At 64.8% G+C, this 57,671-nt stretch carries 51 protein-coding genes (2 of these 51 cut by a window edge); 33 read left to right on the top strand and 18 right to left on the bottom strand.

Annotated features, from left to right (window positions below):
- From infB to LI72_RS17620, 10 genes are all read left to right on the top strand, one after another.
- Positions 1-225: the end of a translation initiation factor IF-2 gene (infB, locus tag LI72_RS17575; RefSeq protein ID WP_033927272.1), read on the top strand. Its footprint begins 2,340 nt before the window's first position; 225 of the gene's 2,565 nt are visible here — the last part of the coding sequence; its start codon lies off the left edge, out of view; its stop codon occupies positions 223-225.
- Positions 226-291: 66 nt separating this feature from the next.
- Complete coding sequence (rbfA, locus tag LI72_RS17580; protein WP_033927273.1) at positions 292-693, top strand: 30S ribosome-binding factor RbfA; 402 nt, start codon at positions 292-294, stop codon at positions 691-693.
- 74 nt (positions 694-767) lie between these two features.
- Positions 768-905, top strand: a complete 138-nt coding sequence (locus LI72_RS20735; protein ID WP_443018135.1) for an AbrB/MazE/SpoVT family DNA-binding domain-containing protein — start codon at positions 768-770, stop codon at positions 903-905.
- Entirely contained in the window at positions 905-1,480 is a 576-nt protein-coding gene (locus LI72_RS17590) for a thymidine kinase (RefSeq protein WP_033927275.1), read from the top strand. Before LI72_RS20735 ends, LI72_RS17590 begins: the two co-directional genes overlap by 1 nt.
- Positions 1,477-2,022, top strand: a complete 546-nt coding sequence (locus tag LI72_RS17595) for a GNAT family N-acetyltransferase (RefSeq protein ID WP_033927276.1) — start codon at positions 1,477-1,479, stop codon at positions 2,020-2,022. Before LI72_RS17590 ends, LI72_RS17595 begins: the two co-directional genes overlap by 4 nt.
- 40 nt (positions 2,023-2,062) lie before the next feature.
- Positions 2,063-2,959 carry a tRNA pseudouridine(55) synthase TruB gene (gene truB, locus LI72_RS17600; protein WP_033927277.1) on the top strand — a complete coding sequence of 299 codons (897 nt, stop codon included), beginning with the start codon at positions 2,063-2,065 and terminating at the stop codon, positions 2,957-2,959.
- A 21-nt stretch (positions 2,960-2,980) separates the two neighbouring features.
- Complete coding sequence (gene rpsO, locus LI72_RS17605) at positions 2,981-3,250, top strand: 30S ribosomal protein S15 (RefSeq protein WP_026091721.1); 270 nt, start codon at positions 2,981-2,983, stop codon at positions 3,248-3,250.
- 213 nt (positions 3,251-3,463) lie between these two features.
- Positions 3,464-5,794 (top strand): polyribonucleotide nucleotidyltransferase, encoded by a 2,331-nt coding sequence (gene pnp / locus LI72_RS17610; RefSeq protein WP_033927278.1) that lies wholly within the window; start codon positions 3,464-3,466, stop codon positions 5,792-5,794.
- 138 nt (positions 5,795-5,932) lie between these two features.
- Positions 5,933-6,181: a type II toxin-antitoxin system ParD family antitoxin gene (locus LI72_RS17615; protein WP_033927279.1), complete on the top strand. Its 249-nt coding sequence runs from the start codon at positions 5,933-5,935 to the stop codon at positions 6,179-6,181.
- Complete coding sequence (locus tag LI72_RS17620; RefSeq protein ID WP_081985231.1) at positions 6,138-6,467, top strand: type II toxin-antitoxin system RelE/ParE family toxin; 330 nt, start codon at positions 6,138-6,140, stop codon at positions 6,465-6,467. Before LI72_RS17615 ends, LI72_RS17620 begins: the two co-directional genes overlap by 44 nt.
- Before the next feature lie 85 nt (positions 6,468-6,552).
- Here the strand turns inward: LI72_RS17620 and sdhA are convergent, their stop codons facing one another.
- Genes sdhA through sdhC form a run of 3 tightly spaced genes read right to left on the bottom strand, consistent with a single transcriptional unit; the run spans position 6,553 to position 9,191 of the window.
- Positions 6,553-8,355: a succinate dehydrogenase flavoprotein subunit gene (gene sdhA, locus LI72_RS17625; protein WP_033927281.1), complete on the bottom strand. Its 1,803-nt coding sequence runs from the start codon at positions 8,353-8,355 to the stop codon at positions 6,553-6,555.
- Entirely contained in the window at positions 8,355-8,744 is a 390-nt protein-coding gene (sdhD, locus tag LI72_RS17630) for a succinate dehydrogenase, hydrophobic membrane anchor protein (RefSeq protein WP_033927282.1), read from the bottom strand. The genes sdhA and sdhD overlap by 1 nt, the downstream gene beginning before the upstream one ends.
- A gap of 57 nt (positions 8,745-8,801) precedes the next feature.
- Positions 8,802-9,191 carry a succinate dehydrogenase, cytochrome b556 subunit gene (gene sdhC / locus LI72_RS17635; RefSeq protein WP_033927283.1) on the bottom strand — a complete coding sequence of 130 codons (390 nt, stop codon included), beginning with the start codon at positions 9,189-9,191 and terminating at the stop codon, positions 8,802-8,804.
- Between the two features lie 177 nt (positions 9,192-9,368).
- On the opposite strand from sdhC, the gene LI72_RS17640 reads away from it, so the two are divergent.
- The 4 genes from LI72_RS17640 to LI72_RS17655 all read left to right on the top strand — a co-directional run bounded on the left by LI72_RS17640 (position 9,369) and on the right by LI72_RS17655 (position 13,403).
- The gene (locus LI72_RS17640) at positions 9,369-10,823 is read left to right on the top strand and encodes a methyl-accepting chemotaxis protein (protein WP_231562522.1); all 1,455 of its coding nucleotides are present in this window, start codon (positions 9,369-9,371) and stop codon (positions 10,821-10,823) included.
- A gap of 72 nt (positions 10,824-10,895) precedes the next feature.
- Positions 10,896-11,642: an SDR family NAD(P)-dependent oxidoreductase gene (locus LI72_RS17645; RefSeq protein WP_033927284.1), complete on the top strand. Its 747-nt coding sequence runs from the start codon at positions 10,896-10,898 to the stop codon at positions 11,640-11,642.
- 104 nt (positions 11,643-11,746) lie between these two features.
- Positions 11,747-12,685: a 50S ribosomal protein L11 methyltransferase gene (locus tag LI72_RS17650; protein ID WP_156139691.1), complete on the top strand. Its 939-nt coding sequence runs from the start codon at positions 11,747-11,749 to the stop codon at positions 12,683-12,685.
- A gap of 7 nt (positions 12,686-12,692) precedes the next feature.
- A complete protein-coding gene (locus LI72_RS17655; RefSeq protein ID WP_033927285.1) occupies positions 12,693-13,403 on the top strand; it encodes a DUF2459 domain-containing protein in 711 nt (236 codons plus the stop codon).
- Here LI72_RS17655 and LI72_RS17660 read toward each other — a convergent pair.
- The 5 genes from LI72_RS17660 to recN all read right to left on the bottom strand — a co-directional run bounded on the left by LI72_RS17660 (position 13,342) and on the right by recN (position 19,278).
- Positions 13,342-14,574 (bottom strand): RNA polymerase sigma factor, encoded by a 1,233-nt coding sequence (locus LI72_RS17660; RefSeq protein WP_052130206.1) that lies wholly within the window; start codon positions 14,572-14,574, stop codon positions 13,342-13,344. The two genes, LI72_RS17655 and LI72_RS17660, sit on opposite strands and share 62 nt — an antisense overlap.
- Positions 14,571-14,939 (bottom strand): YciI family protein, encoded by a 369-nt coding sequence (locus LI72_RS17665; protein ID WP_081985235.1) that lies wholly within the window; start codon positions 14,937-14,939, stop codon positions 14,571-14,573. The genes LI72_RS17660 and LI72_RS17665 overlap by 4 nt, the downstream gene beginning before the upstream one ends.
- An 82-nt stretch (positions 14,940-15,021) precedes the next feature.
- On the bottom strand, positions 15,022-17,079 hold the full coding sequence (gene ligA, locus LI72_RS17670; protein WP_033927286.1) for an NAD-dependent DNA ligase LigA: 2,058 nt from the start codon (positions 17,077-17,079) through the stop codon (positions 15,022-15,024).
- Positions 17,080-17,101: 22 nt separating this feature from the next.
- Positions 17,102-17,617: a hypothetical protein gene (locus LI72_RS20135; protein ID WP_156139692.1), complete on the bottom strand. Its 516-nt coding sequence runs from the start codon at positions 17,615-17,617 to the stop codon at positions 17,102-17,104.
- A complete protein-coding gene (gene recN / locus LI72_RS17675; RefSeq protein ID WP_033927287.1) occupies positions 17,617-19,278 on the bottom strand; it encodes a DNA repair protein RecN in 1,662 nt (553 codons plus the stop codon). Before recN ends, LI72_RS20135 begins: the two co-directional genes overlap by 1 nt.
- 216 nt (positions 19,279-19,494) lie before the next feature.
- Here recN and LI72_RS17680 point away from each other — a divergent pair, with 216 nt between their 5' ends.
- Positions 19,495-20,511 carry an MlaA family lipoprotein gene (locus LI72_RS17680; protein WP_033927288.1) on the top strand — a complete coding sequence of 339 codons (1,017 nt, stop codon included), beginning with the start codon at positions 19,495-19,497 and terminating at the stop codon, positions 20,509-20,511.
- A gap of 78 nt (positions 20,512-20,589) precedes the next feature.
- On the opposite strand, the gene LI72_RS17685 is transcribed toward LI72_RS17680, so the two are convergent.
- On the bottom strand, positions 20,590-22,113 hold the full coding sequence (locus tag LI72_RS17685; protein WP_033927289.1) for a fumarate hydratase: 1,524 nt from the start codon (positions 22,111-22,113) through the stop codon (positions 20,590-20,592).
- A 711-nt stretch (positions 22,114-22,824) separates the two neighbouring features.
- Between LI72_RS17685 and LI72_RS17690 the strand changes: the two genes are divergently transcribed.
- The 9 genes from LI72_RS17690 to LI72_RS17730 all read left to right on the top strand — a co-directional run bounded on the left by LI72_RS17690 (position 22,825) and on the right by LI72_RS17730 (position 31,349).
- A complete protein-coding gene (locus tag LI72_RS17690; protein ID WP_231562525.1) occupies positions 22,825-24,684 on the top strand; it encodes a ribonucleoside-diphosphate reductase subunit alpha in 1,860 nt (619 codons plus the stop codon).
- Between the two features lie 153 nt (positions 24,685-24,837).
- Positions 24,838-25,890: a ribonucleotide-diphosphate reductase subunit beta gene (locus LI72_RS17695; RefSeq protein WP_033927340.1), complete on the top strand. Its 1,053-nt coding sequence runs from the start codon at positions 24,838-24,840 to the stop codon at positions 25,888-25,890.
- Positions 25,891-26,147: 257 nt separating this feature from the next.
- A complete protein-coding gene (locus tag LI72_RS17700) occupies positions 26,148-26,462 on the top strand; it encodes a DUF2442 domain-containing protein (protein ID WP_052130207.1) in 315 nt (104 codons plus the stop codon).
- Positions 26,452-26,682, top strand: coding sequence for a DUF4160 domain-containing protein (locus LI72_RS17705; protein WP_231562523.1), 231 nt, complete (start codon positions 26,452-26,454; stop codon positions 26,680-26,682). Before LI72_RS17700 ends, LI72_RS17705 begins: the two co-directional genes overlap by 11 nt.
- On the top strand, positions 26,666-26,920 hold the full coding sequence (locus LI72_RS17710) for a DUF2442 domain-containing protein (RefSeq protein ID WP_033927292.1): 255 nt from the start codon (positions 26,666-26,668) through the stop codon (positions 26,918-26,920). Before LI72_RS17705 ends, LI72_RS17710 begins: the two co-directional genes overlap by 17 nt.
- Positions 26,921-27,143: 223 nt before the next feature.
- Complete coding sequence (locus tag LI72_RS17715; protein WP_033927293.1) at positions 27,144-28,274, top strand: fumarylacetoacetate hydrolase family protein; 1,131 nt, start codon at positions 27,144-27,146, stop codon at positions 28,272-28,274.
- A complete protein-coding gene (locus tag LI72_RS17720) occupies positions 28,271-29,050 on the top strand; it encodes an SDR family NAD(P)-dependent oxidoreductase (protein WP_197051960.1) in 780 nt (259 codons plus the stop codon). Before LI72_RS17715 ends, LI72_RS17720 begins: the two co-directional genes overlap by 4 nt.
- On the top strand, positions 29,019-29,912 hold the full coding sequence (locus LI72_RS17725) for an SMP-30/gluconolactonase/LRE family protein (protein WP_443018133.1): 894 nt from the start codon (positions 29,019-29,021) through the stop codon (positions 29,910-29,912). Before LI72_RS17720 ends, LI72_RS17725 begins: the two co-directional genes overlap by 32 nt.
- A gap of 15 nt (positions 29,913-29,927) precedes the next feature.
- Positions 29,928-31,349, top strand: a complete 1,422-nt coding sequence (locus tag LI72_RS17730; protein WP_443018134.1) for a sugar porter family MFS transporter — start codon at positions 29,928-29,930, stop codon at positions 31,347-31,349.
- 11 nt (positions 31,350-31,360) lie between these two features.
- Here the strand turns inward: LI72_RS17730 and LI72_RS17735 are convergent, their stop codons facing one another.
- Entirely contained in the window at positions 31,361-32,434 is a 1,074-nt protein-coding gene (locus LI72_RS17735; protein ID WP_033927296.1) for a LacI family DNA-binding transcriptional regulator, read from the bottom strand.
- 83 nt (positions 32,435-32,517) lie between these two features.
- Here LI72_RS17735 and LI72_RS17740 point away from each other — a divergent pair, with 83 nt between their 5' ends.
- A complete protein-coding gene (locus LI72_RS17740) occupies positions 32,518-33,324 on the top strand; it encodes a ThuA domain-containing protein (RefSeq protein WP_052130211.1) in 807 nt (268 codons plus the stop codon).
- Between the two features lie 3 nt (positions 33,325-33,327).
- Here the strand turns inward: LI72_RS17740 and LI72_RS17745 are convergent, their stop codons facing one another.
- A complete protein-coding gene (locus tag LI72_RS17745; protein WP_033927298.1) occupies positions 33,328-35,421 on the bottom strand; it encodes an alpha-glucuronidase family glycosyl hydrolase in 2,094 nt (697 codons plus the stop codon).
- Positions 35,422-35,562: 141 nt separating this feature from the next.
- Between LI72_RS17745 and LI72_RS17750 the strand changes: the two genes are divergently transcribed.
- The 6 genes from LI72_RS17750 to LI72_RS17775 are packed head-to-tail and all read left to right on the top strand — an operon-like array spanning position 35,563 to position 44,554.
- Positions 35,563-37,956, top strand: a complete 2,394-nt coding sequence (locus tag LI72_RS17750) for a glycoside hydrolase family 3 N-terminal domain-containing protein (RefSeq protein ID WP_052130214.1) — start codon at positions 35,563-35,565, stop codon at positions 37,954-37,956.
- An 8-nt stretch (positions 37,957-37,964) separates the two neighbouring features.
- Positions 37,965-39,176, top strand: a complete 1,212-nt coding sequence (manD, locus tag LI72_RS17755) for a D-mannonate dehydratase ManD (protein ID WP_033927299.1) — start codon at positions 37,965-37,967, stop codon at positions 39,174-39,176.
- Positions 39,177-39,184: 8 nt separating this feature from the next.
- Positions 39,185-40,477: an MFS transporter gene (locus LI72_RS17760; RefSeq protein WP_033927300.1), complete on the top strand. Its 1,293-nt coding sequence runs from the start codon at positions 39,185-39,187 to the stop codon at positions 40,475-40,477.
- Positions 40,474-41,886: a glucuronate isomerase gene (gene uxaC, locus LI72_RS17765; RefSeq protein ID WP_033927301.1), complete on the top strand. Its 1,413-nt coding sequence runs from the start codon at positions 40,474-40,476 to the stop codon at positions 41,884-41,886. The genes LI72_RS17760 and uxaC overlap by 4 nt, the downstream gene beginning before the upstream one ends.
- A complete protein-coding gene (locus LI72_RS17770; RefSeq protein WP_033927302.1) occupies positions 41,883-43,319 on the top strand; it encodes a mannitol dehydrogenase family protein in 1,437 nt (478 codons plus the stop codon). Before uxaC ends, LI72_RS17770 begins: the two co-directional genes overlap by 4 nt.
- Positions 43,316-44,554, top strand: coding sequence for an SGNH/GDSL hydrolase family protein (locus LI72_RS17775; protein ID WP_033927303.1), 1,239 nt, complete (start codon positions 43,316-43,318; stop codon positions 44,552-44,554). The genes LI72_RS17770 and LI72_RS17775 overlap by 4 nt, the downstream gene beginning before the upstream one ends.
- Before the next feature lie 148 nt (positions 44,555-44,702).
- On the opposite strand, the gene LI72_RS17780 is transcribed toward LI72_RS17775, so the two are convergent.
- Both LI72_RS17780 and LI72_RS17785 read right to left on the bottom strand, forming a co-directional pair.
- Positions 44,703-47,846, bottom strand: a complete 3,144-nt coding sequence (locus tag LI72_RS17780) for a TonB-dependent receptor (protein WP_033927304.1) — start codon at positions 47,844-47,846, stop codon at positions 44,703-44,705.
- Between the two features lie 94 nt (positions 47,847-47,940).
- Positions 47,941-49,233 (bottom strand): sugar MFS transporter, encoded by a 1,293-nt coding sequence (locus LI72_RS17785; protein WP_033927305.1) that lies wholly within the window; start codon positions 49,231-49,233, stop codon positions 47,941-47,943.
- A 114-nt stretch (positions 49,234-49,347) separates the two neighbouring features.
- Between LI72_RS17785 and LI72_RS17790 the strand changes: the two genes are divergently transcribed.
- Positions 49,348-50,478 (top strand): aldose epimerase family protein, encoded by a 1,131-nt coding sequence (locus LI72_RS17790; RefSeq protein WP_052130219.1) that lies wholly within the window; start codon positions 49,348-49,350, stop codon positions 50,476-50,478.
- 46 nt (positions 50,479-50,524) lie between these two features.
- Complete coding sequence (locus LI72_RS17795) at positions 50,525-52,321, top strand: IlvD/Edd family dehydratase (protein WP_033927306.1); 1,797 nt, start codon at positions 50,525-50,527, stop codon at positions 52,319-52,321.
- A 22-nt stretch (positions 52,322-52,343) separates the two neighbouring features.
- On the opposite strand, the gene LI72_RS17800 is transcribed toward LI72_RS17795, so the two are convergent.
- From LI72_RS17800 to xylA, 5 genes are all read right to left on the bottom strand, one after another.
- Positions 52,344-53,054 carry a FadR/GntR family transcriptional regulator gene (locus LI72_RS17800; protein WP_033927307.1) on the bottom strand — a complete coding sequence of 237 codons (711 nt, stop codon included), beginning with the start codon at positions 53,052-53,054 and terminating at the stop codon, positions 52,344-52,346.
- Positions 53,055-53,072: 18 nt separating this feature from the next.
- Positions 53,073-53,993 (bottom strand): Gfo/Idh/MocA family protein, encoded by a 921-nt coding sequence (locus LI72_RS17805; protein ID WP_033927308.1) that lies wholly within the window; start codon positions 53,991-53,993, stop codon positions 53,073-53,075.
- Positions 53,990-54,961, bottom strand: coding sequence for an AraD1 family protein (araD1, locus tag LI72_RS17810; RefSeq protein WP_033927309.1), 972 nt, complete (start codon positions 54,959-54,961; stop codon positions 53,990-53,992). Before araD1 ends, LI72_RS17805 begins: the two co-directional genes overlap by 4 nt.
- Positions 54,958-56,538 carry an aldehyde dehydrogenase (NADP(+)) gene (locus LI72_RS17815; protein WP_033927345.1) on the bottom strand — a complete coding sequence of 527 codons (1,581 nt, stop codon included), beginning with the start codon at positions 56,536-56,538 and terminating at the stop codon, positions 54,958-54,960. The genes araD1 and LI72_RS17815 overlap by 4 nt, the downstream gene beginning before the upstream one ends.
- A gap of 97 nt (positions 56,539-56,635) precedes the next feature.
- Positions 56,636-57,671 carry the 3' portion of a xylose isomerase gene (xylA, locus tag LI72_RS17820; protein WP_033927310.1) on the bottom strand. Its footprint extends 272 nt past the window's final position, so 1,036 of the gene's 1,308 nt are visible here — the last part of the coding sequence; its start codon lies off the right edge, out of view — the gene reads right to left on this strand; it ends in the stop codon at positions 56,636-56,638.

Genomic DNA, 57,671 nt, shown 5'->3' on the forward strand with positions numbered 1-57,671 from the left:
CTGGTTACCGACGGCATCATGCGCAAGGGGCTTTATGCCCGCATCACGCGCGACGATGTCATCGTCAGCAAGACGGTCATCGCCTCGCTCCGTCGCTTCAAGGACGATGTTGCCGAAGTGCGCGCAGGTCTGGAATGCGGCGTGGTGCTGCAGGATACGAACGACATCAAGCCGGGCGATATCCTCGAGACGTTCGACGTCGAAATGCGCGACCGCACCCTGTAATTCGTGACCTCCGCCGCCTGATGATCCGTCCGGATCGCAGGCGGCGGGGTGTCGTGAAAGGACATTATGGCCAAGCATAACGATACCAGCCCCGAAGGGCGATCGGTCCGCGTTCTGCGCGTGGGTGAACAGGTGCGCCACGTGCTGTCGGACCTGCTCGCGCGCGGCGAGGTGCACGACGACGTGCTGACCTCCATCACCGTGTCGGTCACCGAAGTGCGCATGTCCCCCGACCTGCGGCACGCCACTGTCTTCGTCAAACCGCTGCTCGGCAAGGACGAGGAGGTGGTGCTCAAAGCGCTGCGCACCAATACCGCCTTCTTCCAGAAGGAGGTCGCCTCGCGCGTCCGCACCAAATATGCCGCGAAACTCAAGTTCCTCGCCGATGACAGCTTCGATACCGGAAGCCATATCGACAAGCTGCTGAGCGCGCCCAAGGTGGCGCAGGATCTGGGCAAGGACGATTGAGTCCGCTATTTTGGTGACCGTTGCGGGCTATCTGGCGGGGGGTTGCGATGACGGACAAGGTTTACCAGGTCAGGATGTCGACTCGCGGCCGTGTCACGATTCCCGCCGCCATTCGCAAAAGCCTTGGCATCCGTGGCGGTGAGGCCGCAAGGTTTGAACCACAGCCCGATGGCTCTCTCGCCATGACGGTTGGTGAGAGCGCCAAACCCTGATGGCCAAGCTCTATTTCTACTATGCCTCGATGAACGCGGGCAAATCGTCCACGCTGCTGCAGGCGGCGTTCAACTATGCCGAGCGCGGGATGCGCGCGATGCTGTGGACGGCGGCGCATGACGACCGGTTCGGCACCGGGCAGATCACCTCGCGCATCGGCTTGCAGGCGCCCGCGCATCTGTTCGAGAGCGACACCGACATCTTTGCCGCGGTGGCGCTCGACCTTGCATCTGCTCCGCTCGATTGCGTGCTGGTCGATGAAGCCCAGTTCCTCACCAAGGCACAGGTGTTCCAGTGCGCGCGCATCTGCGACGAGCTCAAGATTCCGGTGCTGTGCTATGGCCTGCGCACCGATTTCCAGGCCGAGCTGTTCCCAGGCAGCGCGCAGCTGCTCGCCATCGCCGACCATCTCGTCGAGCTGAAGGCGGTGTGCGAATGTGGCGCCAAGGCGACGATGAACCTGCGCGTCGATGCCAGCGGCCAGGCGGTGAAGACCGGCGCGCAGACCGAGATCGGCGGCAATGACCGGTATATCGCCTTGTGCCGCAAGCATTTCATGGCGCGGATGGCATGAGCGATCTGCGCACCGTTCTGGTCGATGGTGATGTCAGGCTCGAGCCGCTGGCCGACCATCACATCGAACCGCTGCGCGCTGCGTGTGCGCGCGATACCGATATCTGGGAAATCTATCCGGTCTCGATGCTGGGCGAGCATTTCGACCGCGCGATGGAAGACTTCCACGCCACCACCAACTGGGTGCGCTTTGCGGTGCTGCACCGCGACGTGCTGGTCGGGATGACGAGCTACATCAACCCCGACGAGCGCAACCATGTGGTCGAGATCGGTGGCAGCTATATCGAGCCCACCGCGCGCGGCAGCGCCGGGGTCAACACGCGCATGAAGCGGCTGATGATCGCCCATGCCTTCGCCTGCGGCTTCACCCGGATCGAATTTCGCGTCGATTCGCGCAATCTGCGCAGCCAGGCTGCGGTGCTCAAGCTGGGCGCGGTGCACGAAGGCACGCTGCGCCGCAACCGCATCACCTGGACCGGCTATGTCCGCGATACCTGCGTGTTCGGCCTGTTGCGTGACGATCGGTCCCCCACCCCCTCCTGAGCATTTGGTGGGGCCTGATAACAGTGCTAACGGGCCGCAGATGCATGGATGGATCATTCTCGACAAGCCCTACGCGATGGGTTCGACCGACGCGGTCAGTGCGGTCAAGCGCGTCTTTCGTCAGGGCGGCTTCGGCAAGGTCAAGGTCGGGCACGGTGGTACGCTCGACCCGCTGGCAACCGGCGTGCTGCCGATCGCGCTGGGCGAGGCGACCAAGCTGACCGGCCAGATGCTCAACGGCGACAAGACCTATGATTTCACGATCGCCTTCGGGGTGGAGACCGACACGCTCGACATCGAAGGCAAGGCGATCGCGCACAGCGATGGGCTACCGACGCTGGAGCAGATCGAAGCGGTGCTGCCGCGGTTTACCGGACCGATCGAACAGGTGCCGCCTGCCTATTCCGCGCTGAAGGTGGACGGCAAGCGGGCCTATGATCTGGCGCGGGCGGGCGAGGAGGTGGAACTGGCGAGCCGGGCAGTGACGGTGCACGCTTTGACAGTCTCGCCGGCATCGGCAGGGGAACGCGATTCCGTCACGTTGACCGCCCATGTCTCCAAGGGCACCTACATCCGCAGCCTTGCGCGCGACATCGCACGGGCGCTGGGAACCGTGGGCCATGTCACCATGCTGCGCCGCACCCAGGCCGGGCCGTTCGGGCTCGCCCAGGCGATTTCGCTGGACAAACTGGACGAAATCCGCCAAGGCGCGGCCCCAGAAGACGTAATCTTGCCATTCGAGGCAGGGCTGGACGACATCCCGGCTCTAGACCTCACTCCCGATCAGGCAAGGCGGCTCCGCATGGGGCAGGTCGTGACCGGGATTGCCGCACACGATGGGCGTTATTGGGCGCGGGGGAGTGATGATACTCCGCTCGCTCTCGTGACGCTTTCGGACCAGGAGGTCCGGGTGGTGCGCGGTTTCAACTTTGGATAGATGTTCGAGGAACGAAGACACATGACGATTACCGCAGAGCGCAAGGAAGAAGTGATCAAGGAACATGCGCGCGAGGCCGGCGACACCGGTTCGCCCGAGGTACAGGTTGCCATCCTGACCGAGCGCATCAACAACCTGACCGACCACTTCAAGGCGCACCACAAAGACAACCACTCGCGTCGCGGCCTGCTGATGATGGTCAACAAGCGCCGCTCGCTGCTGGACTATCTGAAGAAGAAGGACGCCGCACGCTACAGCGACCTGATCGCCAAGCTGGGTCTTCGCAAATAAGAATTCTCGGACGGCCCCCCAGCGGGGCCGTTCGTTTATCCGCGCCCCTGAAATTTGCCGGGCGCGGCACTCTACGGACCTTCTCCGCAATGAGGCGGATCAAGGCCAGCCGGGGCAGCAGAACAGCCCCGAACCGCGCCAGGCCGGTCAGCCTGGCACTTTGAAGAGGCCCCGGTCCGCAATAGGGCGCATCGGGTTCGATAAGGAAAATCCATGTTTGACGTAAAGACTGTAGAAATCGAGTTGGGCGGAAAGACCCTCAAGCTCGAAACGGGCCGTATTGCCCGTCAGGCCGATGGCGCTGTGCTCGCCACCTATGGCGAAACCGTGGTGCTGTGCGCCGTGACCGCCGCCAAATCGGTGAAGGAAGGCCAGGATTTCTTCCCGCTGACCGTTCACTATCAGGAAAAATTCTCCGCAGCAGGCCGCATCCCCGGCGGCTTCTTCAAGCGTGAGCGCGGCGCGACCGAAAAGGAAACGCTGACCAGCCGCCTGATCGACCGTCCCGTCCGTCCGCTGTTCCCCGAAGGTTTCTACAACGAAATCAACGTGATCGCACAGGTCCTGTCGTTCGACGGCGAATCCGAGCCCGATATCGTGGCGATGATCGCAGCTTCCGCTGCGCTGACCCTGTCGGGCGTGCCCTTCATGGGCCCGATCGGCGCTGCGCGCGTCGGCTACCAGGACGGCGAGTATCAGCTCAACCCGTCGATGGAGCAGGTCAAGGAAGGCTCGCTCGATCTCGTTGTCGCCGCCACCCATGACGCGGTGATGATGGTCGAATCGGAAGCCAAGGAGCTGTCCGAAGAGGTCATGCTCGGCGCTGTCGAGTTCGCGCATGATGCCTGCCGCAAGATTGTCGGCGCGATCATCAAGCTGGCCGAACAGGCTGCGAAGGACCCCTGGGAAATGGCCGCACAGGCCGATCTCTCGGCTGCCAAGCAGAAGCTGCGCGACCTGATCGGTGCCGATATCGCCGCCGCCTACAAGCTGACCGACAAGTCGGCGCGTTCGGATGCGCTGAACGCTGCCCGTGCCAAGGCCAAGGAAGCTTTCTCTGACGCGACCCCGCAGGACCAGATGGCCGCGAGCAAGCTGATGAAGAAGCTGGAAGCGGAAATCGTCCGCGGTGCCATCCTCAAGGACGGCAGCCGTATCGATGGCCGCACCACCACGCAGATCCGTCCGATCGAAGCGATGGTCGGCTTCCTGCCGCGTACCCATGGTTCGGCGCTGTTCACCCGCGGTGAAACGCAGTCGATCTGCACCACCACCCTGGGCACCAAGGACAGCGAGCAGATGATCGACGGCCTCACCGGCCTGTCGTACGAAAGCTTCATGCTGCACTATAACTTCCCGCCCTATTCGGTTGGCGAAGTCGGTCGCTTCGGCGCGCCGGGCCGTCGTGAAGTCGGCCATGGCAAGCTGGCATGGCGTGCGCTGCACCCCGTGCTGCCGACCAAGGACGAGTTCCCCTACACGATCCGCGTCCTGTCCGACATCACCGAATCCAACGGCTCCTCGTCGATGGCCACGGTGTGCGGCGGTTCGCTCTCGATGATGGATGCAGGCGTTCCGCTCAAGCGTCCGGTGTCGGGCATCGCGATGGGCCTGATCCTCGAAGGCACCGAATTTGCGGTTCTGTCGGACATCCTGGGTGATGAAGATCACCTCGGCGACATGGACTTCAAGGTGGCTGGCACGTCCGAAGGCATCACCACGATGCAGATGGACATCAAGATCGCCGGCATCACCCGCGAGATCATGGCGCAGGCGCTGGCACAGGCCAAGGAAGGCCGTGCGCACATCCTGGGCGAAATGGCCAAGGCGCTCGACAGCACCCGCACCGAGCTTTCGGCGCATGCTCCGCGTATCGAGACCATCCAGATCGACAAGTCGAAGATCCGGGAAGTCATCGGCACCGGCGGCAAGGTGATCCGCGAGATCGTCGCTGAAACCGGCGCCAAGGTCGACATCGATGACGAGGGCCTGATCAAGATCAGCTCGTCCGACGTCAACCAGATCGAAGCTGCGAAGAAGTGGATCCTGGGCATTGTGGAAGAGGCCGAAGTCGGCAAGGTCTACAATGGCAAGGTCGTGAACATGGTCGATTTCGGCGCGTTCGTGAACTTCATGGGCGGCAAGGACGGTCTGGTCCACGTTTCGGAAATCCGCAACGAGCGGGTCGAGAAGGTGACCGACGTCCTGACCGAAGGCCAGGAAGTGAAGGTCAAGGTTCTCGAGATCGATCCGCGCGGCAAGGTTCGCCTGTCGATGCGCGTCGTCGATCAGGAAACCGGTGAAGAGCTGGAAGACACCCGCCCCGCCCGCGAACCGCGCGAGCGTGGTGATCGCGGCGACCGTCGCCCCCGTCGTGATGGCGATGGCGGACGTGGCCGCGAAGGTGGCCGTGGTGGCGAACGTTCAGGCGGCGGTGATCGCGGTGGCGAGCGTTCCGGCGGTGGCCGTGGTCGCGGCCGCACCGAAGGTGGCGCAACCGGCGGCGACGCTGGCCTGCCTGACTTCATCACCGGCGACAACTGAGTATAGCAGTTTGCTGCCAGCGTCGCGGGCTTGCCTGTGATGCTAAAAGACCGGCTGGAGGCGTCATGCTTCCGGCCGGTTTTTTGTTGGGGCGGCGGCCAGATTGAACGCATAACGCAAATTTGGTATTATCTTGGAATGACCAAGCCCATCTCCATCATGCTCGGCGAACCTTTTCAGGAATTCGCTCGCCGCAAGGTTGAATCCGGCGAGTTCGGATCGACCAGCGAAGTCGTTGGGGAAGCCATGCGTCGCTATATTGCGGACGACGAACGGCGCCACGCCTTGAATGCGGCTTTGAAAGAAGGTCTTGAGAGCGGACCTGCTCAGCCATTCGATTGGGATGGATTTATCGATCGGCATTTCGGCGGTAATGGTGACACATAAGGTCACATTACGTCCCGCTGCTGCAGACGACTTGGAAGCCATAGCCATCTACACCAAACAACAATGGGGCGTAGACCAAGCTCGCCGCTATTTGGCGACGCTTCGGATCGATATTGAATTGCTGGCAGAATTCCCGATGCGTCACGCTCTTTACCAAGGCAGCGCCGGCCAGGTATTTCGGAAACTGTCAAGCGGTCACCATCTGGTCTTCTATACCGTCGACGAGCACGCGGTGCAGGTCGCCCGCATCCTCCACGAGCGGATGGATATCCGCCAGCACCTCTGACCTGGCACCAAAAACGCTTCGGGGCAGGGACCGCGTACGGTACCTGCCCCGAATTATCTCATTGCCAGTCGGCAAATCTATCCGATCAATACACCCGCTTCTTGGGCTTGATGTACTCGATCTCGTCGCTCAGCGTGTATTCGTGCACCGGACGGAAATCGAGGGTGACCTTGCCGCCCTTGCCACCCCAGCCTTCGAACCAGCTGACGGTGTGCTTCATGAAGTTGGCATCGTCGCGCTCGGGATAATCCTCGTGCATGTGCGCGCCGCGGCTTTCCTTGCGGCTGTGCGCGCTTTCGATGGTGCACACGGCCTGGCTCAGCAGGTTGTCGAGTTCCAGCGTCTCGATCAGGTCGGTGTTCCAGATCAGCGAGCGATCCGAGACATGCACGTCTTCCATCCGCTTGTTGACGGTCTGCATCAGCGCGGTGCCTTCGGACAGCAACTGCGTGTCGCGGAACACCGCGGCATGCTTCTGCATCGTCTTCTGCATTTCCATGCGGATCTGCGCGGTGGGCGAACCACCCTTGGCGTTGCGGAAATGGTCGAGACGCGCCAGCGACATGTCGGCCGAATCCTTCGGCAGCGCCTTGTGCGCGCTGCCCGGCTTGATCGTGTCGCGCAAGTGGTGGCCCGTCGCGCGGCCGAACACCACGAGATCGATCAGCGAGTTGGAGCCGAGGCGGTTGGCGCCGTGCACCGAAACGCAGGCGGCTTCTCCCACGGCATAGAGGCCTGGAACCACGGTGTCGGGATCGCCATCCTTGATGGTGACGACCTGGCCGTGATAATTGCAGGGAATTCCGCCCATGTTGTAGTGCACCGTCGGCACCACCGGCAGCGGCTGGCGGGTCAGGTCGACATTGGCGAAGATCTTGCCGGTTTCGGTGATGCCCGGCAGTCGCTCGGCCAGCACCTTCTCGTCGATATGATCGAGGTGCAGGTAGATATGGTCGTTTTCCTTGCCGACGCCGCGGCCTTCGCGGATTTCGGCCGCCATCGAGCGGCTGACGACGTCACGGCTGGCCAGATCCTTGGCGGACGGCGCATAGCGCTCCATGAAGCGCTCGCCTTCGGAGTTGGTGAGGTAGCCGCCCTCGCCGCGCGCGCCTTCGGTGATCAGCACGCCTGCGCCATAAATGCCGGTCGGGTGGAACTGGACGAATTCCATGTCCTGCAGCGGGAGGCCTGCACGCAGCACCATCGCACCGCCATCACCGGTGCAGGTGTGCGCCGAGGTGGCGGAGAAATAGCAGCGGCCCGAACCGCCGGTCGCCAGCACCACGGCATGGCTGCGGAAGCGGTGGATCGAACCGTCTTCCATGCACAAGGCGATCACGCCGCGGCACGCGCCGTCTTCCATGATCAGGTCGATGGCGAAATATTCGATGAAGAAGTCCGAATCATACTTCAGCGACTGCTGGTACAGCGCATGCAGCATGGCATGGCCGGTGCGGTCGGCCGCGGCGCAGGTGCGCTGCACCGGCGGGCCTTCGCCCATGTTCTGCATGTGGCCACCGAACGGGCGCTGGTAGATGGTGCCATTGTCGTTGCGGCTGAACGGCACGCCCGCGTGCTCGAGCTCGTAGACCGCGGCAGGCGCTTCGCGCACCATGTATTCGATCGCGTCCTGGTCACCCAGCCAGTCCGATCCCTTGACGGTATCGTACATGTGCCACGACCAGTGGTCGGGCGAGTTGTTGCCGAGGCTCGCCGCGATGCCGCCCTGCGCGGCCACGGTGTGGCTGCGGGTGGGGAACACCTTGGTGATGCAAGCGGTTTTCAGCCCCGCCTCTGCGCTGCCCATGGTGGCGCGCAGGCCCGATCCGCCAGCGCCGACGACAACGGTGTCGTATACATGGTCGATGATCTTGTAGGCTTCAGACATCAGCTGGCGGCTCCGGCAAAGGCAATGCGCGCGACGGCGAAAATGCCGAGGGCAGCCCCGGCAACGGCATAGAAATTGAGCAGCAGGATCACGCCGAACTTGGTTCCATGATCATGCACATAGTCTTCGATGAGCACCTGCAGCCCCAGGCGCAGGTGGTAGAACACGGTGACGAGCAGCAGGATCATCGCGGTGGCGGGCAGCGGCGCCGACAGCCAGGCGGTGACCGTGTCGTGATCGAGCGCAGGCAGGCTGACCAGCGATGCGATGAACCACAGCATCAGGATGAGATTGCTGACCGCGGTCACGCGCGCCATCACCCAATGATGCGTTCCGGTTTTCGCCGATCCCAGACCGCGAACCTTGCCAATTCTGGTGCCACTACCCATGGTCGTCTCCCCGCGCGGGCGAACTCGCCCCACGCTCAGCGTAGATAAGTCAAAACGTCAGACGAAAAAGATGATCGCCCACAAAATTGCGGTCAGCGCGATGCCAAGCACCGGCAGCAGACCCGCCCAGCGGTTGTTGCGATCGACCTCATAGCCGGCACCGATATCCAGCACAAAGTGCCTGAGGCCAGACAGCATGTGCTGGAAAAAGGCCCAGGACAGGCCGATCATCAGCAGATAGCCGATCGGGCTGGTCGCCCAGCCGACAAACCAGGCATAGGTTTCAGGCCCGCTGGCGAGCGCCATCAGCCAGCCGACCAGCAGCATGCCGCCGAGCACTGCCATGCCATCGCCGGTTGCGCGATGCAGGATGGAGACAAGCATCGCTGGCCCCCAACGCCAGATGGAAAGGTGCGGCGACAGCGGTCTGCCCGATGGTTTTGCCATGGTATCCCCCGGTTATGCGATCATGTTTAACGACTGAATTTGCGTCCCGCGCCTGTTTAGCCGATTGCCGACATGATGCAATTGCTGATTATGCCAGCAGCCGTGCGTGCCGGGCGTGGTGCGCCATGCTGCGCAGCATCCGCTGCAGGCTGCCGCAGCGATAACCCGGCGTTAACCATGTCCGCATATGCCGATGGCTCGAAGACCCCAGGTTCGCACGAGGACAGCATGGCAGAGCAGAGCAAGGAATGGACTGGCGACGCCGCCATCAAGGCGTTGTATCAATCGACCATACACGAGCTATCGATCACCAAGCGGCTTGAGGCGTTCGATCTGTCGGGCGACCTGCCGCAGCTGACCCGCAAGGCACTCGACCTTCTGGAAGATCGCCAGGACGCGATCGCAGAGGTATTCTGGGACCATTATTGCTCCATCGCCAACCTCGCCAGCAAGACCAGCGACCTGGAAACGCTGCGACGGCGCCATATCGATACCAGCCGCAGATACACGCATGAAAAGCTGGCCAATTTCGCGGGTCAGACATGGGTCGAAATGGCGTTCAGCCATGCCCTGTATGCGCGCAAATTGGGTGTCCCGATGTGGCAACTGCTGGCGGCACAGGCCCACACGCACGATTATGCCATGCGGATCATGGTGGAAAAGCTGGGCGACGACATGGCCCAACGCATGGAGCTGGGTCGCGCCACCAGCCAGGTGATGGTGATCGAGGCAGAAATCATGGCCATGGCGATCAGTGCGATCACCCAGCAGGAAGCACAGGCGGTGCGCGTCGCGCAAACCGCCAGCTTCAAGCAGACGGTGGATGGCGATCTGCAACAGGCATCGCATCTGGGCACAGGCCTGCAAAGCCAGGTGGTCGCCGCATCCGAAGCCGCGCGCCAGATGCTGGGCCGTTCGTCCGAGGTGGCCGCCGCTGCCGAGCAGTCCGCCATCGCCATGCGCGAGGCGGCGCAGACCGCGGCCGGTCTGATCCGGGCAATCGAGGATGCGCGTAGCGAGGTGGAAGTTGCCGCCGATGTGGCCGAGCGCGCCTCGCGCGAAGCGGGTCATGCGGTGGAGAGCACCCAGACGCTATCGACTCATGCCGAATCGATCGAATCGATCCTCAGCCTGATCCGCGATATTGCAGGGCAGACCAACCTGCTGGCGCTCAACGCCACGATCGAGGCGGCGCGCGCGGGCGATGCCGGGCGTGGCTTTGCGGTGGTGGCGCAGGAGGTCAAGAGCCTTGCCAACCAGACCGCACGTGCAACCGACGACATCGCGCACAAGATTACCGCGATCCAGCAGGCGACGCGCGACACCGTGGCCTCCAACGATTCGGTGCGCGCCACCGTCAGCGAGGTCCAGGTCAGCGCCGATCGCATCCGCGAGGCCATGGAAATCCAGGCGCAGACCGTCACCATCATCACCGCAGCGGTCGACGAGACCGCGCTGGCAGCCGATTCGATGTCGAACACCATCGGCACGATCCGCATGGATACCGAAGGCCTCGCCAGCGAAATGGACAAGGTGGGCGCCGGTTTCAGCCATCTGCAGGACCAGCTGGTCGAGCTGCGCAACCGGTCCAACCGCTTCGCGCACGAAGTCGGCCTCGCCAAAAGCGCCTGACGCAAGCCCATTCGCTCGCCGCGCGCCGGCCAGCGGTGGACCACAGCAAAAGCGCGCGATATGGTCGCTCGCATGATCAGCGTCGAACAGAATATTCTCGTCACCGGCTCCAGCCGCGGCATCGGCCGCGCCATCGCCGATGTGCTGCACGAAGCCGGGCACCGGGTCGTGGGCCATGCCAGCCGCGACTTTCCCGATGACAGCCCCGACAGCCCGGAATGGGATCTGGTCGGCGCCGATTTCAGCGATTTTCGAGGGCCCGGCAGGCTGTGGAACGAGGCACTCGAGCTGCTCGACGGGCGGATCGACGTGCTGATCAACAACGCCGGCATTTTCGTACCCAACCCCATCGATCGCGGCGATGCCGAATGGCTGGCGGGCTGGGACGAGACGATGACTATCAACCTCACCGCCAGCGCGCAGCTCTGCCGCCTCGCGGTGCAGCACTTTATCGACACCGGCAATGAAGGGCGGATCGTCAATATCGCCAGCCGCGCCGCCTATCGCGGCGACAGCCCCGCGCACTGGCATTATGCGGCATCCAAGGGCGGCATGGTGGCAATGACCAAATCGATCGCCCGCGCCTATGCCGCGCAGGGCATCTACGCCTTTGCCATCTGCCCCGGCTTCACCATGACCGGCATGGCAGAGGATTATCTCTCCAGCCGGGGCGGCGACAAGCTGCTCGCCGACATCCCGCTCGGCCGCGTCGCCATGCCCGACGAGGTCGCCACCATGGCCGCCTTCTGCGCCATCGACGCCCCGCCCTCGATGACCGGCGCCGTCCTCGACGTGAACGGAGCAAGCTACGTGCGCTAGGGGGAGGTAACAGCTTTGGTGGGCATGGCGAGATTGGCATTTTACGCCCCATGCCTCTAAAGGAAGCACTCCCGGCAGAAACACTGGCCACAGAAAGAACGACGTTGGACAACTGGAAAGTCACCATTCCCTGCACGCTGGCCGAAGCGCAGGCGGTTACCGAGGCCGAGGATCTGGACGATGCCGCCTTCGGCAGCCCCAGCCTGGTGGCGAGCGAGGTCGATGCCTATGCCGATCCGCAGGAGCCCGGAAGCTGGGCGATCCATGGCTATTTCACGCAGAAGCCCGAAGCGCGCTGGATCAAGCGGCTGCGCGATCTGGTGCCCAGCGCCGATGGCATGAAGCTGAAGCCCGAACGCCTGCCCGATGCCGACTGGGTGACGATGAGCCAATCCGGGCTCGAGCCGATCCGCGCCGGGCGCTTTTGCGTCCACACGCCCGAAATGCCCGCTTCGACCGAGGCAGGTGTGCGCAATTTCTGCATCCCGGCGAGCCTTGCCTTCGGCACGGGGCACCACAACACCACGCGCGGGTGCCTGATGATGCTCGATTCGATGAAGCGGCGCGGGCATATCGTGCGCAGCCATATCGATATCGGCACCGGCACCGGATTGCTCGCCTTTGCCGCGATGCACCTGTGGCCGCGCGGCTATGCCACCGCGAGCGATATCGATCCGGTCTGCGGCCCGGCGGTCGCCGAAAATGCCGAGACCAATGGCGTGGCGCTGGGGCAGAGCCCCGGTGCGCTGGCGATGTTCATCGCCGAAGGTCTGGACGACGCCGATCTGCAGCGCCGCGGGCCTTATGATCTGGTGATCGCCAATATCCTGGCCGGCCCGCTGATCGATCTGGCCCCGGACATCGCCGCAGTCACGCTGCCGCAGGGCCAAGCGGTGCTGTCCGGACTGCTCGGCACCCAGGCGGCCGCGGTCGCTCGCGCCTATCGCGCGCAGGGCTTCCGCCTGGCCGAACGGCTGGACCTGGGCGACTGGACCGTGCTGCGTCTGCGCAAGCGGGGCGTGCGGTGGCTGAAGAGCGCCTGACCCGCTGATGCAGCTGGCCCGCGCCGTTCTGGGCTGGCTGCTGCTGGTGGCGGGTCTGGCCTTTGCTGCGGGCGAGATCGGCGGCCTGTGGGGGACAAATCCGCAGTGGCGCGCGCCCGATGACGGGGTCACCATCTATGTCGAGACCAACGGTTTCCACACCGGCTTTATCCTGCCCGCACAGGCCGAGGGTGTCGACTGGCACGCGCTGTTCCCGCCCACCGATGTGCGTGATCCGCGCTATCACGCCACGGGGGCGACCGATCATGTCGCGATCAGCTGGGGCGAGCGCGATTTCTACCTCGCGACCCCGCGCTGGCAGGATCTGAACCCTGCAACCATGGCGCGCGCCGCGATCGGCAGCGATGCAACGCTGATCCATGTCTATCACATGCAAAGGCCCGCCGAGGGCCTTTATGCGCGCAAGCTGGTGATCAGCCATGCGGCCTATCGCAAGCTGGCCGCGCGGTTGATGAACGATGTTGCGCAGCCCGAGTCCGGCGTGCCGACGCCGATTGCGGGCTATGGCGGCGACGATGTGTTCTACGAGGGCCGCGGCCGCTATTCGCTGGTCCGCAGCTGCAACGCCTGGACCGGCGACCATCTGCGCGCCATCGGCGTGCGTATCGGGGCCTGGACCCCGGCGGAGCACCATGTCATGCGCTGGTTTCCCCAAGTCGCGCCTCGAGATACAAGCGTTCCGCACGCGCCGGATTGAGCGCGAGCGCACGGCGATAGGCCTCTGCTGCGGCCTGCCCCTCGCCGGTTTCGGCCAGACAATGCGCCCGCGCCGCATGCCAGGGCCGATAGCGGTCCAGCCCCGCGCCCTCCAGCATCGCCAGAGCGGCAAGCCCGGCATGCGGCCCTTCGACCTTTCCGAGCGCGATCGCGCGGTTAATCGCCACCACCGTGCCGGGCCGCACCGCGAGCAGCAGATCGTACAGCTGCAGGATCGCGCGCCAGTCGGTCTGCCCCTCGCCCTTGCGCCGCGCATGGGTGAGATGGATCGCGGCCATCAGCTGATACGGGCCGCTGCGTCCCGCCTCAGCGGCGCGGCGCATCAGTTGCGCAGCCGATGCGATCAGCGCGTCATCCCACCGTTCGCAATCCTGCTGGCTGAGCGGGATCATGCGCCCCGCGTCATCGACCCGCGCGGCGCGCCGCGATTCGGCCAGTTGCACCATCGCCGCCAGCCCCAGCACCTCGGGGTCCTCAGGCAGCAGCTCTGCCAGCATCGTGGCCAGCCGCAGCACCTCCGGCCCCAGATCGGCGGTCGGCTCGCTGCCGGCGGCATCCTGGTAGGCCAGGGCATAGCCGATCTCGAGCGTCGCCAGGACCGCAGCCAGCCGTTCGCCCCACGCATGCGGCGGCGGCGTCTCGAACGGCACCCCCGCCTCGCGGATCTTCGCCTTGGCGCGGGTCAGCCGCTGGAACATCGCGGGCACCGCCATCAGGAACGCTGCCGCAATCCGCTCGGTGGGCACACCGCACGCCACGCGCAAAGTCAGCGCGGCGCGCGCATCGGGTGCGATCGCCGGGTGGCAGCAGATGAAGATCAGCCGCAGCCGCTCGTCGGGAATCTGCTCGTCGAACAGCGCGATGACATCCATGTCCTCCGCCTCCTGTTCGGGCCCCTGGCTGGCGATAAGCTGCGCCAGCCGGACATCGCGCCGCAACCGGTCGATGATCCGCCGCCGCGCCGCGACGTGCAGCCATCCAGCCAGGTTGGCGGGCAGCGGTGCGGTGGCGAAAGTGCGCATCGCCAGCTCGGTCGCATCGGCAAAGCCGTCCTCGGCGAGATCCAGATCGCGAAACCGCGCGGCCAGCGCGGCAACCACGGCGGGCCGGGCGGCGATGATCGCTTCGCCCAACCCACCCGAATGGCTCATGCGTCGGGGCCGCCCATCGGCCAGACCGGCCGCACCTCGACCGCGCCCTTGCCGGGAATCGCGATCCGCTTGGCCCATGCCAGCGCCTGGTCGAGATCGGCAACGTCGATGATGTAGAAGCCGCCGAGCTCCTCGTGGCTTTCGGAAAACGCCCCATCGTGGATCTGGTGCTCGCCGAAATTCCAGCGGATCGTGGTCGCGGTCGCGGCCCCCTTCAGCCGCTCGCCCGAAAACGGCACGCCGGCGGCCACCAGAGCCTCGGCCAGCGCCATGTGCTTGGCGAGCGTGTCGGCGAGGATCGCCTCGCCATCGGGGCCGGCATAGACGCTCTCGTCTTCGTGGATCATCAGCATGTACTGCATCATCGTGTCTCCTTGGGTCGAACGCCGCACCTTCCGGGCGTTCCATCCCCATGACGAACGGGCAGCGACGGATTCGACACGCCGGTCAGGCCGAGCGCATGATGTCTGCCCATTCGGCCTCATCGACCACGCGCACGCCCAGTTCCGCGGCCTTTTTGAGCTTCGATCCTGCGCCCGGCCCTGCGACCAGCAGATCGGTCTTGGCCGAAATCGATCCCGCCGCCTTGGCCCCCAGCCGTTCGGCCTGCGCCTTGGCCTCGTCGCGGCTCATCGTCTCGAGCTTGCCGGTGAACACGATGGTCTTGCCGCTCCATTCGGTCTCGCGCGCGGTCGAGACGAAGGCGGCAGGCCGCACTTCGGCGATCAGGTCGTCGAACAGTTCGGCATTGTGCGGCTCATGGAAGAAATCGCCCAGCGCCTCGGCGACCGCAGGGCCGATGCCGTCGATGCTGGTGACCTCGGCGACCGCCTCGACCTCGCCCGCTGCCAGCCGGTGCCCGATTGCGCCCACCGCCTCGGCGCTGCCGAAGGCCTTGACCAGATCCTTGGCGGTGACCGATCCGACGTGGCGGATGCCCAGCGCGAACAGGAACCGCCCGGGGTCTGCGCCGCGCCGCGCCTCGATGCTGGCGAGCAGATTGTCGACCGACTTTTCCTGCCAGCCCTCGCGCGCCAGAATGGCAGCGCGGTGCTGCTTCAGGCGGAAGATGTCGCCGGGCCGGTCGATCAGCCCAGCTTCCAGAAACTCGGCAATCGTCCGCTCGCCCAGCCCATCGATATCGAGCGCGGCGCGGCTGACGAAGTGACGCAGCCGTTCGAGCTTCTGCGCACCGCAGATCAGCCCGCCGGTGCAGCGCACATCGACCTCGCCCTCTTCGGCCACCGCTTCGCTGGCGCACACCGGGCAATGGTCGGGGAAGGCATAAGGCTCGCGCGGTTCATCGCGCGTCAGGTTCTCGACCACCTGCGGGATGACATCACCCGCGCGCTGGACGACGACGCGGTCGCCGGGGCGCACGCCCAGCCGTGCGATCTCGTCGCGATTGTGCAGCGTGACGTTGGAGACGACCACGCCGCCGACGGTGACCGGGGTCAGCCTGCCCACCGGGGTCAGCTTGCCGGTGCGCCCGACCTGAATGTCGATCGCCTGCAGCGTCGTCTCGGCGCGTTCGGCGGGGAACTTGTGGGCGAGAGCCCAGCGCGGCGCCTTGGCGACAAAGCCCAGCCGCGCCTGCCAGTCGAGCCGGTCGACCTTGTAGACCACGCCGTCGATATCATAGGGCAGGTCGGCGCGCTGCGCCTCGATGCTGCGATAATGCGCGAGCAGCTCTTCCAGGCTTTCCAACCGTCGCAGCAGCGGCGAGACCGGAACGCCCCAGCCGGCGATCGCCTGCACCACCGCATGCTGCGTATCGCCCGGAACCTCGCTCGCCACGCCCCAGCCATGCGCGAGGAAGCGCAAAGGACGCGCGGCAGTGACCTTGGCGTCCTTCTGGCGCAGCGACCCTGCGGCGGCATTGCGGGGATTGGCGAACAGCTTCTCCTCCCGCTCCGCCTGCGCAGCATTGAGCGCGGTAAAGTCCTGTTTGGACATATAGACTTCGCCGCGGATCTCGAAGACGGCGGGAATGATGCCCCCCTCCAGCCGCTGCGGAATATCGCCGATCATCCGCACATTGGCGGTGACATCCTCGCCCACCTCGCCATCGCCGCGCGTCGCCGCGCGCACCAGCACGCCATCCTGATAACGCAGCGAGAGTGACAGCCCGTCGATCTTGTCCTCGGCGGTCAGCGCCAGCATCTCGCCCTCGGGCAGTGCCAGATAGCGCCGCACCCTTGCCACGAACTCGGCAATGTCCTCATCCGAAAAGCCGTTGTCGAGGCTCATCATCCGCTGCTCATGCCGCACCTTCATGAGCGGCGACGCCTCGACCGCCGCCCCCACCATCCGGCTGGGGCTGTCGGCGCGGATCAGATGCGGAAAGGCTGCTTCCAGCTCATTGTTCCGCCGCACCAAGGCATCATAATCCGCATCGGAAATCTCCGGCGAATCCTCGGCATGATAGCGCCGGTTATGGTGCGCGATCTTCTTCGCGAGCCGCTGCAACTCAATCGCGACTTCGGCTTCGGTCAAAACTGCCATATATCACCGTGAAAGCAGATGATCATACAACCCAACGCAAATCACTAGAAACAACCTTCCAACCCTTACCTGATTGAATACAATTATATCGCATCCCTGATCCAAGTTTATCTATATCTACTGAACATTTTCGATCTAAGGAACATTCAAATTTAGCAATTTTAAGATGTGCTGACTTTATTTCTTTTTCATTGTAGTAATATGTCATAGCCGTAAACATACCGAAATCGCCTTCAACAACCTTCTTTTTGCAGAAACTTTCTGGAACAACTCTGAGGAAGGTCGTTTCAAGTTTACGAGCCACATCTTTTACCTGAACTTGGCCGTTGGCATTGAGGCACAATGTCTCTGAGTCAATTTCTGAGCGCCTAGCCCCCGTCAGGGGCGCAACTTTGACAAATTCGCCAAAATTTTCGGCAATGGCTGCTGCCACAGCTCCAGCCGCATCTCGCTCCAGCCGAGGGCTCGATAACGCCACCGTCAGTCCGATGACCATCGCACAAAACACGGTCGCAATAACAATGTTTCTCCACATCATCACACCCGCTCCAGCAACCGGTCCGCCTGCGCGCGCGCTTCGGGCGTGATTTCCGCGCCGGAGAGCATGCGCGCGATCTCTTCCTTGCGGTCGGCGTCATCGAGCAGGCGGACGCCGGTGCGCGCAACGGTGCCGTCCGAGGTCTTGGCGATCAGCAGGTGGTGCGCGCCGCGTGCGGCGACCTGGGGCGAGTGGGTGACGACGAGCAGCTGCGTGGTGCGCGCGAGCCGTGCCAGCCGCTCGCCGATCGCCGAGGCCACCGCGCCGCCGACGCCGCGGTCAATCTCGTCGAAGATCATCGTTTCCGCCCCGCCCTGCTCGGCGAGCGCAACCTTCAATGCCAGGATGAAGCGCGAGAGCTCGCCGCCCGAGGCAATCTTCATCAGCGGCGCAAAATCGCTGCCGGGGTTGGTCGAGATCAGGAACTCGACATGGTCCATGCCCGATGCGCCCCAGCGCGACTCGTCGAGCGGGTCGATGAGCGTGCGGAAGCGCGCGGCATCGAGCTTGAGCGGGATCAGCTCGCCCTGCACCGCCGCATCGAGCGCCTTGCCCGCCTTCGCCCGCGCTGCGCTCAAAGCCTCGGCGGCGGCGACATAGGCGGCCTTTGCGGCGTGGCGCGCCTTGTCGAGCGCAGTGAGGTTGGCCCCGCCCGATTCGAGCGCGGCCCAGTCTGCCTGCATCTGCTTCAGCAGATCGGGCAGCGCATCGCCTGCCACATTGTGCTTGCGGGCGAGCGCGCGCAGATCGAACAGGCGGCGTTCCATCTCGTCGAGCCGCACCGAATCATAGGTCAGCGCTTCGGCTGCCGCGCGCAGCTTGGATTCGGCATCGTCCGCCTCGATCACCGAGCGGTCTAGCGCCTCCAGCGCCTCGTTGAGCAGCGGATGCTCCTCGGCGATCCGGTCGAGCTTGCGCGCCGCGCCGCGCAGCTGCGCGAGCGCACCCTTGGACCCTTCGAAGGTTTCGAACAGATCGGACAGATCGCCCGACAGCCGTTCGCCCTTCTGCATCGCCGCACGCTCGCCCGCGAGCTCGGCCTCCTCGCCTGGCTGGGGCATGAACGCGGTGAGTTCGGCGAGGTTGTGTTCGAGCAGGTCGCGGTCGCGCAACGCGGTGTCGATTGCGGCATTGGCATCGGCATAGGCGCGCTCGGCCGCCTGCCAGCCGCGCCACGCCGCCGCCACGCCTGCGACATCGCAGCGGCCAAAGCTGTCGAGCAGATCGCGGTGCCCCTTGGGGTTGATCAGCCCGCGATCGTCATGCTGGCCATGGATTTCGACCAGCAATACGCCGAGGTCACGCAGCAGGCCTGCGGACACCGGCTGGTCGTTGACGAAAGCGCGGCTGCCGCCATCGGCGCGCACCTGCCGCCGGATCAGCAGCGGCTCGCCCGGCTCCTGCGAAATGTCGTTGGCGTCGAGCATGGCCGCCACGCCCTGGTGGCCGGTGATATCGAACCCGGCGATCACCAATGCGCGCTCGGCCCCCTGCCGCACCAGCCCGCTGTCGGCGCGCGCGCCCATCGCAAGGCCCAAAGCATCGAGCAGGATCGACTTGCCCGCGCCGGTCTCGCCGGTCAGCACGCCCAGGCCACGATGGAAATCCAGGTCGAGCGCCTCGATCAGCACCAGGTCACGAATGGCAAGCGACAGCAGCATGGATCACGCTTTAGAACATACAGGGGACATCTGGGAACAGGCTTTTTGGCCCTTGCATCACCTTGTGCCGGTCGTGCGCGCGTGTCATTTCACGCGCTTGTCATTGACTTGCCGCTGCGGTGCCAATAGCGCCACGATGGTGGGGCCTGATATGCGCAAGGATCATGACGCAGCTATGACCGGTTTCCTGCCTGTTTCCCTCTCGACGGCCACATCATGAGCCTCGCTGCGCTGCCGCTGGCGCTGATCCTTTCTGCGATGCAGGCTGGCGCGGCCACCGAACCTCTGCCAGTACCCGTCACCGAGCAGCCGCTGACGACGATCACGGTGGATGCGCCGCCGGTGACCACGCTGCCGCCCTGCCCTGCTGCAGCTGCCCCGCTGGCCACGCCACCCCTGGGCACGGCACCCATCGCGCCGTCAGACGCCCCCGCACAACCTTCGCAGGATGGCGCGATCGTCGTCACGGCACGGCCCGATTCCGAGCCGGGCGATCCCATGCTGCAGCTCAACGCCCAGTCGTTTCAGGTGGTGCAGGATGTCGATGAAGCGCTCGTCGGCCCGGTGGCGATGGCGTACAAGGATGCGATCCCCAAGCCGATCCGCCACGGCCTGCGCAATTTCCTGCGCAACCTCACCGAGCCGATCGTCGCGCTGAACTTTCTGCTGCAGCTGAAGCCCGGCAAGGCGGCGGAAACCGTCGGGCGGTTCGCGGTCAACAGCACCATCGGCATTGGCGGGCTGTTCGATGTCGCCAAGCGCGAGCCGTTCAAGCTGCCCTATCGCCGCAACGGCTTTGCCAACACCCTGGGCTATTATGGCGTCGAGCCGGGCGCCTATCTGTTCCTGCCGCTGATCGGCCCGACCACGGTGCGCGATCTCATCGGCGGCACCATCGACGGATTGCTGCTGCCGACCGCGGTCGGCGCACCGTTCAACAACCCCTATTTCACGCTTCCCGCCGCGACGCTGAGCGCGCTGCAGGGGCGGATCCAGATCGACGAACAGCTCAACGCGCTGCGCACCCAGAGCAAGGATCCGTATATCGATGCGCGCGATTTCTACCTGCGCCGCCGCCAGGCCGAGATCGACGCATTGCGCGGACAGGTGCAATATCCCGATGGCGAACTGCCGTTCGTCAATCCGGGCACGGGCCGCAGCGTGATCGTCCCGGTGACGCCGATCGTGCCGATGGCTCCCGGCATCAATTGCATGGCCGTGGGCGGGTATTGAGAGGCGGGCAGCGGCGGACCTACAACGTCCACTCAGCCTGAGCGGGGGTGGGCGCAAAGCGGCGCACCCCCTCCGCCATCACGCCCCCTGCAACAGCCCCTCTTTCGCGATCCGCTCCTTCCACACCAGCGGCGCGAGCTGGTGGACGTTGTTGCCTTCGCTGTCGACCGCGACGGTCACCGGGAAGTCGCTGACCTCGAACTCGTAGATCGCTTCCATCCCCAGATCATGGAAGCCCACGACTTCCGAGCCCTTGATCGCACGTGCGACCAGATAGGCCGCGCCGCCGACCGCCATCAGATAGGCGCTCTTGTGGTCGCGGATCGCCTCGACCGCGGCGGGTCCGCGTTCGGCCTTGCCGACCATCGCGAGCAGGCCCTGTTCGAGCATCATGCGGGTGAACTTGTCCATCCGCGTCGCGGTGGTGGGGCCGGCGGGGCCGACGATCTCCTCGCCCACCGGATCGACCGGGCCGACATAATAGATCACGCGGCCACGGAACTCGACCGGCAGCTGTTCGCCCTTGGCCAGCATGTCCTGGATCCGTTTGTGCGCAGCATCACGCCCGGTGAGCATCTTGCCGTTGAGCAGCAGCCGGTCGCCCTGCTTCCAGCTCTGCACCACTTCTGGCGTGAGGTTATCGAGATCGACGCGGATCGCGGCCTTGTCGGGCGTCCAGTTGACGTCCGGCCATTCGTCGAGCTTGGGTGCCTCGAGATACGCCGGGCCCGAGCCGTCGAGCGAGAAATGCGCGTGGCGGGTCGCAGCGCAATTGGGGATCATCGCCACCGGCTTGCCCGCAGCATGGCAGGGCGCATCCATGATCTTGACGTCGAGAATGGTCGAGAGGCCGCCGAGCCCCTGCGCGCCGATGCCCAATGCGTTGACCTTATCGAAGATCTCGATCCGCATCGCCTCGACATCGGTCTTGGGCCCGCGCGCCTTCAGCGGCCCCATGTCGATCGGGTCCATCAGCGCCTTCTTGGCGAGCAGCACCGCGTGCTCCGCCGTGCCGCCAATGCCGATGCCGAGCATTCCCGGCGGGCACCAGCCTGCCCCCATCTGCGGGATCATCTCGAGCACCCAGTCGACGATGTTGTCGCTGGGGTTCATCATCTTGAACTTCGACTTGTTCTCGCTGCCGCCACCCTTGGCCGCGACATCGACATGCACGTGATGGCCCGGCACCATTTCGACATGCAAGACACAAGGGGTATTGTCCTTGGTGTTGCGGCGGGTGAAGGCGGGGTCGGCGAGCACCGAGGCGCGCAGCTTGTTGTCCGGGTGCAGGTACGCCCGGCGCACGCCCTCGTCGACGATTTCCTGCAGCGAGCGCGAGGTATCATCGAGGCGGCAATCCATGCCCCATTTGACGAACACGTTGACGATGCCGGTATCCTGGCAGATCGGGCGATGCCCTTCCGCGCACATCCGGCTGTTGGTCAGGATCTGCGCGATCGCATCCTTGGCGGCGGGCGACTGCTCTGCCTCATAAGCCTCGCCCAGCGCACGGATGTAATCCATCGGGTGGTAATAGCTGATGAACTGCAGCGCGTCGGCGACGCTTTCGATCAGATCGGCGGCTTTGATGGTCACGGTCATGGCATTCCCCCGGGTACGAAACGCGCTCTCAAAGGCGCTGGCGGATGAAGTGCGACCGTCTCTATTGCTCCCGCCACGCTATCGCAAGCCGACGCACAAGGGAATGTGTTTCGGCCTGGCCATGACCACCATGCCGGCACCTGTCCACAGCCCCCAAATTGCCGTGCACAAGTCTGTGGAGAGGAAATTGTGGGCAAGGGCGATTTGCCCTCTTGCGATTTTTCGGGGCGGCTTTTTACCGCGCGTCGCGCCGTGTGAACGGTATACCATGTGCGACGAATGGAATCCCACACGCGACGAATGGTGATGTAAATTAACCATTTACCCTCTTGCGTCGGAATCAGGATCCGCCACTATAGGTAGTGGGGTACGCGGCTGGGGCATACCAAGAACAGTGGGTACAAGACAGCGCGGGGGCAGACAGTGGCCTTCGCGTCAAGGGTTTTTGACCCTGTTTTGACCTTCTGTTGGGGATAAGTTTTCCCCCGCGAAGCCCGACAAGATGCTATACGGGACGCTTGCGCCCCGACTCGAACAATTGCGGAACAAAACTCCGCACGTAACGATCAATATGGGGGCGTCATGGATTTCAGAGATACCAAGGGTAGCGCAATCGATATGGGTGAAGCAGATGTACTGGACGCAGCCGAAAAGGCCGGCACGGGTGTGGCAACGGGCGCCGCGAGCGTCGATGAACTGGCGTTGATCGCGATGGCAGCAACGCAGGCCGCCGCCGCCCAGCCCGCCGACGTGCGCGACAGCAAGACCGTCGAGGCACGCCGCTTCCATGTCGTGACCGACGCCAGCCGCGATGCGCTGCTGACCGATTTCGGTAAGGAAACGCTGGAAGACCGTTATCTGCTGCCCGGCGAATCCTATCAGGACCTGTTCGCACGCGTCGCCGATGCCTATGCCGACGATCAGGCGCACGCCCAGCGGCTGTACGATTACATCTCTAAGCTGTGGTTCATGCCCGCCACCCCGGTGCTGTCGAACGGCGGCACGGGTCGCGGTCTGCCGATCAGCTGCTATCTCAACAGCGTCGACGACAGCCTGGAAGGCATCGTCAACACCTGGAACGAGAACGTCTGGCTGGCCTCGCGCGGCGGCGGCATCGGCACCTATTGGGGCAATGTGCGCGGCATCGGCGAGCCGGTCGGCCTCAACGGCAAGACCAGCGGCATCATTCCGTTCGTCCGCGTGATGGATTCGCTCACGCTCGCGATCAGCCAAGGCTCGCTGCGGCGTGGTTCGGCGGCGTGCTATCTCGACGTGTCGCACCCGGAAATCGAGGAGTTCCTCGAAATCCGCAAGGCCTCCGGCGACTTCAACCGCAAGGCGCTGAACCTGCACCATGGCGTGCTGCTGACCGACGAATTCATGGAAGCGGTGCGCGACGGCGCGGACTTCAACCTCAAGAGCCCCAAGGATGGCAGCGTTCGCGGAACCGTCAACGCGCGCGCACTGTTCCAGAAGCTCGTTGAAACCCGCCTTGCCACCGGCGAGCCCTATATCGTGTTCAACGACACCGTGAACCGCATGATGCCCGCGCACCACCGCGAGCTGGGCCTCAAGGTCTCGACCTCGAACCTGTGCAGCGAAATCACGTTGCCCACGGGCCGCGATCACCTGGGCAACGACCGCACCGCGGTGTGCTGTCTGTCGTCGCTCAACATCGAAACCTGGGACCAGTGGCACGACGACAAGCTGTTCATCGAGGACGTGATGCGCTTCCTCGACAACGTGCTGCAGGACTATATCGACCGCGCCCCGCCCGAAATGGCACGCGCCCGCTACAGCGCGATGCGCGAACGTTCGGTCGGCATGGGCGTGATGGGCTTCCACTCGTTCCTGCAGGCGCGCGGTCTCGGCTTTGAATCCGCGCTCGCCAAGTCATGGAACATGAAGATCTTCAAGCATATCGCGGCCAAGGCCTCCGAAGCCTCGATGATGCTCGCCAAGGAACGCGGCCCCTGCCCGGATGCTGCCGATCAGGGCGTGATGGAGCGGTTCAGCTGCAAGATGGCGATTGCGCCGACCGCGTCGATCTCGATCATCTGCGGCGGCACCTCGGCGTGCATCGAGCCGATCCCGGCGAACATCTATACCCACAAGACGCTCTCGGGCAGCTTCGTGGTCAAGAACCCGTATCTCGAAAAGCTGCTGCGCGAAAAGTCGAAGGATTCGACCAATGTGTGGAACACGATTCTGGAAAAGGGCGGCAGCGTCCAGCATCTCGATTTCCTGAGCGCGGAAGAAAAGGACGCGTTCAAGACCAGCTTCGAGATCGACCAGCGCTGGCTGCTCGAACTGGCCGCCGACCGCACGCCGTATATTGATCAGGCGCAGTCGCTGAACCTGTTCATCCCCGCCGATGTCGACAAATGGGACCTCTTGATGCTGCACTTCCGCGCATGGGAACTGGGCATCAAGTCGCTCTATTACCTGCGCTCGAAGTCCGTCCAGCGCGCAGGCTTTGCCGGCGGCGTCGAGGCCGACAACACCATCGAAGCGCCCAAGTTCGAGCTGGGCGAAACGACGGATTACGACGAATGCCTGGCCTGCCAGTAATGCACCTTCTGCCCCGTTCCCCGGACCTGATCCGGGGAATGCGGCGGGACTGGACTGCATCTGCGGCGGCCCGCGCCCGTATCTTTACCGACCAGATTTAAACCCGTCAGTGCCCCTCAACTCCTCATGGGAGCGGGGCCAAAGGAGCCCGACATGTCCCTTCTCGAAGCCCGCACCCAGTACAAGCCCTTCGAATATCCCTGGGCCTATGATTTCTGGAAGCGTCAGCAGCAGATTCACTGGATGCCCGAGGAAGTGCCTCTGGGCGAGGATTGCCGCGACTGGGCGCAGAAGCTGACCGAGCACGAGCGCACCTTGCTCACGCAGATCTTCCGCTTCTTCACCCAGGCCGATGTCGAGGTGCAGAACTGCTATCACGAAAACTACGGCCGGGTGTTCAAGCCGACCGAGGTCAAGATGATGCTGACCGCGTTTTCGAACATGGAAACCGTGCACATCGCCGCCTACAGCCATCTGCTCGACACCATCGGCATGCCCGAAAGCGAGTACGGCATGTTCCTCGAATATGAGGAAATGAAGGCCAAGCACGATTATCTGTCCGAATTCGGCGTCGACAATGACGAAGATATCGCGCGCACGCTGGCGATGTTCGGCGGCTTTACCGAAGGGCTGCAGCTGTTCGCCAGCTTCGCGATGCTGATGAACTTCCCGCGCTTCAACAAGATGAAGGGCATGGGCCAGATCGTCAGTTGGTCGGTGCGCGACGAAAGCCTGCACTGCGAGGGCATCACCAAGCTGTTCCACGCGTTCTGCGCCGAGCGCGGCTGCCTCACCAAGGCCGTCAAGGAAGACATCATCGACTGCTGCCAGAAGACGGTGCGGCTGGAAGATGCGTTCATCGATCTGGCTTTCCAGGACGGCCCCGTCCACGGCATGACCGCCAAGGAGATCAAGCGCTACATCCGCTACATCGCCGACTGGCGTCTGGGCCAGCTGGGCTTTGCCCCGGTGTACATGATCGAGGACCACCCGCTGCCGTGGCTCGCGCCGCTGCTCAACGGTGTCGAACACGCCAACTTCTTCGAAACCCGCGCCACCGAATATTCCAAGGGCGCCACCCGCGGCAACTGGAACGACGTATGGAGCGCGTTCGACAAGCGCCAGAAGAAGGGCGCGGCGAACGAGGCTGCGGTGATCGACGATGGCGAGGACATGTTCAAGCAGGCGGGCATCGCTGCGGAGTAACCACCGCCTTTAAGAGTTCTGTTATGGGGCGGCGCAAAGACATCATGGTCTTGCGCCGCCCCTTTTTTTACGCGGCCTGCCAAGGGTGTCTCGCACCGTTTCGCATTGCGAGGGATCGCCCTGTCGCGGTTTTTTGCCAATCACAATGCAGCGGATTGCACAGCGATAAATCATGCGCCTTCACAAAAACTGATGGCCAATTGGTAAGCATGGCGTCGATCTGCTATACGTAAAGCTCGTACCCGGAGCAGATTTCGATGATCAAGCTCTCCAGCTGCAAGCCTGTCGGCGATCTGCGTCTGAGCCTAAGCTTTTCCGATGGCACGACGGGCATCTGGGACGCGGCCGATTTGCTCGGCAGCAAGGACACGCCGCTGATCATGCCGCTGCGCGATCCTAACGCTTTTGCCAAAGCCTTTATCGACAATGGCCCGCTGGCCTGGCCCAATGGCCTTGAACTTGCGCCATGGACCCTGGGCGGCAGGTCTGCTCAAGCGTCAGGCGGCCTGAGAACCTTGAGGAAAGACACCAATCGGGGCGAAGCCTGCCATGCCAGTCGTCTTGCGCCATAAAGGTTTCCGCTTCCACTTCTTCGCCAACGAAGGCGACCCGCGTGAGCCGGTGCATATTCACGTGTCGCGACCCGGTGCCACGCTGAAATTCTGGCTGTCGCCTCAGGTTGAACTGGCCTATAATCGCGGCTTCGATGCGCGGACCATTGCCCGATTGCAGACCCTTGTCGAACAGCATGTCGAAGAATTCGAGGACGCGTGGAATGACTTTTTCTCCTAGCCCCAAATCAGTCCGCTTCGATGACGCGCAGATGTGGGTTGAGCTGGAAGATGGCCGGACGTTGGGAATTCCCCTGGCGTGGTTTCCAAGGCTTGTGCGCGCCACGACAGCACAACGGGAAGACTTTTTTCTCAGCCCCGATGGCATCCATTGGGACGAGATTGACGAGGATATTTCCATTGCTGGTCTGCTGGCCGGGCAAGGTGACATGACCCGTCCCGGCAAGCGCGCCGCCTGAGGTTCGCGTTCCGCATAGCCATCGCGCTGCCCGCCATGGGCCGCGACGTCGCCTGAAAGGCCAGCAGCCGGTTCGGCTGGGGCAAGAACGGGTCGCCCTGAGGCGGCAGAAATCCCTGCGCTATCGCGCCGAATCGCCCCCTCCACACATACCCCATGTTGCGCGCTTGACATCGTCATCAAAACCGTGATGGTAGCGCTATCAGAAAACAGAAGGTTTGCATATGGAGGGGGTAACCCAACACAACCGGTCGGCTTTGCCCGATGACTGGACCACCGGCGTGTTCGTCGGGCGGATGCTCACGGATGCAGGGCCCAGCCCCATCCTGGTGGTGCACGGCGATCTTTACGACATGGCTGACGTGGCACCGACCGTTTCGGCCTTGGTCGAACGCGGCGATTTCACCGGCGCGGGCGGACGCAATCTCGGGCGCTTTTCGCTCGACGAGACCCGCCTGCTGGCTCCGGTCGATCTGCAGTGCGTCAAGGCCTGCGGCGTCACCTTTGCGGTCTCGGCAATCGAGCGGGTGATCGAGGAGCGGGCGCGGGGCGACTGGAACGCCGCTGCCGCGATCCGCGAACGGCTCGAATCGCGCATCGGCGGCTCGATCCGCTCGGTCTCTCCCGGATCGCCCGAAGCCGCCGCGCTCAAATCGGCGCTGATCGAGGATGGCCTGTGGTCGCAATATCTGGAAGTCGCCATCGGCCCCGATGCCGAGGTGTTCACCAAGGCCCCCGTGCTCGCGTCGGTCGGCGCGGATGCCGAGATCGGTATCCGGTCCGATTCGCACTGGAACAATCCGGAACCCGAGGTCGCCCTGCTGGTCAACAGCGCCGGACAGCCGGTGGGCGCGACGCTGGGCAATGACGTGAATCTGCGCGATTTCGAGGGCCGCTCGGCGCTGCTGCTGGGCAAGGCCAAGGACAACAACGGCTCGTGCGCGCTCGGCCCGCTGGTCCGCCTGTTCGACGCGGGCTACACGATCGACGACGTCCGCCAGGCCGAAATCGGGCTGACGATCCAGGGCGAGGACGGCTTTGTGCTGCACGGCCAGAGCAACATGCGCGAGATCAGCCGCGATCCGCTGGATCTGGTGCGCCAGACGCTGAGCGAGCATCAGTATCCCGATGGCTTCGTGCTGTTCATGGGCACGCTGTTCGCGCCGGTCGAGGATCGCGACGAGCCCGGCCGCGGGTTTACCCACAAGGTCGGCGACACGGTGGCCATCGAGAACTCCCGGCTGGGCCGGCTGGTGAACCGCGTCGTCACGTCAAAGGATGCAGCCCCCTGGCAAATGGGGATCGGGGCGCTGATGAACAATCTGGCCGCGCGCGGCCTGCTGCAGGGGGCATGATGACACAGATGGGGGCTGTAAAGGCTGGAACCGAGCCTGCGATCTATCCCAGCCTGGCGGGCAAGCGCGTGCTGATCACCGGAGGCGCGAGCGGCATCGGCGCAGCCCTGGTCGAGCAGTTTGCACGCCAGGGCGCGACGATCGCATTTCTGGATGTGGATGACGATGCCGGAACGGCACTGGCAGACCGGATACCGGGCACGCATTATCACAGCTGCGACCTGCGCGACCTCGATGCGCTCAAGGCCTGCATGGATACGGTCATAGACCAGCTGGGCGGCATCGATGTGCTGCTCAACAACGCGGCCAATGACGATCGTCATGCCGTGATGGAGGTGACCCCGGCCTATTGGGACGAGCGCATGGCGACCAACCTGCGTCACCTGTTCTTCACCGCACAGGCCGTCGTTCCCGCGATGCAGGCTGCAGGCGGCGGGGCGATCATCAATTTCGGGTCGATCAGCTGGCATCTGGGCCTGCCCGATCTGGTGCTGTACCAGACCGCGAAGGCCGCGATCGAGGGCATGACCCGCGGGCTGGCGCGCGATCTGGGGCGTGACAACATCCGCGTCACCACCATCGTCCCGGGCAATGTCCAGACGCCCCGGCAGCAGATGTGGTATACCCCCGAAGGCGAGGCGGAGATCGTCGCATCCCAGTGCCTGAGCGAACGGATCCAGCCGCACGATGTCGCGGCGCTGGCGCTGTTCCTGGCGTCGGATGATGCGCGGATGTGCACCGGCCATGAGTATTTCATCGATGCCGGGTGGCGCTGACATGACCGTGACCTCGGTGCTGGCTGCGGCGTGCACCCTGGGCGAGGGCCCGGTCTGGCATGACAGTGCACTGTGGTTCGTCGATATCAAGGGCAAGCGCGTGCATCGCTACGCCCCCGGGGATGGCTCTCACCGGCACTGGAATGCGACCGATCAGGTCGGCTGGGTGCTCCCCACCGCCAACGGCGACATGATCGCAGGGGTCAAGACCGGGCTGCACCGGTTCGATCCTACCAGCGGCCAGTTTGCGCTGCTCCACGATCCGGAGCCCGATCATCCCGGCAACCGGCTGAACGATGCTGCGACCGATACGACCGGGCGGTTGTGGTTCGGCAGCATGGATGATGGCGAGGCGCTCAAGACCGGGCGGCTCTATCGCTGCGATGCGGGCACCTGCCGCGATACCGGCCTGCCGCCCGTCGCCATCACCAATGGCCCTGCGATCAGCGCCGACGCGCGCACGCTCTATCATACAGACACGCTGGGCAAGACGATCTGGCGGGTGGAGATCGACGCTGATGGCACGCTTGGCACCCCCGAACGCCATGTCGTGATTGAGGACGGCGCAGGCTATCCCGATGGTTCGGTGATCGATGCCGACGGCTGCCTGTGGATTGCGCTGTACAGCGGCTGGGGCGTGCGGCGCTACGACCCGGCAGGCAGGCTGATGCACACGGTGCGTTTCCCCGTCGCCAATGTCACCAAGATTGCCTTTGGCGGCGAGGGTCTTAACACCGCCTACGCGACTACCGCGCGCAAGGGCCTGGACGCAGCGGCGCTGGACGCGCAACCGCTGGCAGGCCATCTGTTCGCATTCGACCCCGGCGTTGCCGGCCTGCCGGTGGTACCGGCCAAAATATAGGGAGGAGCAGGGAAAATGGCATCTGTGGCGGAGACGGCCGAAGGGCAGGTCAACATCGGGTTCATCATCGCGATCGTCGCGGTGGCGACCATCGGCGGGTTCATGTTCGGGTATGATTCGGGCGTGATCAACGGCACCCAGAAGGGGCTGGAAAGCGCGTTCGACCTCGGCAAGTTCGGCATCGGCGTCAATGTCGGCGCGATCCTGGTGGGCTCTGCCATCGGTGCCTTCGGCGCCGGACGCATGGCGGACCGCATCGGCCGTCGCGGCGTGATGCTGCTATCTGCCGTGCTGTTCCTCGTCAGCGCCCTGCTGGCGGGTGCCGCCTCGTCATCGATCATCTTCATCATCGCGCGGATCATCGGCGGCCTCGGCGTGGGCGCCGCCAGCGTCATTTCGCCAGTCTATATCTCCGAAGTGACGCCTGCGAACATCCGCGGCCGACTGTCGAGCGTGCAGCAGGTGATGATCATCACCGGTCTCACCGGCGCGTTCGTCGCCAACTTCGCGCTCGCCCGCTATGCCGGCGGTTCGACGGCGGAATTCTGGATGGGCTATCCCGCCTGGCGCTGGATGTTCTGGCTACAGGCCATCCCCGCTGCGATCTATGGCCTGGCCCTGCTGGTGATCCCGGAAAGCCCGCGCTATCTGATGGCGCGCGGCCGAGAGGCAGAGGCGCACACCGTGCTGGCACGCCTGTTCGGCACCGCCGAGGCCGACCGAAAGGTTGTCGAAATTCGTGGCAGCCTGGCCACCGACCATCACCGCGCACGTCTGTCCGACCTCATCGACAAGAGCTCGGGCAAGATCCGTCCGATCGTCTGGACCGGCATCGGGCTTGCGATCTTCCAGCAGTTCGTCGGCATCAACGTCGTGTTCTATTATGGTGCGGCGCTGTGGGAAGCGGTCGGCTTTTCGGAAGATTACGCGCTGCAGACCAACATCCTGTCGGGCGTGCTCTCGATCGGCGCGTGCCTGGCGACGATCCTGCTGGTCGACCGCATCGGCCGCAAGCCGCTGCTGCTGATCGGCTCTGCCGGCATGGCAGTCACGCTCGCGGTCGTCGCCTATGCGTTCTCGACTGCGGTCACCGGCGCGGACGGCGCGGTTTCGCTGCCGGGCAACAATGGCGTGATCGCGCTGATCGCCGCGAACCTCTACGTGATCTTCTTCAACCTGAGCTGGGGCCCGATCATGTGGGTGATGCTGGGCGAGATGTTCCCCAACCAGATCCGCGGATCAGGCCTGGCGGTGGCGGGCTTTGCGCAATGGATCGCCAATGCCGCGATTTCGGTCAGCTTCCCGTCGCTGGCCGCATCACCGGGGCTCGCCTTCACCTATATGGGCTATGCCTTCTTCGCGGCGATCTCGTTCTTCTTCGTGCGCAAGATGGTGGTCGAAACGCGCGGTGTCGAACTGGAAGACATGGCAGGCTGATGGACCAGCGGTCAGCGCGGCTTGCGCGTCGTCGGGCGACGACGCGGGGCCGCGTCGGACTGCCGGCGGATCAGCGTGTAATCGGCGAGCACATGCTGCGCGGCATGATCCTCCGCCTTGCCGCCCCGAATGGTGCGCACCAGCAATTCCACCGCCTGGCGCGACATCTCGATCACCGGCTGGCGGATGGTGGTCAGCTCTGGCCAGATCGTGGTCGCCAGCGCGGTATCGTCGAAACCGCACACCGTCAGATCGCCGGGCACATCCAGCCCCTTGCGATGCGCGATCGCCACCGTCGCCGCTGCCATATCGTCATTGGCGGCAAAGATCGCGGTGGGCGGATCGGCCTGGTCGAGCAGCTGCTCTGCGGCATCCAGGCCCGAGCGATAGGTGAACATGCCCTCGGCGACCAGATCCGTATCCAGCGCCAGTCCCGCCTCGCGCAGCGCCGTGCGATAGCCTTCGAGCCGCTCGGCACTTGCGGTCTGGTTGGGATTGCCGGTGATGAAGCCGATGCGCACATGCCCCAGCTTCACCAGGTGCCGCGTCATGTCTTCGGCCGCCCGGCGGTCGTCGATGCTGACCGAAAGCGCCCACTCGGGGGCCCGGCCGGTGGCCACGGCGACAACCGGTATGCCGCGCTCCTCGAGCGCGGTCAGGATAGGCACCGAATCCGAAAGCGGCGGGGGCAGCACCACGCCGTCGATCCGGCCGCGCAGCAGATGATCGATCGCCGCTGCACCGCCACCATCCTCGTCGCACTTTTCGACGACCAGATGCACGTTGCTGCGGCTCGCCTGATCGAGGCTGCCAACCAGAAACTCGCTGAGATAGGCAAAGGACGGGTTGGAGTGCAGCAGGCCGATGCGGATGTCATCGCCGCCCGCCAAGGTGCGCGCCGCGGCATTGGGTGCATAATTGAGCGCGGCAATCGCCTCTTCCACACGCCTGCGGGTTTCCTGCCGGACATTGGTTTCGCCGTTGATCACCCGGCTCACCGTCATGGGCGAGACACCCGCGTGCGCCGCCACATCGCTGATCGTCGGGACATTGCGCTGACGCCGGGGGCCGCGAGGTTCTTTCATGCACTGTCTTTCAGAACGGGACTGGCCTTCGATCGATGGGCCGTTGAGCGCCCAATAAACGCAGTCAAATGGAAAGGCGAGATATGATCGAGATTCTGCTGGCGCTGGCACTGCAACAGGCGCCCTATGTCAAGAACCCCAAATACTGGCCGACACCGGTGATGGACGAGGTCGCGCCGCCGCTGCCGCCCCTCAAGCGCGGTGCGGTAATGGTGCTGTCCAAGACCAACGGGTTTCGCGACGACGAGCAGATCGTCGCCGCCACGCAGGCGGTGCAGGACATCGTCAGACAAGGCGGGCGCGACGTGTTCGCGACAGAGAATGCCGCGATCATGAATCCGCGCGATCTGGCGAAATTCCGCGTTGTCGTGCTCAATTCGAACAGCGGCAACATCTTCACCGATGCGCAGCGCAAAGCGTTTCGCGATTGGGTGGAAAAGGGTGGCGGAGTGGTGCTGCTCCACGGCGCGGGCGGTGACCACACCTACGACTGGGCATGGTATCGCGACGCGCTGCTGGGCGTGCGCTTCATCGGTCACACGTCGAAGCCCGATCAGTTCCAGCAGGGCGACATCGATGTCACCGAGCCCAGGCACCGGGTAATGCGCGGCATTCCGGTCAAATGGACCCGCACCGAGGAATGGTATGCGTTCGACAAGGTGCCAACCGACCAGGGCACGCGCATCCTCGCGACGCTCGACGAGGCGAGCTACCGTCCGGCCGCCGAGCAGCGGATGGGCACGGTGCATCCGATCGTCTGGACCCGCTGCGTCGCGAAGGGCCGATCGGTGTTCTCGGCGCTGGGCCATCAGGCGCAAAGCTATGCCGAGCCGCTGCATCGCAGGCTGATCGGCAACGCGATCGATTGGGCCGCCGGCAAACGCTGCTGACCGCTATTTCGGGTTGCCGGGCGCGAACGGAAAGCTCTGCCGCTTGTACCAGTCAAGGTCATGCTGCGGGGCTGCTGCGCCCTGCGGCAACGGTAGGCCGTTGAGCGACATCCAATAGGCAAGGCTCGCATCACGCCACCACTGCGCCTCGCGCTGCTGCACGCCCAGGAACGCGTCGGTCTTCGTCCAGCGCTCGGCATCGATCCGGGGCTTGAGCGTCGCCCATTGCTGCCGCATCGCTGCGACCTCGGCCACGCCGCGATCATAGCGGCGGACCATCTCTTCCCATAACGTGTTGCCGCCGGGCATCGTGTAATCCCACGGCAGGTGGTGGAACCACAGCAGCTCCTCGACCGGCGTGGTCTTCGGGTCGGCATAGCGTCTAGCGAGCGACGGCGCATATTGCGCGACCGCGTTGCTGCCGGTGCGGGTGCGATCGAAGCCGATCCCCTGCTTGTCGGCGCGGTGATAATAGACCGGGTTCCATTCGGGTCGCGCCAGGTCCGACACCCAGGGACCCGGGCCGTAATGATGGCCGGTGGCGAACAGATGCGCCAGCCCCAGCGGGCCGGTATAGTCGACCACCGCCTCGCGTGACCGCATCATCATCTTGACCACCGTGTCGGTGACGACGGGATCGTCGCCATAGGTCTGCGCCGACCATTCGCGCGCGATGGCTTCCGACGACAGCGACGGGTCCCAAGCCATCCGCCCGAAGACATACCAGTTCGCCTGGTTGAAGGTGCCGCCCGACCAGTCGCGGTCGCGGCCGATATTGGCGACCCCGGCCATTCCGCTGAGCGCATGGCCGTCCGCCTTGCCGGTCACCACCGACGCCACCGTCTCCCCGCGGCGCACGCCCGTTTGTGCGTCGAGCACCTCCTCGAACATCGGGCCGAGATAGGCGAGGTGCGTTGCGAAACCGAGATATTCCTTGGTGATCTGGAACTCGGCAATCAGCGGCGTCTTGGGCATTGCGCCGAACAGCGGGTGAAAGGGCTCACGCGGCTGGAAGTCGATCGCGCCGTTCTTGACCTGCACCAGCACATTGTCGGCAAAGGTGCCGTCGAGCGGCTTGAACTCGGTATAGGCCTGTTTGGCGCGGTCCTCGGGGTCAGTATCCGCATAGACGAACGCGCGCCACATCACGATCCCGCCATGTGGCTTGACCGCGGCTGCGAGCATGTTGGCGCCATCACCATGGCTTGCGCCATAGTCGCGGGGGCCAGGCTGGCCCTCGCTGTTCGCCTTGACCAGAAAGCCGCCGAAATCGGGGATCGCGCGGTAGATCTCGTCGGCCTTGGCCTTCCACCATGCTGCAACCTCGGGATTGCGCGGGTCGGCGGTCTTCAGTCCGCCGATCTCCATCGGCGCCGAAAAGCGCGCCGACAGATAGACCTTGATGCCATAGGGGCGGAATACATCCGCCAGCGCCGCTGCCTTGGCGATATAGGGCGCGGTCAGGCTGTCGGCCTTGGCATTGACGTTGTTGAGCACCGTGCCGTTGATGCCGATCGAGGCATTGGCGCGGGCGTAATCCGCATAGCGCGGGTCCTTGAAGTCGGGCAGCACCCACCAGTCCCACAGCGACTGGCCCGAATATCCGCGCTCAACCACGCCATCCAGATTGTCCCAATGGTTGAGGATGCGCAGCTTTGTCTGCGGTGCGGAGACAAGGTCGATCTTCGCCGCATCGCCGCCGCTGTTCAGATGCCGCAACAGCGCGAACGCCCCATAAAGGATCGCGGTATCGGTCGCGCCGGTGACCAGGGTGACCATGCGGCCCGCCACCATAGCCGTCTGCACGCGGTAGCCTTCAGCACCAAGCCTGCTCGCGTCGATTCGCAGGTCCGCAAGCCTGGCATCATCGGCGCGGGCGAGCAGGACAGGCTGACCAAGGGCGGGAAGGCTGCGGCGCAATTCATCGGCCGCGATGCGCAGGGTGGGCGAATCACCTGCCAGTTCGACAGCTGCGGATGCCGCGCCAGCCTGGGGTTCGCCCAGCCACAGCTGGTATCCGTCATTGGCGAAGGATGGGGTCGACAGGGCCAGCGCTGCGCACGCCCAAAGCGGGCTCCGACCGTGAAATAGCTTCATTTTCTCTCTCCCTGGGCGCCGCTTAAGTCGCGCTGGCGGTGTGCATCGGCATTGACAAGCCTTTGTTCTGCCGTGCATGGTAGCGGTATCACAGCGACAACATCAATATAAATGTTGCGCCTTTCGGGACGGGAGAGACACATGGCGCAGGCAACGGAACACGGTGGCAAGATCAGCCGCCGCGACATGTTCTTCTGGAGCGCATCGGTATCCTTGCTGGCGATGATGCCCGCTGCGGCACGCGCCGCCACCCCAATCTATCGCGATCCTGCCGCGCCTGTCGATCTCAGGGTCGATGATCTGCTTGCGCGGATGACGCTCGACGAGAAGGTGGCCCAGCTGGTCACGCTCTCGCGCACCAAGCGCGACGTGATGGACGCAGACCTCGCCTTTGATCCCGCCAAGGCCTCCGCCGCCTATCCGCACGGCATCGGCCAGATTGCCCGCCCGTCCGATCGCGGCGGCGCCGCCACCGCCAACAACAATCCCGCCGAAGGAACCGGTCGCTGGCGCGCGCCTGCCAACACGATCGCCTTCGTCAATGCGGCGCAGGCCTGGGCGAAATCGACCCGGCTGGGCATTCCGGTGCTGTTCCACGAGGAATGCCTGCACGGCTATATGGCGCCCACCGCGACCAGCTTTCCCCAGGCGATCGCGCTGGCAGGCACGTTCGATCGCGGCCTGATGGAAAAGGTGAGCGCAGTGATCGGCCGCGAGGTGCGCGCGCACGGCACCGTGCTGGCGCTGTCGCCGGTGGTGGATATCGCGCGCGACCCGCGCTGGGGCCGGATCGAGGAAACCTTTGGCGAGGACCCGTATCTGTGCGGCGAGATGGGCGTGGCCGCGGTGCTCGGCCTACAGGGGCGCAGCAAGGTGCTGGGCGCGGGCAAGGTCTTCGCGACGCTCAAGCACATGACCGGGCACGGCCAGCCCGAGAGCGGCGAGAATGTCGCCCCTGCCCCGCTTGCCGAGCGCGAACTGCGCGAACGCTTCTTCCCGCCCTTCCGCAAGGTGGTCGCCAAGACCGGCATCGCCGCCGTGATGCCGTCGTACAACGAGATCGATGGCGTACCGAGCCATGCTAACCGCTGGCTGCTGGGCGACATCCTGCGCGGCGAATGGGGCTTCGATGGCGCGATCGTCAGCGATTATGCCGCGATCGGCGAACTCGCCTCGCTCCACCATATCGCCCCTGACATGGCCGCAGCGGCCAGGCTGGCGCTGATCGCCGGGGTAGACAGCGATCTGCCCGATGGCGAGGCCTTCCGCACCCTGGGTGATCAGGTGCGCGCAGGCAAGGTACCGCTGGCGCTGGTCGATCAGGCATGCCGACGAATGCTGACGCTCAAGTTCCGCGCCGGGCTGTTCGAAGCCGCCCCCACCGATGCGCGGGCCGCCGCCAGGCTCACCGCCAATGCCGAAGCGCTGGCGCTCGCCCGCCTGTCGGCGGAAAAGGCGATCACGCTGCTCACCAACGATGGTACGCTGCCGTTGAAGCCCGGCGCACACAAGCGCGTCGCGGTGATCGGGCCCAATGCAGCAGTTGCGCGGCTGGGCGGCTATTCGTCGATCCCGACCAACCCCGTGTCGCTGCTCGACGGCGTCAAGGCGCGGCTCAAGGACCAGGCCGAAGTCGTGTTCGCGCAAGGCGTGTTCATCACCCAGAGCGAGGACCGCTCGGCCAACGAGATCCTGCTCGCCGATCCTGAGAAGAACCGCCAGCTGATCGCCGAGGCCGCCGAGGTCGCCAGCACCTGCGACGTCATCCTGTTGGCGATCGGCGATACCGAACAGACCAGTCGCGAGGGCTTTGCCAAGAACCATCTGGGCGACCGCACCAGTCTGGATCTTGTCGGTGAACAGAACGAACTGTTCATGGCGATGAAGGCGACCGGCAAGCCCGTCGTCGTGGTCGCGATCAACGGCCGCCCGCCCTCTTGGCCGACCGTGGCAGATCAGGCCAATGCGATGCTTGAATGCTGGTATCTCGGCCAACAGGGCGGCCATGCGATGGCAGCGGCGCTGTTCGGCGATGTCAATCCCGGCGGCAAGCTGCCCGTCACTGTGGCACGGCATGTCGGCCAGTTGCCGGTATTCTATGATGCCAAGCCATCGGCGCGGCGCGGTTATCTGTTCGATACTACCGACCCGCTTTTCCCCTTCGGCCACGGCCTGAGCTATACCCGGTTTGAACTCAGCCCGCCCCGGCTTTCATCTGAGCGCATTGGGCAGGGCGCTTCGGTTACTGTTTCCGTCGATGTCACCAATATGGGGGAGCGCGAAGGCGATGAGGTCGTGCAGCTCTATGTTCGCGATCAGGTTGCCTCGGTCACCCAGCCTATCAAGGTGCTAAAGGGTTTCGAGCGCTTGACGCTCAATCCCGGCGAGCGCAGAACGGTCAACGTTGCACTGGATACGGAGAGCTTTGCGATCTGGAATGATGAGATGCGCGAGGTCGTCGAGCCTGGCCTGTTTGACATCATGACCGGTCCAGACAGCCGCAACCTTCAAACTGTCACCCTTGAAATCGTCTGAGGATATTCATGCCCAAAATCGTAGATGCCCGCGTCATTATTACTTGCCCGGGCAGGAATTTCGTAACGCTCAAGATCATCTGCGACGATGGCACCACCGGTGTTGGCGATGCGACGCTGAACGGTCGCGAGCTGTCGGTTGCCAGCTATCTCACCGATCATGTCATTCCCTGTCTGATTGGCCGCGACGCGCATCGGATCGAGGATATATGGCAGTATCTCTACAAGGGTGCGTACTGGCGGCGCGGGCCGGTGACGATGAGCGCGATTGCCGCGGTCGATACCGCCTTGTGGGACATCAAGGGCAAGATCGCGGGCCTGCCGGTCTATCAGCTGCTCGGCGGGGCGAGCCGCGAGAACGTGATGGTCTATGGCCATGCCAATGGCACGACGATCGAGGATACCATCGCGGTCGCGCTCGATTACCAGGCCCAGGGCTACAAGGCGATCCGGCTGCAGTGCGGTGTGCCCGGAATGGCATCGACCTATGGCGTCAGCAAGGACCGCTATTTCTACGAACCTGCCGATTCCGACCTGCCGACCGAGAATGTCTGGAACACCAGCAAGTATCTGCGCGTGGTGCCCGAACTGTTCAAGGCAGCGCGCGAGGCGCTGGGCTGGGACGTGCACCTGCTGCACGACATCCACCACCGTCTGACCCCGATCGAGGCGGGACGGCTGGGCAAGGATCTGGAGCCCTATCGCCCGTTCTGGCTGGAAGATGCGACCCCTGCCGAGAACCAGGAGGCGTTCAGGCTGATCCGCCAGCACACCACCGCGCCGCTCGCGGTGGGCGAGATCTTCAATTCGATCCATGATTGCCGCGAGCTGATCCAGAACCAGCTGATCGATTATATCCGCGCCACCGTGGTGCATGCCGGTGGCATCACGCACCTGCGCCGCATCGCCTCGCTGGCGGACCTGTACCAGATCCGCACCGGCTGCCATGGCGCGACCGACTTGTCGCCGGTGTGCATGGCCGCCGCGCTGCACTTCGACCTGTCGGTGCCCAATTTCGGCGTGCAGGAATACATGCGCCACACCGCAGAGACCGACGCGGTCTTCCCGCATGCCTATACCTTTGCCGATGGTGCGATGCATCCGGGGGATGCGCCGGGACTGGGCGTGGATATCGACGAGGAACTGGCCGCCGGATACGAATACAGCCGCGCCTTCCTGCCGGTGAACCGGCTGGAAGATGGCACGATGTACAACTGGTAACCGGTCCATTGGCCAGCACCCCGCCAACCCCGGTTGCAAAGCCGCGTGGCCGCATCCGCTGGGTCATCTGCGCGCTGCTGTTTGCAGCCGTGGTTCTGTCCTATGTCGACCGGCTGGTGCTGGGCGTGCTCAAGCCGCAGCTCGAAACGCTCTATGGCTGGACCAACTCGGGCTATGGCGACATCTCGGGCTATTTCCAGGTCTGCTACGGGATCGGATTTCTCGCCTTTGGCTGGCTGATCGACCGGATCGGCCCGCGCGCGGGCTATCTGCTGGCGATGGGGCTGTGGACGGTCGGCCATTTCGCGCAGGTGCTGGTGACGTCGACCACCGGATTCGTGATCGCACGCATCCCGCTGGCGCTGGGCGAGGCCGGTACCTTCCCTTCGGCCCTGGCCGCCGCCTCGCAATGGTTCCCGAAGAAGGAACGCGCGCTCGCCATCGGCATCTTCAACGCCGGTGCCAATGTCGGCGCGATCATCACCCCGCTGCTGGTGTCGTTCATCGTCGTCGGGCTGGCGTTCGACTGGCGCTGGGCGTTCATCGTCACCGGCCTGTTCAACCTGGTCTGGCTGTTCGTCTGGTGGCGGTTCTACCGCAACCCCGCGCAGCACCCCCAGGTGACCGCAGAAGAGCGCGCGTGGATCGAGGCGGAACCGTCGGACGACAGCGGGCGCACCGGCTTTCTCAATGTCCTCCGCCACCGCGAGGCCTGGGCCTATATGGCTGGGCGCTTCCTGATCGATCCGGTGTGGTGGACCTTCCTGTTCTGGCTGCCCGATTTCTTCAACAAGCAATACGGCTATGATCTCAAGAATTTCGGCCCGCCGCTGGTCGCGATCTATATCCTCGCCGATGTCGGCGCGATCGCGGGTGGCTGGTACAGTTCGCACCTGTTGAAGAAGGGCGTCGCCAATGGCCGGGCGCGCAAGCAGGCGATGTTCGCGTGCGCGCTGTTCGCGCTGCCCGTCATGTTCGCGATCGAGGCGGACAATATCTGGGTCGCAGTCTTCTGCATCGGCCTTGCCTGCGCCGCGCACCAGGGCTTTTCCACCAACCTGTTCGCGCTGCCGGGAGACCTGTTTCCCCGCTTTGCGCAGGGCACGCTGATCGGGCTGGGCGGCTTTGCCGGCGCCTGTGGCGGTTTCATCGCATCCAAGTCGCTGGGCGTTCTGCTCGACCGCGTGGGAAGCTATGAACCGTTCTTTATCGCGTGCGGGATGGCCTATCTGGTCGCTCTTGGGGTATTCCACCTGCTCAATCCGAAATACCAACCCGTGAAAGTTGCCAGCAGCCAATGACTCGACTTCTCCGCCTGCATCCCGACCGCCTGTTCCCCGCCGATCCCGCAACGCGCGCCATCGCCCGCGCGCTGTATGCCGGGGTCAAGGACCTGCCGATCGTCAGCCCGCACGGCCATACCGATCCCGAATGGTTCGCCACCAACGCTCCATTCAGCGATCCGGCGAGCCTGCTGATCGTTCCGGACCACTACGTCTTTCGCATGCTCTATTCGCAGGGCGTGCCGCTGGACGCGCTCGGCATTCCCACCGTCGACGGCTCTGCGACGGCGCAGGATCCGCGGGCGATCTGGCGGCTGTTCGCGCAGCACTATCACCTGTTCCGTGGCACGCCGTCGCGGATGTGGCTCGACTGGGTGTTTGCCGAGGTGTTCGGGATCGACGTGATCCTGGAGCCTGCCACCGCCGACCATTATTACGACATCATCGATGCCGCGCTGAAGACCGATGCCTTCCGCCCGCGCGCATTGTTCGAGCGCTTCGGGATCGAGGTGATCGCGACCACCGAAAGCCCGCTCGACCCGCTCGATCATCACCGTGCGATCCGCGAAAGCGGCTGGTCGGGCCGGGTCGTGACCGCCTATCGCCCCGATCCGGTGGTCGATCCCGAAGCCGAGGGCTTTGCCGACAACGTCCGGGCGTTCTGCACCTCGGCGGGCGAAGACGCAGGGACTTGGCTGGGCTATCTCGCCGCGCACCGCTTCCACCGTGCGCGCTTCCGCGAGGCGGGGGCCACCTCGACCGATCACGGCCACCCCTCGGCGGCCACCGCCAACCTTTCGGCCGATGAGGCTGCCGCGCTTTATGCGCGGGTGATGGCGGGGGCCGATGCCGCGTCGGCCGAACAGTTCCGCGCGCAGATGCTGACCGAAATGGCACGGATGAGCCTGGGCGATGGCATGGTGATGCAGCTGCATCCCGGCGTGCACCGCAGCCACAACGCGGCCGTGCTGGCGCGCTTCGGACGCGACAAGGGCGCCGACATCCCGCTTCCCGGCGAGTTCGTCCGCGCGCTGATGCCGCTGCTCGATGCCTATGGCAACGATCCGCGGCTTACGCTGATCCTGTTCACGCTCGACGAAGACGTCTATTCGCGCGAGCTCGCGCCGCTGGCCGGACATTACCCGGCGCTGAAACTGGGGCCGCCGTGGTGGTTCCACGACAGCCCCGAAGGCATGCGCCGCTTCCGCGAACGCACCACCGAGACCGCAGGCTTCTACAACACCGTGGGCTTCAACGACGATACCCGCGCGTTCCTGTCGATCCCTGCCCGCCACGATGTCGCACGGCGGATGGACTGCACCTGGCTGGCGCAGCTGGTCGCCGAACACCGCCTGCCCGAGGACGAGGCCCATGAGGTCGCGCGCGCACTGGCCTATGATCTGGCCAAGGCGGCCTACCGGCTGTGAGGCTGAACCGCACCACGCTCGCAACGGTGCCCGGCGATGTCGTCTGCCCCGGCTATGACCGTTCGGCGGTCAAGCGCGGTGTCGTCCATCTGGGTATCGGTGCCTTCCACCGCGCACACCAGGCTGCGGTATTCGACGCGGCCCTGGCCTCCGGCGATCTGCGCTGGGGGGTAACCGGTGTCTCGCTCCGATCCGCAGGCGTGCGCGATCAGATGGTACCACAGGACGGGCTCTACACCTTGCTGGTCCGCAGCGGAGAAGGATCGCAGGCCCAGGTGATCGGATCGGTGCTCGACGTGCTGGTCGCGCCCGAAGATCCGCAGCGCGTGGTGCAGGCAATCGCTGCACCCGAAACCCATCTGGTGACGCTCACCGTGACCGAAAAGGGTTACAAGCTCAACCGCGCCACCGGCGGCCTGCTGAACGACGACCCCGATATCGCGCACGACCTGGCCTCGCTGGATGCTCCGCGCACTGCGCCCGGCCTGATCGTGGCGGGTCTGCGGATGCGCCGCACGGCGGGCCTTGCGCCGCCCACCATCCTGTCGTGCGACAATCTGCCGCACAATGGCGCGCTGCTGCGCGACGCGGTGATCGCGATGGCGCGCGCGCACGATGCGGGCCTTGCCGACTGGATCGCAGCGCATGCGGCGTTCCCTGCGACGATGGTCGACCGGATCGTGCCGGCCACCACCGACGAGGATATCGCGGCGCTGGCGCAGGAAATCGGTGTCGAGGACCAGGCGATGGTCAAGACCGAGGCCTTCACCCAATGGGTGATCGAGGACCGGTTCTGCGGCCCCCGCCCCGATTTCGCGAGCCTGGGCGTCCAGCTGACCGATCGGGTTGCGCCCTGGGAAGACGCCAAGCTGCGGCTGCTCAACGGCGCGCATTCGGCGATCGCCTATCTGGGCGGGCTGGCGGGCGATGCGTTCGTGCACGAATTTGTCGCGCGCGAGGACGGCCGGGCACTGATCGAGACCTTGTGGGATGAGGCACAGCAAACGCTGGACCCGCCCGCGGGGCTCGACATTCCGGCCTATCGCGCCGCTCTGTTGCACCGCTTCGCCAATCCCGCGCTGCAGCACCGCACCCGGCAGATCGCAATGGACGGCTCGCAAAAGCTGCCCCAGCGCCTGATCCAGCCGCTTGCCGAGCGCGCCGCTGCGGGCCAGCAGAGCCCGGCCTTGGTGCTGGCCGTGGCCGCGTGGATGCGCTGGCAGGCCGGCCAGGCCGATGACGGCACCGGGTTTACGGTGGATGATCCGGCCGCAGACCGGCTGGCACAGGCCAGCAGTGTCGAAGGCTATCTCGTCGTGCTGGGGCTGACACTTCCGGCGGCGACCGTAGCGCAGCTGACCGATCAGCTTGCGCTGCTGGAACGGGAAGGCGCGCTTGCGGCCGCTGCGCGCCTGACCAGGGCCACGGCATGATCCGGCATCTGGCTCTTGGCACCACCCTTCTCACCGCGCTGAGCCTGTCTGCCCCTGCACTGGCGGGCGCTGCAGACACGCCGCTGCCGACCTGCCCGTGGAAGGCAGCCTGGGCATCGTCGCAGATGCTGCCCGATGCCGCCAATTCGCTGCCCGATGGCGCGCTCGACGATGCCACCTTGCGCCAGATCGTGCGCCCCAGCATCGCCGGCACACACCTCAGGGTGCGGCTGTCCAATGTCTTCGGAACCACACCCTTGCGGATCGGCAGTGCGACGCTGGCGCGCTCTGCCGACAACGCGAGCGCCGCAATCGACCCGGCCACGCTGCACGCATTGCGTTTTCACGGCGCTGCCGGTGCGGTCATTCCCCCAGGCGGCGAATGGCTGAGCGACCCCGTCGCCTGGCCGGGCGGCGCGTTTCAGGATCTGGCGGTCAGCGTGCATGTGCTCGCCGACCCCGATGGCCAGACATCGCATCCCGGATCGCGCGCGACATCCTATGTGGCGCGCGGCGATGCCACCCGGACGGCCGGGCTCGCCGAGGCCATGCGGGTGGACCACTGGTATCTGCTCTCGGGCATCGAAGTGGCAAGCTGCACCGCGCAGGACGGCGTGGTGGTGCTGGGCGATTCGATCACCGACGGGCGCGGATCGACGACCAATGGCAACGACCGCTGGACCGATTTTCTCGCCCGCCGCCTGAATGGCCGCGCCGCCGTGATCAACCAGGGCATCGGCGGCAACCGCGTGCTGCTCGACGGATTAGGGCCGAACGCGGTTGCCCGGTTGGAGCGCGACGTGCTGGCGCAGCCCGGAATCAGGCACCTGATCTTGCTTGAAGGGATCAACGACATAGGGACGCTGGCGCGCCAGAAGACCGCGACCCCGGCCGAACATGCCGCCTTAGTCGAGCAAGTGACCGCTGCCTATGCGCAGATCATCGCACGCGCGCATGCCCGCGGCATCAAGGTCCATGGCGCGACGATCCTGCCGTTCATGAGCAACGAATATTACAGCCCGGATGCCGCGAGCGAGGCCGACCGGCAGGCGATCAATGCCTGGATCCGCACTTCGGGCGCGTTCGACAGCGTGATCGATCTCGATACGGCGCTGCGTGATCCGGCGCGGCCAGGCTATCTGAACCCCGCCTATGATACGGGCGACGGCCTGCACCCCAATCCCGCCGGCTTCCGCGCGATGGCAGACGCGGTGCCGCTCTCGCTCTTCGACTGAGCCCTTTCGCTTCCATTCCCATTTCCGTCAGCAACCAGCGGCCGCGTGCCGCAGGTCGCGGCGTTGGCACCTGTGCTGCGCCCCAAAAAAAGGGACCGGTCGAAGGTTCGACCGGTCCGAGGAGAGGTTGGGTTGTAAAGGGATGCGATCAGAAGCGACCGCGGATGCCTACCAGAATGGTGCGACCCGGATTGTATTCGTTGAAGGTGGCATTGGGGAACTGGAAGAACGTGCTCTGTGCTTCCTTGGTAATGTTGATCGCGTTGATCACCAGCGTCGGCAGGTAATCGTTGCCGAACACCTGGGCCAGATCGATATTGCCCGAGAAATCCAGCTGGCTGTAGCTGCGACCAAAGATCGCCGCCTGCGGAATGCCGTTCTGGTTGGGGTTCGACCCCTGCGAACCTTCGTTGTAGACATAGGTCAGGCGCGCCGAGATGCCGTTCTTGTCGTAATAGCCGGTCGCGGTGTAGGTCGTCGGTGCAACGCCGATAGCCACGGCCGGAGCGCCGGTGCCTTCACCCTTCTGGTCGATCAGCGTCAGGTTGCCCTGGAAGCCGAAGCCGGTGACGCCGATATACTTCGTGATGAAGTCGAGCGGCTGGGTGATCTGGAATTCCAGACCGTTGACCTTGAGCTTGCCGTCGGCATTGACCTGCTGCTGCACCACCACGGCGACATCGCGCAGTGCCTGGCCCGGCTGGGCCCGGGCGGCCAGCGCTTCGCGCTGGGCCTGGGTCAGCGAGTCGACGTTGATGCCGAACTGTTCGAAGAACGAGAAGGGCACGTTGGTCAGGCCGTTGACGGTGAAGCCGGTGATCGACTTGCGGAACGCTGCAAAGGCGATCACGCCTTCCCCGCCGGTATACAGTTCAAAGCCCAGATCGATATTGTCCGAGATGAACGGATCGAGCGCGTTGTTGCCGACGGTGCCGATATCGGCCGAAGGCTGCACGAAGCTGGCACCGGGAAGCAGCGCATTGGGATCGGGCCGGGTCATGGTCCGCGAGACCGAAGCACGCACCACCGCCGTCTGGCCGATGTCGAACGCTGCGCTCAGCGAGGGCAGGAAGTTCGAGTAGCGCGTGTTCGAAGTCGGGAACACGATGGTGTTGGGGAAGCGACCGCCATCGGCCACCGGCGGTGCGCCGGCGGGGTTGTTGCGCGGATCGGGAATGCTCACCCGGCCACCGACGATCTGTTCGGTACGCACATACCGCACGCCGCCGTTCAGCCGCAGGGTGTTGTCGCCCATTTCGAAGATGCCGTTGCCTTCGACGAACGCACCGGTCACCTTCTCGCGGATCAGACCGCCATTGGCACCGCTGCTGCCCGATCCGGTTTCGGTCGCACCCGCGAGCAGCGCATCATAATTGGTGTCGCGCCGCACGCGATCCCAGTCGACATCGATATAGCCATTGTCGCCGGGGCGCAGATAGCTGGGCACCGCCGCCGTCGGGATCAGCGAACCGGCATAGCGGATCGGCTGGCCACCGGCCGTGAAGTTGGTGCCATAGCCGGGGAAGGTCGGGAAGCCTGCCGGGGTTGCGGTGCCCGGCTGGTTGAGACCGGTACACGGCGTCGTCGCGCTGTTGGGGGCGAGCAGGGTGATGTTGGGTCCGTTGCCGCAGATCGCGTTCTGCCACAGCGCGGTGTTGTCGAACGGGGTGATGCGACGCTTGGTGTCGTCATAGGCCGCGCCGACGCGGACGCTGAACCGGGTTTCATCACCGAACAGCAGGCTGCCGCGCACGCCCTTGGTTTCGGTCTCGCGCTCTTCACCATTGAGGTTGACGCGGCCGCCGCCATCCCAGCCGAAATTGGCAGGGTTGTTGAGATCGATGCTCGACGTGACTTCAGGGATGCCGCCGCCGTTCTTGTAGGTCACCGTCGCGCCGCTGTTGGGCGGGGTGATCACCAGGAAGGTCGGGCTTTCGCGGCGGAAGTTGCTCTTGGTATAGTTCGCCTGCAGGTCACCCTTGATCCAGTCGTTCAGCTTGAACTCGATACCGGGGTTGATGCCGTAATAGTCCTGGGTGTCCTTGTAGGGACGATATTCCAGGAAGAACTGCGCGTTGGCATAGGTACCGCCGGTGACGGTGCAGCCAGCGGCGCAATCGGTCTTGTCATAGGTGGTGTTGAGCGGGATGACGGCGCCGTTGCGTCCGACCCAGTTCATCGCCCGGCGCGTGAATTCGGTATCGCGCTGGGCGTACATGCCGTCGACGTAGAAATTGAAATTGTCGCTGGGGCGCCATTCGAGCGACACCAGGCCGTTGTAGCGCTGGCGATAGCCTTCTTCGGCGCGCGGACGGCTGAGACGGGGAATGATGCCGTTGTCGATCTGGTCGATCGTCGCGCCGGGGTTGTTGCGCAGCAGGAAGGCCTGATCGATCACCGCGCCGGGGGTCAGGCCGTTGCCGGCCCGCGAAGGCACAGTGGCCGGAATGGTGAAGTTGCCGCCGCCGGTGGCATTGCGCGTGCCGCTGGTGCGCTGGGCTGCGGTCAGATTGGGGTTGGTGAAGCCGATCGTTTCATAGCCATCGACATTGAACTGGTTGCGGACAGCCGCGCCGCCGACCAGGATACCGAAATCGCCAAAGGTCGCGCTGGCCACCAGATGGCCGCGATAGCCCCATTTGTCCGCGCCGCTGACCTTCGATCCCTGCAGACCATAGCTGATGTAGGGCTTGGGATTGTCGAACGGACGCGCCGCGCGCAGGTTGACGGTACCGGCCGCGCCGCCTTCGAGCACGCTGGCGCTCGGCGACTTGCTGACGGTGAGCTGGGTGAACAGTTCGGTCGGGATCAGATCGAGATCGACCTCGCGGTTGGTGCTCTGCGCATCGAAGCGTACCGACGCGATGGCGACCGGGGTGCCGTTGAGCAGCACGCGGGTGAAGTTGGTGCCGAGGCCGCGGATGGCAACCGACGAACCTTCGCCGGTGACTTCGCGGCCAATGGTGATGCCGGGGATGCGGTTCAGCGATTCAGCGATGTTGGTGTCTGGAAACTTGCCGATGTCTTCGGCGAAGATCGAATCGGTAAAGCCGACCGAATTGCGCTTGGCGAGCGTCTGGCTTTCCAGCGAGGCGCGGAAGCCGGTGACGACGATCTCGCCGGCAGCTTCGCTGCTGACCTCTTCGGACGATTCGGGTTCGGCGGTGTCTTCAGCGGCCGGAGCGGCAGGACCGCCCGTGGTCTGGGCCATGGCAAAGCTGGGCAGCATCAGCCCGGAAGCGGCGACCGCACCCAGAAGCCCGCGACGCAATACATCGATACGAGAAACCATAAATATCCTCCCCTGTTTGGCCTTGGCTTGGTGCCAACGGTCCGCGCTATGGTAGCGCTATCAAGTGCATGGGTAATACTCGGAGTTATTTGTGTCAAGAGGATGTCGCATCCTCATCGACACGACAGCCCCACAAAGCATAGAAAAGGACGTACAACTCGCACGCCACGGTCAGCAGGAACGAGGCCTGAAGCCCGTAGATATCGGCAATCCAGCCCTGCACGACCACCAGCGCACCGCCCGCGATGGCCATGATGAGCAGGCCCGAGCCTTCCTCCGTCAGCGGCCCCAATCCGCGGATTCCCAGCGTGAAAATGGTGGGGAACATGATCGAATGGAACAGCCCGACCAGGATCAACGTCCACATCGCCATCGGCCCTGTCGTGAATAACGTTACCAGCATCACCACCAGCGCCCCGATGCTGAACACCGCCAGCACCGACTCGGCGGCGAATCGCTGCATCAGGCCCGAGCCGGCGAACCTGCCCACCATCATCCCCGCCCACAGCAGCGTCAGATAGCGCCCTGCCTCTTCCTGCGTCAGATTGGCGATCTGCGGCTGGCTGACGAAATTGACGAACAGGTTGGCGACGCCGATTTCGGCGATCAGATAGATGAAGATCGCAGGAATCCCCCAGACCAGATTGCGGTGCTTCCACAGTGACAGCGTCTTGCGCTGCTCGGCCGAGGCACGGACGGCAGCTGTCCCCATCGCAGGCAGCGGAAACCGGGCGATCACCGCGGCGAGAACGACCAAGGCGAGCGCGACCAGGCCGTACGGCAGGATCACCGATTGGGCATCGGCCAGGCGTTCGGCCTCGCTGAGCACGGTGCCAGCCTGCGCCGTACCGCCCTTGGACCGGCCCAGGATCAGATAGGCGCCGAACAGGGGCGCGAACATCGTGCCGGCGGAGTTCATTGCCTGCACCAGGTTGAGACGCGCGGATGCGGACTTGGCCGGGCCGATCACCGCAACATAGGGATTGGCCGCCACCTGCAGCAGCGTGATGCCGCTGGCGATCACGAACAGCATGACCAGCGTGACGGCATAGGACGGAAGGCTGGCCGCCAGCATCATGCCCAATGCGCCGGCCGCCATGACCATCAGGCCCGCCACCAGCGACTTTTGATAGCCGATCCGCGCGATCAGCCGGGCCGACGGGATCGAGGCGATGAAATAGGCGATGAACCAGACCGATTCGATCAGCGTGGTCTGCGTGTAGCTCAGGTCGAACACGCTGCGCAGGTGCGGCAGCAGCGTGTTGTTGATGACGGTGATGAAGCCCCACATGAAAAACAGGCTGGCCAGCAGGACCAGCGCGGGCGTGTACGACGCGCGCGCGGCGCTGTTGCCCGCGGCCTGTTCGGCTGGATTGGTCGGCTGCATGATCGTGTCCTCCCTGTCACCTGGTCTTGTGCAGGTTTAATTGTCTGAGTATATACGCGGACAACAGGCGTCAATCCGAGGCGCGGTGACGGGAGTGGAAACGTGGGATTGACGATGCTGAGGCCGCTGGCCCTCCTGTCCGTGGCATTGCTGCCCTGCAATCCCGCCATCGCCGCAACCGCCGAGCGGGCGCCCGCCGGAACGCTGGCCGATGGCACGGTGATCGAGGCGGTGACGCTGACCGGTGCCAATCGCGTCTCTGCCCGAATCATCAGCTTTGGCGCAACGCTGCAATCGCTGACCGCCCCCGACCGCAAGGGCCAACTGGCAGACGTGCTGCTGGGGTTCGACGATGCGGCGGACTACGAACGTCTGCCGAGCTATTTCGGCGTGACCGTGGGCCGCTATGCCAACCGGATCGATGGCGGTCGCTTTGCGATCGATGGCAAGAGCTACCAGGTCTCGCAGAATGACAAGGGCAATGCCCTGCACGGCGGCGCAATCGGCTTCGACAAGCGGCAGTGGCGGATCGTGTCGGTGACCGAGGGCCAGCAGGCGTCGGTCACCCTGGCGCTGACCAGTGCCGATGGCGACCAGGGCTTTCCTGGCCGGGTCGAGGCGCAGGTGACCTATACGCTGGATGACACCGGCACGCTGACGATCCGGTTTGATGCGACCACCGACCAGCCGACCGTGATCAACATGACCAATCATGCCATCTTCAACCTGGCGGGCGAAGGCGCGCCGGGGGGTGCACTGGGGCATCGGCTGACCATTCCCGCCAAGGCCATCACTCCGGTCAGCCCCCAACTGATCCCGACCGGGGCCCTGCGCCCGGTTGCCGGAACGGTCTTCGATTTCCGCACGGCGCGGACGCTGGACGAAGGCATTCGCGACGGGCGCGACCCGCAGATCGTCTATGCACGCGGCTATGACCACAATTTCGCGCTCGACAAGGGGATTACCTCCTCGCCGGAGCTGGCGGCGCGGCTGGAAGATCCGGTCTCGGGCCGGGTGCTGGATGTGCTGACCACCGATCCGGGCGTGCAGCTCTATACCGGCAATTTCCTCGATGGCACGGTGATCGGCAAAGCTGGCCATCTGTACCGCATGGGCGATGGCATTGCGCTCGAGCCGCAGAAATTTCCCGATGCGCCCAACAAGCCGCAGTTCGCATCCGCGCGGGTCGATCCTGCAAAGCCCTATTCGCACGTGATGATCTACCGCCTGTCCGTCGCGCGCTGAATGCTGCGCCGAGGGGCACCGTCCTTTTTCTGGAGCCATGCCACCAATGTCCGACGTTAACCTGCCCAAATTGCGCAGCCGTGCATGGTTCGACAATCCCGACAATATCGACATGACGGCGCTCTATCTCGAGCGATATCTCAACTTCGGACTCAGCCTGGAGGAGCTGCAGTCGGGCAAGCCGATCATCGGCATCGCGCAGACCGGCAGCGATCTCAGCCCGTGCAACCGCCACCATCTGGTGCTGGCCGAGCGCGTGCGCGAAGGTGTGCGCGAGGCCGGCGGCATCGTGATCGAATTTCCCGTCCATCCGATCCAGGAGACCGGCAAGCGGCCGACCGCGGGGCTGGACCGCAACCTCGCCTATCTGGGGCTGGTCGAGGTGCTCTATGGCTATCCGCTCGATGGCGTGGTGCTGACCATCGGCTGCGACAAGACCACGCCGGCCGCGCTGATGGCGGCGGCGACGGTCAACATTCCCGCGATCGCGCTGTCGGTCGGGCCGATGCTCAACGGCTGGCACAAGGGCGAGCGCACCGGATCCGGCACCATCGTCTGGAAGGCGCGGCAGATGCTGGCGGCGGGCGAGATCGACAATGCCCAGTTCATCAAGCTGGTGGCCTCGTCGGCGCCATCGACCGGCTATTGCAACACCATGGGCACCGCCACGACGATGAACTCGCTGTGCGAAGTGCTGGGCATGTCGCTGCCCGGGTCGGCGGCGATCCCTGCCCCTTATCGCGACCGGCAGGAAGTCGCCTGGCGCACCGGCAAGCGCATCGTCGACATGGTGGCGCAGGATATCAAGCCGTCCGACATTCTGACCCGGGAAGCGTTCCACAATGCCATCCGCGTCAACAGCGCGATCGGCGGATCGACCAATGCGCCGATCCATCTGAGCGCGATCGCCCGGCATATCGGCGTCGACCTGCCGATCAAGGACTGGGAGACCGAAGGCTATCAGGTGCCCTTGCTGGTCAATCTGCAGCCTGCAGGCGAATATCTGGGCGAAGATTTCTATCGCGCCGGAGGCGTCCCTGCAGTGGTGGGCCAGCTGATCGCGCAGGGGCTGATCCATGAAGATGCCATGACGGTCAACGGTCGCACGATCGGCGAGAATTGCCGGGGCGTCGCCATCGAGGACGAGAAGGTCATCCGTCCCTTCGACCAGCCTTTGGTCCACGATGCCGGGTTCATCGTGCTGTCGGGCAACCTGTTCGACGCCGCGGTGATGAAGACCAGCGTGATCTCGCCCGAATTTCGCGATCGCTACCTCTCCAACCCCGATGATCCCGACGCCTTTGAAGGCCCTGCGGTGGTGTTCGACGGGCCGGAGGATTATCACGCCCGGATCGACGACCCCGCCACCGGGATCACACCCGAAACCCTGCTGTTCATGCGCGGCGCAGGACCCATCGGCTATCCGGGATCTGCCGAGGTCGTCAACATGCGGCCTCCGGCCTACCTGATCACCGAAGGCGTGCACGCGTTGCCGTGCATTGGCGACGGGCGGCAATCGGGCACGTCGGGATCGCCCTCGATCCTCAACGCCAGCCCGGAAGCTGCCGCCATGGGCGGTCTGGCGCTGATCCGCACCGGCGACCGGGTGCGGATCGACCTGCGCAAGGCAACCGCCGATGTGCTGATCAGTGACGAAGACCTGGCCGCGCGCCGCGCGGACCTGCTGGCGGCCGGCGGCTTCCCCTATCCTCCATCGCAGACCCCGTGGCAGGCCATCCAGCGATCGGTGGTCGGGCAGATGAGCACCGGCGCGATTCTGGAGGGAGCCGAGAAGTTCCAGCGGATTGCGCAGACCATGGGCCTGCCCCGCGACAACCACTGATCCGCGACGGTGGAACCGCTGGTCAGGCGCGCGGCGGCAAATCCATGTCGGCGAGTGCCAGATGCAGCAGATGCGCCATCGCCTCGTGCGCCCGATCCGCGTCGCCCATGGCGATGGCCTCGTAGACCAGGATATGGTCGGGCAACGGATCGCGCGGCAGCGCGCGCGTGCGCTGCTTGTACTTGGTCGTCCAGCTGACCGCAGCCCCCACCGAGCTTGCCAGCGCCGCCAGCGCCTCGTTGCCGGCTGCGGCAAGGATGGCGCGGTGGAACCTCTGGTCGGCGGCGCGCCCCTCGCTCACCGCCAGCCCCAGCCGTCCCATGTCGTCGAGCGCCGAGCGCATGTCATCGAGATGGTCCTGCGTCCGGCGGCGCGCGGCAAAGGCCGCAGCCGCAGGCTCGATCACGCTGCGCAGTTCGAACAGGTCGAGGATGAACACCGGGTCGGGCTCGCCTTCGAAGGTCCAGGCGAGCACATCAGGATCGAGCAGATTCCAGCGATGGCGGGCGGTGACCCGGGTGCCCGCCTTGGGTCGGCTTTCCACCAGCCCCTTGGCGGCGAGGATGCGGATCGCCTCGCGATAGGCGGTGCGCGAAATGCCCAGCGCCACGCTGGCCTCGATCTCGCCGCCGAAGACATCGCCGGGCTTGCGCAGACCGCCGACGATCTCGACACCGATATCATGGGCGATCGCCCCGTGGATGCGAGGCGATGCGCTGCGCGCGTCATCCATGATCCCCCTGCCTTTCGTTCAGTCGTGAAACGCATCCGTAGACGAACGCCGACCGGTAAGAAAGGCATCGGCAACCAGACGCAGCGGACTGACATCCACATCGCTGCGCCGGTCGCGGATCAGGGAAGCAAATTGGGCGTAAAGCGAAGGGTATTCGGCCTCGCCTGGCAACGGCTGCGCGATGCCATCGATGGCGAGCCTATTGCCGCCGTCCGCCAGCAGCAACACCCCCGCATCGGTGGTCACCGTGATGTTCCAGCTCTGCCGACCGGTCTGTCGCCAATCGAACGCCGCGCTGATCGGAGCGCCATCCGACGTGCGCAACGCCATGCTGGCCGCGATCGGTGCTTCGCGATTGGACGGGAATTCGAGATGCGCCGCTTCCAGCCTGACCGGGCCAGGCAGCAGCCGGGTGAGGATGGAGAGCGCGTTGATGCCGGGATCGAATACGCCCAGGCCCCCGGGCTGCCAGATCCAGTCCTGCCCGGGATGCCATTGGCGGACATCCTCTTTCCATTCGATGGCAATGCCGGTGATCGCCTTGTCCGTCAGCCAGGCCCGCGCGGGCTCGACGCCTGCGCCAAAGCGCGAATGCCAGCTGGCGAACAGGGTCACCCCTGCTTGCCTTGCGGCCTGCGCCAGATCCTCGACCTCGGATAGCGTCGCGCCGGGCGGCTTTTCCAGGAAGACATGCTTTCCTGCCGCGATCGCGGCGCGAGCAGCCGCGTGCCGAACCTGCGGCGGCTGGCACAAGGCCACCGCCTGCATTTCGGGTTCGGCCTTCAGCATCGCGGCCAGATCGCCATAGGAGGCAACCCCATCGGCGCAGGCGTTGCGGCTGGCAGTGGCGGCGAGGTCGAAATCGGCGCTCGCTGCGATTGCGGGAAGATGCTGATCGCGCGCGATCTTGCCCAGCCCGACAAGGCCGATGCGGATCACAGCGCGGCGACCGTCACCGGGGCGTCCGCCGCCCGAGCAAGGGTGTTGCTTGCCGGCAGCGTGAACGGGGCGGCTGCAATCTCGAACCGGTCGCCCGGCTGGGTCACGAAACCATCCGCAAACGAGAGCGTCGCCGTCCCGAAAAAGTGGACATGGACATCGCCGGGGCGGCGGAAGCCCGCATATTTGAAATGGTGGTGCTCCAGATTGGCGATGCTGTGCGACATGTTGGCCTCGCCCGATACGAAAGGCTTCTGCCACACGGCCTGACCCTGCCGCCAGATCGTGCTGGTGCCGCGGATATCGGCGGGCAGCTCGCCCAGCAGCAGCTCGGGGCCCAGCGCGGCCGCGCGCAGCTTGGAATGCGCCAGCCACAGATAGTTGCCGCGCTCGGTGACATGGTCGGAAAATTCGTTGCCCAGCGCATAGCCGATCCGCGTCGGCGTACCGTCCGGCGCGATCAGGTAAATCCCGGCGATTTCAGGCTCTTCCCCACCGTCGAGCGCGAAGGCCGGCATCTCCAGCGGTGCGCCGGGGGCGGCCAGGATCGATCCGTCGCCCTTGTAGAACCATTCGGGCTGCGCCCCCACTTCTCCGTCGGCAGGCTTGCCGCCTTCGACGCCCATCAGGAACATCTTCATCGAATCGGTGGGATCGGGGTTCGCCTGCGCCGCGCGGTGCATCGCATCGCGCCCCTCGGCCGATCCCAGATGCGTGAGGCCAGTGCCGCTGACCAGGACATGCGCGGCATCGGGATGATCGATCGGGCACAGCAGCTGGACGGTCGCCAGATCGATCGGGTCGCCGAGCCGGTCGGCGACATGGTCGGCGAGGCTGGACCCCGCCGCCAGCGCCGCTTGCGCCAGCGCCAGCGTGGTCTCTGCGCCCGTGACCCGATAGGCGATGCCATCGCGGAGTGCAGCGACCCCGCGTGCGCCGTCGCTGAACTGGATCAGGCTGGCGATCACCGCGGCGAGCCTTCGCGCACACCATCGACCCGCCGAGCGACGCTCCACGGGTTCTCGTCGGCAATCCCGGCTGGCAGCAGCGCTGCGGGCAGGTTCTGGAACGCCACGGGGCGCAGGAACCGGTGGATCGCGAGCGTGCCCACCGATGTCGTGCGGCCATCGCTGGTCGCGGGGAATGGTCCGCCATGCACCATCGCATGCGCCACCTCGACCCCGGTCGGCCAGCCGTTGGCGAGCACCCGCCCGACCCGGTCGGCCAGCACCGGCAGCAGCGCGCGTGCCGCTTCGACATCTCCGTCATCGAGCTGCAGCGTGGCGGTCAGCTGACCTTCCAGGCTGGCGATGACCTTGGCCACCTCGCCCAGATCCTGGCAGCGCACGATGACCGACGACGACCCGAACACCTCATGGCTCAGCGCGACATCGGCGAGGAACTGTTGCGCGCTGGTCTGGAACAAGGCGGCGACCGCCTGGTTGGCGCCGGTCTCGCTCTGGCCGCGCGCGATGGTCTCCACCGCCGCATGGCCTGCCAGCGCGGACACACCTTTGGCAAAATTGTCGTGGATCGACGGTGACAGCATGGTCTGCGGCGCGCTGCCCTGCATCACCTCGGCTGCCGCGGCCACGAAGGCGTCCAGATCGGCGCCCTCGACCGCAATCACCAGCCCGGGATTGGTGCAGAACTGCCCGGCGCCCATGGTCAGCGACTGGACGAAGCCTTCGGCCAGCGCGCGGCCGCGCGCCGCCAGCGCGCCCGGCATCAGGATGACCGGGTTGATGCTCGACATTTCGGCAAAGACCGGGATCGGTTCGTTGCGGGCTGCGGCAATGCGCATCAGCGCCAGCCCGCCGCCGCGCGACCCGGTAAAGCCGACCGCCTTGATGCGCGGATCGGCGACCAGGGCCTCGCCCAATGCATTGGTCTCGCCCGGCAGGTACGAGAACGTCCCTTCCGGCATGCCGCAGGCCGCTACCGCACGCTGGATCGCGCGCGCGACCAGTTCGCCGGTGCCGGGATGCGCCGGGTGGCCCTTGACCACCACCGGGCAGCCCGCGGCCAGCGCCGAGGCGGTATCACCGCCAGCGACCGAGAAGGCGAGCGGGAAGTTCGAGGCTCCGAACACCGCGACCGGGCCGACCGCGATGTTCATGCGGCGCAGGTCTGGCCGGGGCAGCGGCGCGCGATCGGGCATCGCCGGATCGATCGTCGCATCCAGCCAGTCGCCCTGGCGCACGACCTTGGCGAACAGCCTGAGCTGACCAGTGGTGCGTCCGCGCTCCCCTTCCAGCCGAGCGCGCGGCAGCCCGCTTTCCTGCATCGCACGGACGATCAGATCATCGCCGATCGCCTCGATCTCGCTCGCGACCGTTTCCAGGAACAGCGCGCGGCTTTCCGGATCGGTTGCGCCAAAGGCGGGTGCGGCCCCTGCGGCCAGCGCACAGGCCTGGGCCACATCCTCGGCGGTGGCGGACGAAAAATCGGGCGTCAGCGCCTGCCCGCTGGCCGGATCATGGCTCTGGAAACGGGCTGCCGCCTGGCGTGCCTCGCTGCCGACAAGCATCGCACCATCAATCATCACCATATCTCCGAAAAATTGAATTACTCAGACATAATAGGGTTTCCCGCGCCCGTTCTCAAGCGCGGGCCCTATCCCGATGTGAACCTCTGTCGCTTCAGATGAAGCGGTTGATCAGATTCTCGATCCGCTCCTGGCGGCCCGAGCGCGGCTTGGGATCAAGGTTGCTGCTGACCGCAAGGTCGGCAATTCCGGCGAGATCGAGCCCGGCCAGCTTCTGGCCGAATTCGCCGTCCCATCCGGCATAGCGTTCGGCCTTGATCGCATCGATCCGGCCATCCTCGATCAGCGCTGCGGCATTGAGCAGCCCCCGCGCCACGGTGTCGATGCCGCCGATATGGCCATAGAACAGGTCGACTGCGTCCATCGACTGGCGACGCACCTTGGCATCGAAGTTGAAGCCGCCGGTGGTGAAGCCGCCCGCGCGCAGGATCTCGACCATCGCCAGGGTCAGTTCCTCGACCGAATTGGGGAACTGGTCGGTATCCCAGCCATTCTGGTGATCGCCGCGGTTGGCGTCGATCGACCCGAAAATGCCGAGCGCACTCGCCATCGCGATCTCGTGCTCGAACGTGTGCCCGGCGAGCGTCGCGTGGTTGGCCTCGATGTTGACCTTGACCTCGTTCTCCAGCCCATAGCGCTTCAGAAAGCCGTAAACGGTGGCGCTATCGAAATCATATTGGTGCTTGGTCGGCTCGTGCGGCTTGGGTTCGATCAGGATGGTGCCGTCGAAACCGATCTTGTGCTTGTGCTCGACCACCAGGTTGAGGAAGCGTCCCAGATTGTCGAGTTCGCGCCCTAGATTGGTGTTGAGCAGGGTCTCATAGCCTTCGCGTCCGCCCCACAGCACATAGTTCGCGCCGCCCAGCCGGTGCGTCGCTTCGAGCGCATCGCGCACCTGCATCGCGCCGAAGGCGAACACCTCCGGATCGGGATTGGTCGCGCCGCCCGCGGCAAAGCGCGGGTTGCCGAACAGGTTCGCGGTGCCCCACAGCAGCTTGCGGCCAGAGCTCGCCTGCAGGCGCTCGAGATCGTCCACCGCCTCGGCGAAGTGGCTGCGATGTTCGGCAACAGTGTGCGCGTCGGCCATCACGTCGACATCGTGGAAGCAGTAATAGGGGATATCGAGCCGG

This window comes from Sphingomonas sp. 35-24ZXX (assembly GCF_000786215.1).
GTDB lineage: Bacteria > Pseudomonadota > Alphaproteobacteria > Sphingomonadales > Sphingomonadaceae > Blastomonas.

Coding starts and splice junctions, on each gene's coding strand:
- truB (WP_033927277.1), top strand. CDS start 2,063: ATGCATGGATGGATCATTCTCGACAAGCCCTACGCGATGGGTTCGACC.
- LI72_RS17660 (WP_052130206.1), bottom strand. CDS start 14,574: ATGAGCCATTCGGGTGGGTTGGGCGAAGCGATCATCGCCGCCCGGCCC.
- LI72_RS17800 (WP_033927307.1), bottom strand. CDS start 53,054: ATGGATGACGCGCGCAGCGCATCGCCTCGCATCCACGGGGCGATCGCC.
- manD (WP_033927299.1), top strand. CDS start 37,965: ATGCCCAAAATCGTAGATGCCCGCGTCATTATTACTTGCCCGGGCAGG.
- pnp (WP_033927278.1), top strand. CDS start 3,464: ATGTTTGACGTAAAGACTGTAGAAATCGAGTTGGGCGGAAAGACCCTC.
- sdhC (WP_033927283.1), bottom strand. CDS start 9,191: ATGGCAAAACCATCGGGCAGACCGCTGTCGCCGCACCTTTCCATCTGG.
- sdhD (WP_033927282.1), bottom strand. CDS start 8,744: ATGGGTAGTGGCACCAGAATTGGCAAGGTTCGCGGTCTGGGATCGGCG.
- LI72_RS17735 (WP_033927296.1), bottom strand. CDS start 32,434: ATGAAAGAACCTCGCGGCCCCCGGCGTCAGCGCAATGTCCCGACGATC.
- LI72_RS20735 (WP_443018135.1), top strand. CDS start 768: ATGTCGACTCGCGGCCGTGTCACGATTCCCGCCGCCATTCGCAAAAGC.
- ligA (WP_033927286.1), bottom strand. CDS start 17,079: ATGGCAGTTTTGACCGAAGCCGAAGTCGCGATTGAGTTGCAGCGGCTC.
- LI72_RS17775 (WP_033927303.1), top strand. CDS start 43,316: ATGATCCGGCATCTGGCTCTTGGCACCACCCTTCTCACCGCGCTGAGC.
- uxaC (WP_033927301.1), top strand. CDS start 40,474: ATGACTCGACTTCTCCGCCTGCATCCCGACCGCCTGTTCCCCGCCGAT.
- LI72_RS17685 (WP_033927289.1), bottom strand. CDS start 22,113: ATGACCGTGACCATCAAAGCCGCCGATCTGATCGAAAGCGTCGCCGAC.
- LI72_RS17595 (WP_033927276.1), top strand. CDS start 1,477: ATGAGCGATCTGCGCACCGTTCTGGTCGATGGTGATGTCAGGCTCGAG.
- LI72_RS17815 (WP_033927345.1), bottom strand. CDS start 56,538: ATGATTGATGGTGCGATGCTTGTCGGCAGCGAGGCACGCCAGGCGGCA.
- LI72_RS17750 (WP_052130214.1), top strand. CDS start 35,563: ATGGCGCAGGCAACGGAACACGGTGGCAAGATCAGCCGCCGCGACATG.
- LI72_RS17745 (WP_033927298.1), bottom strand. CDS start 35,421: ATGAAGCTATTTCACGGTCGGAGCCCGCTTTGGGCGTGCGCAGCGCTG.
- sdhA (WP_033927281.1), bottom strand. CDS start 8,355: ATGTCTGAAGCCTACAAGATCATCGACCATGTATACGACACCGTTGTC.
- LI72_RS17590 (WP_033927275.1), top strand. CDS start 905: ATGGCCAAGCTCTATTTCTACTATGCCTCGATGAACGCGGGCAAATCG.
- LI72_RS17725 (WP_443018133.1), top strand. CDS start 29,019: ATGAGTATTTCATCGATGCCGGGTGGCGCTGACATGACCGTGACCTCG.
- recN (WP_033927287.1), bottom strand. CDS start 19,278: ATGCTGCTGTCGCTTGCCATTCGTGACCTGGTGCTGATCGAGGCGCTC.
- LI72_RS17790 (WP_052130219.1), top strand. CDS start 49,348: ATGCTGAGGCCGCTGGCCCTCCTGTCCGTGGCATTGCTGCCCTGCAAT.
- LI72_RS17710 (WP_033927292.1), top strand. CDS start 26,666: ATGACTTTTTCTCCTAGCCCCAAATCAGTCCGCTTCGATGACGCGCAG.
- rbfA (WP_033927273.1), top strand. CDS start 292: ATGGCCAAGCATAACGATACCAGCCCCGAAGGGCGATCGGTCCGCGTT.
- LI72_RS17645 (WP_033927284.1), top strand. CDS start 10,896: ATGATCAGCGTCGAACAGAATATTCTCGTCACCGGCTCCAGCCGCGGC.
- LI72_RS17680 (WP_033927288.1), top strand. CDS start 19,495: ATGAGCCTCGCTGCGCTGCCGCTGGCGCTGATCCTTTCTGCGATGCAG.
- rpsO (WP_026091721.1), top strand. CDS start 2,981: ATGACGATTACCGCAGAGCGCAAGGAAGAAGTGATCAAGGAACATGCG.
- LI72_RS17665 (WP_081985235.1), bottom strand. CDS start 14,939: ATGATGCAGTACATGCTGATGATCCACGAAGACGAGAGCGTCTATGCC.
- LI72_RS17785 (WP_033927305.1), bottom strand. CDS start 49,233: ATGCAGCCGACCAATCCAGCCGAACAGGCCGCGGGCAACAGCGCCGCG.
- LI72_RS17715 (WP_033927293.1), top strand. CDS start 27,144: ATGGAGGGGGTAACCCAACACAACCGGTCGGCTTTGCCCGATGACTGG.
- LI72_RS17720 (WP_197051960.1), top strand. CDS start 28,271: ATGATGACACAGATGGGGGCTGTAAAGGCTGGAACCGAGCCTGCGATC.
- LI72_RS17695 (WP_033927340.1), top strand. CDS start 24,838: ATGTCCCTTCTCGAAGCCCGCACCCAGTACAAGCCCTTCGAATATCCC.
- LI72_RS17730 (WP_443018134.1), top strand. CDS start 29,928: ATGGCATCTGTGGCGGAGACGGCCGAAGGGCAGGTCAACATCGGGTTC.
- LI72_RS17690 (WP_231562525.1), top strand. CDS start 22,825: ATGGCAGCAACGCAGGCCGCCGCCGCCCAGCCCGCCGACGTGCGCGAC.
- LI72_RS17740 (WP_052130211.1), top strand. CDS start 32,518: ATGATCGAGATTCTGCTGGCGCTGGCACTGCAACAGGCGCCCTATGTC.
- LI72_RS17700 (WP_052130207.1), top strand. CDS start 26,148: ATGATCAAGCTCTCCAGCTGCAAGCCTGTCGGCGATCTGCGTCTGAGC.
- LI72_RS17780 (WP_033927304.1), bottom strand. CDS start 47,846: ATGGTTTCTCGTATCGATGTATTGCGTCGCGGGCTTCTGGGTGCGGTC.
- LI72_RS17620 (WP_081985231.1), top strand. CDS start 6,138: ATGGATTTATCGATCGGCATTTCGGCGGTAATGGTGACACATAAGGTC.
- LI72_RS17640 (WP_231562522.1), top strand. CDS start 9,369: ATGTCCGCATATGCCGATGGCTCGAAGACCCCAGGTTCGCACGAGGAC.
- LI72_RS17615 (WP_033927279.1), top strand. CDS start 5,933: ATGACCAAGCCCATCTCCATCATGCTCGGCGAACCTTTTCAGGAATTC.
- LI72_RS20135 (WP_156139692.1), bottom strand. CDS start 17,617: ATGATGTGGAGAAACATTGTTATTGCGACCGTGTTTTGTGCGATGGTC.
- LI72_RS17655 (WP_033927285.1), top strand. CDS start 12,693: ATGCAGCTGGCCCGCGCCGTTCTGGGCTGGCTGCTGCTGGTGGCGGGT.
- LI72_RS17795 (WP_033927306.1), top strand. CDS start 50,525: ATGTCCGACGTTAACCTGCCCAAATTGCGCAGCCGTGCATGGTTCGAC.